This is a genomic window from Stenotrophomonas sp. STEN054, from assembly GCF_056854535.1.
This window is the reverse complement of sequence record NZ_JBXFWG010000024.1, coordinates 1-56,428: the sequence shown is the minus strand read 5'-3', so window position 1 is coordinate 56,428 and position 56,428 is coordinate 1. Positions and strand designations below refer to the sequence as shown.

Below are 56,428 nucleotides of genomic sequence, written 5' to 3'. Positions count from 1 at the left end.
GTAGCGGTGAGGTAGCGCACTCTTTGCGCGATAGCCATCGAGGCGGCGTTCCAGTTCGCCCGAGACACAGGCCTCCTGCATCGTTGGATAGTGCGGTTGGCTATCGTCGAAGCGGGAATCGAGCCAGTAGGTCTCCGCCTGCGCCGTGGAGCTGAAGAGCACAATGCGCGCGACACAGAAGCGGATCACGTTGCGTTGAATCGCCAGATATCCCTGCATCGCCATACTCCTTCATGGGTCAAGGCAGGCACGGCCATGCGCAGAGATACTGCCGCCATGGTTTCTGACTTCGCGCGCTACCTCTCAATTCGCGTTGCTTCCGCGTCGCGTCTTCCGCTTGACCCCGAGAATCTGGCCGAGCAGTAGCTGGGAGTTAGGCCGTCGTGATCTGGGGCAGTCAACACTGTCCTTCGAGCGATCATCTGCAAAGTACGGCCGGATGGAGGTGCTCACGCGCGTGCGGATTCACGATTTCCGACGGCAGGCAGAGCTGCGCTTCCGCACCCTCGAAGGTTTGTATTTGCTGGTTTTTTCCGGTCACGTCAACTGCGATTCCATCCGGATAGGGTGGGTCTGGATTGCCGTGCCATGAGCGTTGGTGGGAACTCGAGCCGCAACGTTCTTTGCAAAAATTAGTAACTCGAGAAGGGCAGATCACGTCATGCTGCGGGGACTGCCTGTGCTGAATGCGACACTTGGGACCTATAGTTCGGTGCTTCCCGCCGTTGGAAACTGATTGGGTCTGTTTTGCCAAGTGATGGGTCGAGTTGCTTCTTGGGCCGTTTACCCGGTGACTACACAGGCTAATCCTCCGTCGCCCACGTTCCACCACTACCCGCCAGCGCATCCGCACCCCCCACCCAGCACCTTTTACAGCGTTACCCGGTTGGTCGCCTCGGCCAGGCGCAGGGTCAGCAGGTCCTGCTGGGCGGCATCGTCGGTACGCTGCGAGTCCAGCAGGTCCAGCCTGCTGTCGATGCCATTGCGATAACGCACCTCGGCCAGCTCATGTCCTTGCTGATTTTGGCTTGGTCCAGCGGCGCCGATATCGGCTTTGGCCGCCTTCAGCGTGTGCTCGACGTACAGCACGTCCGGGCGCTGGTGGCGCGTGGTGCTGTGTCGGCCGGGCCAGCGCCCGGCCTGCAGCTGGACGACTCAAGTGGCCGCGCAACGCTGCATGGTAGCGCCGGGTGCGTTCACCGCGGCAGCAGGGTGATGCGCGGGTGGCCGGCAAAAATCTCCATCACGATCTCGAAGTAGGTCTGCCCTTCGCCGCGCTCCAGCGCATCCAGCTGACGGCCGATCATATCGGCGTTGAAGGTGCCGGGCTGCTGCAGTTTTGCCTGCAGCCAGGCGCGAGTCGCGTCCATGCCCAACGCAGCGCGGCTGAGCTCGGCATCGCGCCAGGTCACCGTCGCCGCGGCGTGCCCCTGCAATGCGCCGTAACCGCCATACAGCAGGTCGTCCAACGCATCCAGGCTGGGCCCGAGCTGCCAGTCTTCGCCGGCCATGAACACACGGTTGAACTCGGCATAGAGGCTGTCGATGCCGGTGATCGCACGTCCGTCGATCTGCAGGTGAAGGGTCATGCACGCACTGTAGGACACGCGGTGCCAACGCCAGCGTCGCATCGCTGAACGCCGCATGGCCGTTCAGGCGCCGTCGACCGGTATTTCACCTTCGGTTGGCGTTGCCGGCGGGAGACTGGACCCACATCGGATCACAGGAGATCGCCATGAACACCTCCCTTCGCGTACTGCTGCTCGGCAGCCTTATGGCGGCTTCGTCGGTCGCCGGCGCACAAAGCTACGGCCCGCGCGATGAAGGCCGCAAGTTCAACGATGGCAGCCGCGTGGTCTGCAAAAACGTGGAAGTGCAGCGCAACTCGCGCGATCCCAACCGTATTGCCGGTACGGCCACCGGTGCGGTGGTCGGCGGCCTGCTGGGCAACCAGGTAGGCGGCGGTAACGGCAAGAAGCTGGCAACCGTGGCCGGTGCCGTGGCGGGCGGTGCAGCCGGTCGGCAGATCCAGGGCAATCACCAGAACAAGACCGGTGACCGCGTGGTCGAGCGCCGCTGCGAGCGCGTCTACCGCTGAGTACCCGCACGACCTGATACCCGCTCCCTTCCACGACGCGGTGCCTCGAACGCCGGCCCCTTGGGCTGGCGTTCGTCGTCGTGGGCGGACGTATTGCAAGGCGCGGCGCGCACCCTATACTGCGCCGAATTCCACGGATGAACGCCCTGTGAACGAATCGCCCGCTGCCGAACCGCTCGCGACCGCTGCCGACACCGATGAGGCACAGGAGGCGAGTATCCGCTTCGGCCGTCTGCGCGAGCGCACCGATGAGCTGGAGCTGTTCATTTCCGGCCTGCTGGCCTTCGCGCTGCTGGCCGTGCCGGGCTATCTGTTCGACATCTGGGCACGCAGCAGCCTGCATACCGAGGGCATGTACTTCCAGGTGCTGTGGTTCGTCTTCAGCATCAGCGTGGGCATGTGCTACGTGATGGCGGTGGCGCTGATCGCGCACCTGACCGTGCGCGGTTACTGGATCGGCCTGGTGGGCTTGAAGTCGCACTTCCCGAAGGGCATCGACTGGGACCACCTGCCGAAGATGGGGCCGGTCTCGCGTGCCTTCATGCGTGCGCGCGATGGCGGCCTCGACGGCAGCATCCAGCGTGCCGACCGGCTGGCGACGATGCTGTTCTCCACCACGCTGATGTGCGTGCAGACCCTGGCCGGCACGCTGGTGATGGCGATCATCATCCTCGGGCTGGCGATGCTGGTCGGCGCGCTGTGCGGTGGCTCGGAAACGGCGGCCACGATCTTCGTGGGCGTGGTGATGCTGGCCCTGCTGATGGTGGGGCTGCTGCCCCTGCTGTTGGAAAAGTCCATTGCACGCCGGAAGGCGCGCGGTCGGCCGAGCGAACGCCAGCAGCGCGTGCTGCACTGGGTGCTCGGCGCCCTGCAGCGGATACCGCTGATGCGCTTGATCCAGACCATGCAGTTGACGATCCAGAGCAACCTGCGCTCGCAGTTTTTCATCGTGGCCTATCTGGGCGCGATCATGGTGGCGATGCTTCTGGGTGGCCTGCAGGTGGCCGGCTCGGTGACGTTTTCGCTGTTCAACCGCTACCAGATCATCACCGGCGAAGCGGTGGACCACGGCATGCTCAGCGCGCACTACGAATCGATGCGCTCGTCGCATGACCAGCTGCTGCCGTACCCGATGATTCCCGCCGACACCATCAGTGGAACGCAGCTGCGGCTGTTCATTCCACATCGACCGCAGCGCGACAACGGGGTGGCGCGCACGCGCTGCACGCAGCTGCCGGATGGCCGCAACGATGCGCAAGGTGCAGCGGCCGCGATCGCGGCGGTGGACTGCCTGGCCCAGCTCTGGACAGTGCAGCTGGACGGCAGGCCGGTTGACCTGCGCGCCTTCGTGCCGATGGAGCGGCGCGACCTCGACATGCGCGGCCTGGCCGGCTACCTGCCGATGGCCGGGCTGGCACCGGGCCGGCACGACCTGCACCTGCTGTGGAATGGCGAGGGCCCGGAGCGCGGCGCGGATCGCCGGCGCGAGTACTTCATTCCGTTCTGGTACGCCCCGGACCCCTGATCGAGGCGCCGTGCAGGCGCCAGACGGCGAGGCTGCCGTAGAGCAGCAGCAGTACGCCGAGGGTGACCAGTTCGTGGCTGACATCCGCCAGGCTGGCGTCCATCTGCGTCAGCCGCACCATCAGGTTGATGCCGGAGGTGGTGGGCAGCAGCTGCGACAGCCACACCAGCGGCGGCGGCGTCATCACCGTGGGCCACGACAGGTTGGCCAGGAAGAACAGCGGGATGGACGTGGCGATGATGTACTGGAACGCGCGTTCGCGGGTGCGGAAGAAGCTGCCGACGAACAGGCCGAAGGCCACCGCGGCGGCGATGAACAGCGTGCCGCCGAACAGCTGGCCGAGTGGATTGCCGCCCCGTGGATAGTCCTGCACCCAGGCGGTGAACCCGGCGTAATAGAACAGCCCGAACAGACCGATCAGGCCGAAGCCCAGCGCCATGCCGGTCAGCGTCGGCAGGTCGAAGCGCAGGCGCCGGCCGAGGGCCAGACGGCGCCCGCCAAGCAGCACGCCGATGCCCATCAGCAGGGTCTGGTGCACGATCAGCTCGGCCACGCCCGGCACGATCGCGCTGCCATAGCCTTCCTGCGTGTTGTACAGCGGCCGCTGCACCAGGGTAACCGGCGGCGCCTGCGGTGCCCCCATGAAGGCGGCCTGGGTGACCGCCGCGTCGCGCCCGAAGGATCCCAATGCATCGGCCACGCTGCCCAGCACCCAGCTGGCGCGACCCAGGTAGGCGCCGTTGCCTAGCAGGACCAGCTTCGCCGGATGGCCACGCAGGATGTCGCGCTCCAGGTTGGCCGGGATCAGCACAATGCCTTCAGCATCACCGGCCTCCAGCTGACGACGTGCGTTGTCGATGTTGGCCGGTTGGCCGACTACGCGGGCCACGCGCAGCGCGTCGAGCTTGCGCAGCAATTCGCGGCTGGTAGCACTGTGGTCCTGGTCCACCACCAGGATCGGCAGGTTGCCCGCGACCTGATGCCGGTACGCGGCCGGGTAGAAGAACGAGTACAGGATGACCGCGCCGACCATCACCACGATGGCGTAGCGGTCCAGCAGCACTGCCAGCAACGTCTGCCGCAGGCTGGCCCAGACCGCGCTCATGCGTCGGCCCCGGCCGGTCGCGCGGCCTGCGCGCTGCGGGCGAACGCCAGCAGGCGCCAGCCACCCACGCCACCGGCGATGACGATCATCAGCAGCAGCGTGCCCAGCGGCCACAGCGACACCGCCAGCGGCGCACCGACGAACTGCTGCTGGGTCTGCAGCTTGATGTACGCGCTGAGCGGCAGCAGCAGGTGCCAGATGCGGGTGAACAGCGGTGCGTCGATGACCGGGAATGTGGCGCTGGAAAAGGCCAACGCGGTGCCGATGCTGAGGCCGACGGCCGACAGCGCCGTGCCCATGTCACGGGTGACGCCGACGAAGAACAGGGCGTAGGCCGCTGTGGCCAGATAGAACAGGGGCTGGCCGAGCAGCAGCAGGAATACGCTGCCGGCGATGCCGTCGCCGCGCAGCCATGCCAGGTAGGCCACGCCCAGCGCGCCATACAGCGAAAACAGCAGGACATACGGTGCGATCTTGCCGGCGAGGGCCGGCCACGGTGTGCGCCCAAGCCAGCCGGGCAGGGTGCCATCACGGATCTCGCGGCCCAGGCTGCCGGCCACCGCAAGCGCCAGCACCAGCGAAAGCACGGCGGGGAAGATCAGCGGCAGCAGGAACAGCTCGTAGCTGCGCGCAGGGTTGTAGAGGATGTCCGACTGCACGGCGATCGGTGCCGCGCGCAGCTTGCCGGGGCCGACCTGCAGGGCGATGCGTTCGCGCAGCAGGCGTGCGTTCCACGCGGCCACCGCATCACCGATGTCACGCGCGGCGGACTGGCCGGTGGTCATGTAGGTGGCGTTGTAATAGGCGAACACCGTGCCCTGCTGGCCGCGCAGCGCCTGCCGGGTGACATCGCGTGGTACCAGCACGATGGCATAGACCTGCAGCCGGCGCAGCTGCGCACGGGCCTCGTCCATGTTCACCGGCTGGCTGGCCACGCGGACGCCGGGGCTGGCATCGAGCATGCGCAGCAGCAGGCGGCTGCCGCTGCTGTGGTCCAGGTCGACAACGGCAATCGGCACATCGCGCATCACTGCGGGGCTGAACATCCACGCCATCAGCACCAGCATCAACAGCGGCAGTGCGGTGACCAGCAGCAGGTCGGCCCGATTGCCGCGCAGCGTGCGCAGTTCGCGCCGCCACGACGCCGCGAAGCCGCTGTTGCCCGGGCTCAGTGCGGGGGCCATGCGAACAGCACGCTCATGCCGGGGCGGAAGCCCTCGATGCGGCGTACCGGGCGCACCCGCACCTCGAAGCTGCGGACGTCGTAGCCGGAGGACTGGCGGGTGGTGCGCCAGGTGGCGTAGTCGCCGGCCGGATTGATGAAATACACCTTGAATTCGGCGTCCTGGTCCAATGCCGGGATGCTGCCGCGCAGGGTGCTACCGATCTTCAGGCCCTCCATCTGCGACTCGCGCAGGTTCATCGACACCCACATGCGGTCGATGTCGACCAGGGTGAACACCGGATAGCCCGCCGGCACCAGTTCGCCTGGATCGGCCATGCGCTTGTTGATCTCGCCGGCCACCGGTGCGCGCCCTTCCACTTCGGCGCGTGCGGCATTGACCTCGGCCACCGCACCCTGTGCCTGCTGCACCTGGCCCTGCGCCGCACGCTTGTCCTGCTCGCGTGCCCCGGCCAGCGCCATGTCGTACTGCGCGCGTGCGGCGCGGGCCAGCTCGCGCGAACTGGTTGCCTGGGCCTGCGCCTCATCGCGCTTCTGCCGGGTCATCACCCCTTCGTTGAACAGGTTCTGCACGCGGCGCGCAGTCGCTTCGGCCAGGGTGGCACCGGCCTCGGCCCGCTTCCAGTTGGCTTCGGCGGCGCGGATGTCCTCGCTGCGCGCGCCCTCGTCGGCCTTGTCGGCCACTGCCTGTGCGGCGGCCAGTGCGCCGTGGGCCTGCTGTTCCTTTGCCGCCACTTCCGGGCTGTCGAGCAGGAACACGATCTGCCCGGCCTGCACGCGGTCACCTTCGCGCACTTTCAGTTCGGCCACGCGGGCAGTGATTTTGGCGGCAACGTTGAGGGTATCGGCGTCGGCCATGCCCTGGATCTGGTCGGCCGGCCGGCGCCAGGCCAGCCACAGGCCCAGCACCACCACGGCCAGCAGCACCCCCACCAGGAGGATGCCCACACGGCGCTTGCCAGGCGGCGTGGTGGATTCGTCGTGCAGCACGTCACTCATGGTCGATCACCTCGTCCGCACGGCGCCGATAGTCTTCGAAACGGTCCATCTGTCCACTCACTTCCAACAGTTGCGCCAGTGCGATGTCGTACTGGTAGGCGGCCTGTGCGCGTTCGACGCGGGCGCCACCCAGGCCCAGCCGCGCGTCGATCACATCCAGCGAAGTCGCCTGTCCCTCACGGAAGGCCAGTTCCTGCAAGCGCAGGTTTTCCTGCGCCTGGGCGATGCTGCTGTCCAGCAGCACGAACTGCTGGCGCGCGCTTTCCAGTTCGTTCCATGCCTTGCGCACGCCGAGGGCGACCTGGTTCTCGGCTTCACGCAGGCCGGCTTCGGCCTGTTCCTGCTGCGCGCGTGCCGCACTGATCTGCGCCGGCCGCGAGCTGGGCGACAGGAAGGTGTACTTCAGGCCGATGCCGAAGGCCCAGTCCGGATCGGTCAGCATTTCGTCGCGGCGGCGGAAGTCGTACTGGCCGAAGGCGAAGATCTGCGGCTTCAACTTGGCCTGCTGCACGCGCACGCCCTGTTCGGCCTGGGCAACCATCGCCTGCAGGCGGCGGATCTGCGGCTGTCGCGCCTGCGCGATGCGTTCGAAGCTGGCCACCGGTTCCAGCGGCGCGCGCTGCACGAACAGCGGCGACAGCGGGCGCACCTCGCCACCGCTGCGCAGCAGGGTGGCCAGCGCGGCCTTCAGCGTGGCCAGGTCGTTGAGGGTCTTCTGGTACTCACGCTCGGCCTTGTCGCGGGCCACGGTGGCCTGCAGCCGCTGCGCGCGGGTGGCGAAGCCCTCGCGTTCCAGTTTCTCCGCATCGGACAGGTGGCGGTTGAGGCCGTCGCGCACGTCGCGGCGCACGTCCACCGCCTGTTCGGCCAGGCGCTGGCCGAAATAGGCCTGGGCCAGCTGCACGGTGAGCGACTGGCGCTGCGCTTCGCGTTCGGCACTGGCCTGTTCGCTCGCGGCACCGGCCGCACGTTGCGCCGCCGGGATCACGCCGCCGGTGTACAGCGGCAGCACCGCGGTCACCACCGGGCGGGTGCGCCAGTCGCGTTCGGTGAAGCTCAGCGGCGAATCGATGCCATAGGCCTCGGCCACCGGTGCCAGCGAGCCCAGCGGCAGGGTGAGAGTCTTCTGGAACTGCAGGCGGCGCACTTCGCCGGTGATCTCGGGCAGGCGCAGCAGGCGCGTGGCTTCCTGTAGTTCCTGCTTGTTGCGCACACCGGCATCGGCCGCCGCCAGCGCATCGGAAACCTGTTCCAGCCGCTGTCGAGCCTGTTCCCATTGCAGGGCAGGGGCCACGGCAGGGTCGGCCGCCGTCTGCGCGACGCTGGTGGCCGTCAGCAGCGTGGCGCAGACCAGCAGCGGCCAACTTGCGTGGTGCCGTCGCGGGCAAGGACGTTGCAGGTGCACGTCGGGTCCGTCATCCGTAAAGAGTCCGGCAAAAACTAGTCGATGTGCCGTGAAGCTGTTGTAGCGGGGCTGGGACGTTGGCGTGCGCTTGCGGCAGCCGCTGTTCTGCAGCCGCAACGCTTGGCGGGGAGTGGCTGCGGGCATCGCGCTGTTCATGGCGAGTTTGGCGTTGTTGCTGCTGCTACGCCCGCTCTAGGCCGCATCAATCGCGCACAGTGGCGTTTCGTCCGGGCGCAGGGTCAGCACGCGCACGCCCTGCGCGGTCACCGCCACGGTGTGTTCGAACTGCGCCGAGAGCTTGCCGTCGCGCGTGTACACCGGCCATTCCTCCGGCAGCTGGCGGATGGCCGGCTTGCCCTGGTTGAGCATCGGTTCGATGGTGAACACCATGCCTTCCTGCAGCTCCAGGCCGGTACCGGCGTGGCCGTAATGCAGGATCTGCGGGTCTTCGTGCATTTCCTGGCCGATGCCGTGTCCGCAGTACTCCTTCACCACGCTGTAGCCGTGGCTGCGCGCGTGGCGGGCGATGGCATGGCCGATGTCGCCCAGGCGCGCCCCGGGGCGCACCTCAGCAATGCCTTTCCACATGGCCTGGTGGGCCACGGTCACCAGCTTGCGCGCGGCGTAGTCGACGTCGCCCACCAGGTAGGTGGTGCTGGAATCGGCGATGTAGCCGTTCTTTTCCAGGGTGATGTCGAGGTTGACGATCTGCCCGCTGCGCAGCACGTCCTCATGGCAGGGCACGCCGTGGCAGATGACGTTGTCGATGGAGGTGTTGAGCACGTACGGGAAACCGTACTGGCCCTTGCTGGCCGGCCGCGCGTGCAGCCCGTCGACGATCATCCGCTCGACGAAGTCGTTGATGTCCATCGTGCTGCGCCCTTCCAGCGGCAGGGCGTCGAGTGCGGCGAACACCTGCGCGAGCAGGCGCCCGGACTCGGCCATCAGCGCGATCTCGTCGGGGCGCTTGACCATGGCCATCGGCTCAGGCCTGCCCGGGGGCCAGCAGCGGCGGCTGCACGCCGGCCGCGCGCAGTTCGCTGGCGACGATGTCCTGGAAACTCAGGGTCGGGTTCAGTTCGCACAGCATGCCGACCCGGATCCAGAAGTTGGCCTGGGCGTTGATCGATCGGCTGGAGACGGTGCAGGCACGACGCAGCTGGTCGTGTAGGGTGTCATCGATGTTGACGATGCCCATGGCGGACTCTCGAGAGGGAATATATGAAGCGTATACGTTTCATATAGTCCACTCAAGTCGGCCTCGTTCAGTCGCTGTGGGTGGCAAAGCGCAGGCGGTTGCCGTCCGGGTCCACCAGCAGCATCTCGCGGGTACCCCAGTCGGTATCGTGCGGCGGCTGCGGGATGGGCACGCCGGCGGCGCTGAAGGCGCGGAACACCGCCTCCACGTCATCCACCTTGAAGTACACCGCGCCGCCGGGCTGGCAGTCGCCGGCATGTTCGCTGAGGAACAGGGTCTGGCCCTCGCGGGTGAGCTGGGCGAACAGCGGCATGCCAACGCCGAAGCGATGCTCCCAGTTGACGGAGAAGCCCAGGCCCTGCACGTAGAACGGCAGGGTGGTGTCGGCGTGCAGCATGCGCAGCTGCGGGATGACAGTCTGGGACATGGCGGCGGTTCCTGATGGGTAGAGTCGAGCTTGCTCGACTCTACCAAGGCCAACGGCGGTTGAGTTTGCTTGGAGTCAGCCATCCACGCCCGGCACGCCCTCGGCCAACGGCACGCGCGTACCGTCCAGCAGGCCGCGGCTGAGCGTGCCGTTCTCGATGAACAGCAGCTCGCCGTTCTCGCCGTTCTTGATGCTGCTGTCGATGGCGATCACGCGGCCACCATGGAAGGTGCTGACGTGCGGCATCGACGTATGGCCGACTACGATGCGCTTGAGGTGCAGCTGGTCGAGCACGGCCTGCACGCCGCTGCTGTCCAGCTGGCCATCGAAGTAGCCGCGGTACCAGATCGGGCTGGTCTTGCCGTCGTACAGCGGCGCGGTGGCCGGGTCTGCCTTCACCTCGGCCTTGGGCGTGCCCAGCGAGGCCTGGTAGGCGGCATTGGTGGTGGCCGGGTCCAGCGCCAGCTGCACCGCATCGGGCGAGATGCCGCCGTGCAGGAACAGGGTGTCACCGATCTTCAGCAGCACCGGGCGGGTGCGCAGCCACTGGCCGATCACCGAATCGCCCGCGTACAGCTGCGGATAGCTGCGGCCCAGCAGCTGGGCGCTGCGCAGGTACTTGGGATTGACGTAGCGCAGGTCGTCGTAGAGCACCATGGTTTCGTGGTTGCCGAGCACGAAGTGCACCGCGCCGCCGGCCGCCGCGGCCTGCTGCTGCAGCCCGTAGAGCAGCCAGAATGCCTCGGTCACCTGCGGGCCACGGTCGAACACATCGCCGGCGATCACCAGGGTGTCCTTGCCCAGCGCCCATTGGTCCTGCGCGTCGATCACCTTGTTGGCGCGCAGCAGCCGAACCAGCAGGCCGTACTGGCCGTGGATGTCGGACACCGCGACGATGCGCGGCGTGGCCGGTAGCACCGACACCGAGGGCGCCACCGGCGGCAGCACATGCACGCTGTGGGCGTAGCCGCACTGCGGGGTGAAATCGGTGCCTTCGACATCGGCCGGGAGGGTGCGCATCTGCACCTCGTCGCCGCAGATCCACTTCGCCCGTAGCTGGTCGCCGACGCGGAACACGTAGGGACCATCGGCGTCGACATGCTCGGCCGGCGCGGCCACCTCGCGTGCCTGCAGCGACGGCGCGCCCAGCAGGGCCAGCGGCAACAGCATCAGGGCAGGGTGGAGCAGGCGGCGGTGCAGCATGGTGGGTTCCTCGGCGGGCAACAAAAAAACGGCGGGCCCGAAGGCCCGCCCCTGATGCTACGCCGTTGCCGACCCCGGCAGCATGCGCCGAAGGTGGGGGGCACTGTGCGCAATCGGGTGCCCGACGCCGCGCGGCGACCTCAGAACTTCGCGCGCAGGTTGAACAGCACGCGGCGCGGTTCGCCCCAGTAGCCCGCGTTGAAGAAGCCGACGTTGCGGTAATAGACCTTGTCGAACAGGTTGGTGACCGTCACACCCACACTCAGGTTGTCGTTGATGCGGTAGCGGCCCATCATGTCGAACAGCACGTAGCCGCCCTGGCTCATCTTGCCGGTGGCGGTCACCGGGGTGCCGTTGGCATTGAAGCGGCCGGTGGGGATCGGCTGCATCTGGTAGATCCCGCTCTGCACGCTGAAGCCGCCGCCGACGGTCCACTGGCCGTGGCTCCAGGTGGTGTTGAAGCGCGCCAGGTGCATCGGGCTGGTGCTGGCGAAGCGGCTGCCATCGGGGTTGCTGCTGTAGCTGTAGGTGTAGCCGCCGGTCATGCTCCAGTGGTCGGTGATCGAACCGGACACTTCGAACTCGCCGCCTTGGGTGGTGATGCCCTTGCTGGCGATGTAGGGCGAGCTGCCATCGGGCAGCTTGATCTCGCCGCCGTTCGGGTCGAGCTCGGCCACGTTGTCCTGCTTCATGTAGAAGCCGTTCAACGAGGTGTACAGGCGGCCGCCGAAGAATTCACCCTTCAGGCCGTACTCGTAGTTGCCGCCGGTGGTCGGATCGAGCAGCTGGTTGTTGATGTCGCGGCGAGCGGTGGCCTGGAACACGTCGGAATAGCTGACGAAGCCGGTGATGCTGCTGCTGAGGTCGTACAGCACGCCCACGTACGGGGTCAGCTCGTGCGCGGTGGTGCGCGCGCTGCGGCTGGTGAACACACCGTTGACGTCGTAGTTGTCGGTGGTGGTGCGGTAATCGGAGTAACGCGCACCGGCGATGATCTTCAGCGGGTCGATCGGGTTCAGGCGCACAGCGGCGTAGTAGCCGGTCTCGGTGGTGTTCACCGTATTCGACGGGATGCCGTAGCTGTAGGTGGTCGGCTTGCCGATGTTGCCGTCCCACTCGTAGATGCTGGGGAAGGCGTTGACGTTGTACGGGCGCGAGGTGATGCCGGCGCGGATGGCGTCCAGGTCGCGGTCGTAGTGGTTGATGCCCACGATCAGCTCATGCGAACGGCCGAACAGCTGGAACGGGCCGGAGGCGTACAGGTCGAAGGCATCTTCGCGCGTCTCCGACACCGAGTAGGTGTCGGCGATGCGCAGGCCCAGGCCGGTCACCGCATCGGCCCAGTTGCCGGTATTTGAGCCGGCCATCAGCAGCGAGTCGGTGTCCGTGGCGCGGTGGTTGTAGGCCAGGCGACCGCTCCAGCCGGCGCCGAGCTGCTGTTCAAGGGTGGCGAAGTAGTTGGTGCTCTCGCGGTTCCATTCGTTCCAGCGCGCCGCAGCGCTGTAGGAACGCGGCATGTGCGCACGCGTGCCGTCGCGGAAGTACAGGGGCGAGGCGCTCCACGCACCACCATCGGAGCCGGTCTTCAGGTAATCGATGCCGGCGCGCAGGCGGGTGCTGTCGGTCAGGTCGGCTTCGATGACACCGTACAGGCTGGGCGACGTGTCATGCTGGAAGCGCACCCAGCTTTCCTTGTCGGTGTAGGCGCCGACGAAGCGTCCACGCACGCGCCCGCCCTTGCTGAGCGGGCCGGAGACATCCACTTCGGCACGCTTGTAGTCCCACGAGCCGGCGCTGAGGCTGGTGCTGGCCTGGAAGGTCTCGGTCGGGCGCTTGCGCACCATGTTCACCGTGGCCGACGGATTGCCCGAGCCGGTGACCAGGCCGCTGGCGCCGCGCACCACTTCGATGCGCTCGTAGATGGAGGTGTCGCTGAGGATCGAATTGCCGCCCGCACCGGTGGTGTAGTTGGTAGGGATGCCATCGAACATGAAGTTGTTGATGGCAAAGCCGCGCGCGTTGAACAGCGTGCGGTTGCTGTCGTAGGACTGGATGGTGACGCCCGGGGTCTGCTGCAGCACCTCGGAAATGGTGATGAGGTTGAAATCCTCGATGCGCTGGCGGGTGAATACGGTCAGCGACTGCGGGGTTTCGCGCAGGGTCAGCGGCAGCTTGGTGGCGGTATTGGTGCCGTAGACCTGGTAGCCCTCGGTGCGCTGGGTGACCATTACCCGGTCCAGTTCGGTGGTGGTCGGCGCGCTGTCCTGGGCGAAGGCCGGCGCGGCGGCGCAGGCGAGCGACAAGGCGAGGGCGTTCCGGCGCAGGGCGCCAGAGGAAGGCTGATACATGGTGGAACCTCGGTTTCTAGATCAGGAACGGGAAGACGGCCGTGGCGCCGGCTTGGTCGGGCTGCGGAAACTGAGCCAGAGCACCATCGCCCCGGCACCGGCGGCGAGCACGCCGCACCAACCAACAAACCCCTGTGCAACGCCCCAGGCCGCGATGCTGGCCAGCAGGCTGGCGAGCAGCCCCAGCACGCCGAGCACCTGCAGCAGGCGACGGCGCGGCGTGGGCGGCGCATGGCCGGCCACATCGCGGTGATGGCGCTCCATCGCCATCGCCAGGCAGGCGAAGCCGGCGGCGGCCAGCAGCAGGGCGAGCACGCTCATGCGCTGGCCCCGGCAGCGGCGGAGGCGCCCGTGCGTGCGGCGCGCGGCTTGCGCTGTGCCGGGACGAAACGATGGACCTTGCGTGCGGCCCACAGCAGGCTGGCGCCCATCAGCAGCAGGCCGATATCGATGCCGGCCTTGGCACCATCACCGGCAGCGAGCGCGGATACGGCGCCACCGTGCCAGGCGACCAGGTTGTACAGCGGCAGGCCCAGCGCCAGCACGCCGGCCAGCGCCAGCTGCTCGACCCAGCCGCGACGCGGCGCGCGCAGCATCGCGTGCACCACGCAGGCCGCCCAGGCGTAGAAGAACACCTTCACCTCGGCATCGCTGCGGTTGGCCACGTCCAGCGGCAGCAGGCGGTTGCCCCAGAGGAAGGCCAGCATCGCCACCGGCAGGCCGGTGACGAAGCCAATGTTCAGGCGTTCGACGATGCGGAAGCCCAGATGCGGACGCGCCGGATCGGGCAGCTGGGTGCGGCGTTTCACCGTCCACAGCACCAGCCCGGTTGCAACCATCAGGGTGCCGGCGACGCCGGACAGGAAGAACAGCCAGCGCATGGTGGTGGGCGCGAAGCGCGCTGCATGCAGGCCGATCATGCCATCGCGGGTGATGACCGCGGCCGAGCGCGGTGCAGCGGCATCCAGCAGGTTGCCGCGCGCATCGAAGCTGAGCGCGTCGGCGGCACCGGCAATCTGGTCGCCCTGGTGGCGACGCACGCTGATGCGCATCGCCGAATCGGACGGATGTTCGATCTGCAGCGAAGCCGCATGACCGCCGCCCCATTGCACTTCGGCACGGCGCAGCACCTCGGCCAGCGCCGGCGGCGTTGCGGCCACGCCACTGGCCTCGGCCTTCTCGGCGCGCGGGAACAGTTCGGCGAAGAACGCATTGCGGCCGCCGGGGTAGTTGGCATCCACCGCCCACGGCATGTACAGCGTCATCAGGGTGATCAGGCCGGTGTAGGTGATCATCAGATGGAACGGCAGCGACAGCACCGCCAGCGCGTTGTGGCCATCCAGCCAGCTGCGCTGGCCCTTGCCGCGGCGGAAGGTGAAGAAGTCGGTGAAGATCTTCTTGTGGGTGATGACGCCGCTGATCAGGGCGATCAGCATCAGCATCGAACACGCACTGATGAACCAGCGCGCCCACAGCACCGGCACGTAGTGCAGGTCGAAGTGCAGGCGATAGAAGAAGTTGCCACCGCGCGTCTCGCGCACCTGCACCGGCTTGCCGTCCGCATCCAGGGTGGCCTGGTTGGGATTGCGCTGGCCGCGGCGCCGTTCCTTTTCGCCCTGCGGCTGCCAGCTGACCGAGGTCGCGCTGCTGCGTGCGTCAGGCAGGTCGATGCTCCAACGCTGTGCGTCGGGCGCGGTGCGGGCAAGGAACTGCTGGGCCTGGGTGACGGCGGTTGCGCTGCTGGCAGGCAGGCCGATTTCCGGCTGCATCCAGCGGGTCAATTCTTCCTTCCAGTACGCGGCGGTGCCGGCGATGAAGATCAGGAACAGCACCCAGCCGACCACCAGGCCCGACCAGGTATGCAGCACCGACTGCGATTGGCGGATGCCACCGAGATTGCTCAACCCACACCCCCGCGCAGCAGCCAGGCCAGCAGCGCACCGATACCACCGGCAAGCAGCAGGCCCAGCGTGGCGCGCGGGGTGCTGCCTGCGGCATAGGCCCAGATGGCGGCCAACGCGTAGACCACGAATGCGGCCATGGTGGCGACCAGGGTGGCATCGGCCTTGGCGCCGGGCAGCAGGCGCGCCAGTGCGGCGGCCCAGCAGGCGGCCACGGCGTACCCGCCCAGCAGGCCCAGCAGGCCACGGGCCCATAGCAGGGAATTGCCGCTACCGCGTGGCACGCGCTTGGCCGGCGGAGTGCCGGTGGCAGGAGAGCGGGAAGATGCGGCCATGGCCGATGTCAATAGGAATCGTATGCAATTGAGAGCGAATGCTATTTGACACCGATAGCTCTGTCGAGCCCCCATTCGGGGGGGGATGTGCCCTGCTGTCAGAGCTTGCGCACGACCGTCTGCTCGGGGGCGATGACGTGGCCGGCGGCGTCCTGCGGCTGCATGTGGGGCAGGGGGGCGCCGCTGGTGCGTTCGATCAGGGTGGAATGCGCTTCACCGGGGGCGAAACGATGCCGTTCGCCCCATTGGCGCAGGGCGACCAGCAGCGGGAACAGGTCGCGACCGGAGGCCGTCAGCACATAGTCCTGGTAGGCGCTGCCATCGGCCGCTGGCTGCTGCACCAGCAGGCCGGCCTCGACCAGGCGGCGCAGGCGGTCGCTGAGGATGTTGCGGGCCGCGCCAAGGCTGCGCTGGAAGTCACCGAAGCGGGTGATGCCGTCGAAGGCATCGCGGATGACCAGCAGCGCCCAGCGGTCGCCGAGCAGGTCGGCGCTGCGGGCCACGGGGCAGGGGCTGTCGGCATGCATGGCGGGCTCCACCGGGATATCTGGTTGCAGTTTAAAACCAGCGGCGCTACCGTGCATCTGGTTTCAAAATGCAACCATGAAGATGAGCCATCCCGTATCACGGCCACTGCTCGGCCTGCTGGCGGTCGCCGCCGGCGCCAGCGTGGCCAACGTTTATTACGCGCAACCTCTACTGGAACGACTGGCAAAGGCCTTCGCCCTCGACATGGCGGTGGCCGGCGCGGTGCTGGCGGCCACCCAGGCCGGCAGCGTGCTGGCCCTGCTCGGGCTGTTGCCACTGGCCGACCGTGGCGACCGGCGGCGCCTGCTGCGGTTGCAGCTGCTGGCCCTGGTGGCCGCGCTCGTGCTGCTGGCGGCTGCGCAGACGGCGGCGTGGTTGCTGGCCGGCATGCTGCTGGCCGGGCTGCTGGGCACCGCGCTCACCCAGGGGGTGATCGCCTACACGGCCCAGTTGGCGCCGGCCGAACAGCGCGGGCGCATGGTTGGCGCCGTGCAGGGCGGGGTGTTCATCGGCCTGCTGTCGGCGCGCGTGGTGTCCGGCAGCGTGGCCGCCGCGGCCGGCTGGCGCGCGGTCTACCTGCTGTCCGCCGTGTTGATGGCGGCGTTGGCGCTGCTGCTGTGGCGACGATTGCCGGCCCTCCCGGTGCCGCTGGTGCCGCCGTCGTGGCGCACGCTGCTGGCGTCGATGGTCACGTTGCTGCGTAACGACCGCACGCTGCGTGAGCGCGGGCCGCTGGCGCTGCTGCTGTTTGCCGGCCTCAACGTGTTCTGGGCGGCGGTGCCGCTGCCGCTGTCGGCGCCGCCGCTGCACTGGTCGACCGCTGCGATCGGTGCACTGGGCCTGGCTGGCATCGTCGGTGCGCTGCTGGCGGCCCGGGTCGGCCACTGGATGGATCGCGGTTTCGCCGTGCGCGTCAGCCTCGCCGCACTGCTGTTGATGCTGGCAGCGTGGTGGCCGCTGCTAGGGTTGCCGCACTCGCTGGGGCTGCTGTTGCTGGGCGTGGTGCTGCTGGATCTGGGCGGGCAGGCACTGCACGTGTCCAACCAGGCCCTGCTGCTGCGTGCACCGGTTGAACAGCATGGCCGCCTGGTGGCGTTGTACATGCTGTTCTACGCGGTGGGCAGCGGCGCCGGTGCAGCGGCCGGCACCTGGGTGCAGGCACGCCACGGTTGGAACGCGGTGTGCCTGCTGGGTGCCGGCATCGCGGCGTTGGCACTGCTGTGGTGGGCGCGCGGGTGTGTCGTCCGCAGGATACCTGCATAGTTTCAGGACCCGCTGCACTGCAATGTTATAAACAGCGTAATAGTCTCCCGCGCCCGCCGCGCGTAGCCTGACCGCATTGCACAGGAGCTTTGCCATGGGTCATGACCACGACCACCTTCCCTCGGAAATCCGCCACGAGAAACCCCTGTGGTGGGCACTAGGCCTGACCACCACGTTCCTGGTGGTGGAGGTGGTGGGAGCGTTCTGGACCAACAGCCTGGCGCTGCTGTCCGATGCCGCGCACATGGCCACCGATACGCTGGCACTGATGATCGCACTGGTCGCGGTGCGGCTGAGCCGGCGCCCGCCGGATGCACGACGCACCTACGGCTATGCCCGCCTGGAAGCGCTGGGCGCGATGATCAACGGCGCGATGCTGTTCGTGGTGGCCGGCTACATCCTGTGGGAAGCGATCGCGCGCTTCCGCCAGCCGCAGGAGATCGCCTCCACCGGCATGCTGGTGATCGCGGCGATCGGACTGGTCATCAACCTCATCTCGATGCGGCTGCTGCAGGCCGGCAGTGGTGAAAGCCTCAATGTGAAAGGCGCCTACCTGGAAGTGTGGGCTGACATGCTGGGCTCGGTGGCGGTGATCGTCGGCGCGCTGCTGATCCGCTGGACCGGCTGGAAGCCGATCGACCCGATCCTGGCCGTGCTGATCGGCCTGTGGGTGCTGCCGCGCACCTGGGTGCTGATGCGCGAAGCGATCAACGTGCTGCTGGAAGGCGTGCCCAAGGGGACCGACGTGGCCAAGGTGCGCGCGGGCCTGTCCGCGCATGCGGCGGTGGTGGACGTGCATGACCTGCATGTGTGGGCACTGGCATCGAGCACCCCGGCGCTGACCGCGCACGTGGTGATGCGCCAGGGGACCGACGCCGACGCACTGCGCCGCGAACTGGGTGCGCGTCTGCATGAGGAGTTCGGCATCGACCATGTGACCCTGCAGATCGAGGCGGATCATTGCGGCGAAGCGTGCGGGCAGCCGGTGAAGCACGATCATGGCCATGACCATGGCCATGATGCGCAGGGCCATCACGGCCACGTGCACCGGTAGAGTCGACCGCTGGTCGACTTTCGCGCGCAGCGCGGGATTGTCGACACACGGGCGAAGAGCAGTCGACTGACAGTCGACTCTACCCGGCCGCCAGCAGGCCCCGTTGCCCGCGGTGAGCGCGGGCGGGGCTACAATGTCCGCCTGCCTTTCCTCGCGTTGGAGATCCTGCAGTGACCCGTAAACTCGTACTGTTGCGCCACGGCCAGAGCCAGTGGAACCTGGACAACCGCTTCACCGGTTGGGTCGATGTCGATCTGACCGACCAGGGCCGCAGCGAGGCCACCAACGCCGGCCGCCTGATGCGCGAAGAGGGCCTGCAGTTCGACGTCGCCCACACCTCGGTGCTCAAGCGCGCCATCCACACCCTGCAGGGTGCGCTGGCCGAACTGGGCCAGGACTGGCTGCCGGTCAACAAGTCCTGGCGGCTCAATGAACGCCATTACGGCGGCCTGCAGGGCCTGGACAAGGCCGAGACCGCTGCCAAGCACGGCGAGGACCAGGTCAAGGTGTGGCGTCGTTCCTACGACATCCCGCCGCCGCCGATGGAGCTGGAAGATCCGGGCCACCCGATCCACGACCGTCGTTACGCCGGCCTGGACCGCAATGCACTGCCGGGCACCGAATCGCTGGCCACCACGCTGGACCGCGTGCTGCCGTACTGGCACGACGCCATCGCGCCGCAGCTGAAGGACGGCAAGACCGTGCTGGTCACCGCCCACGGCAACTCGCTGCGCGCGCTGTACAAGTACCTCAACAACGTGTCGCGCGAGGAAATCCTCGAGCTGAACATCCCGACCGGCATCCCGCTGCTGTTCGAACTGAACGACGACCTGACCGTGAAGTCGTTCCGCTACCTGGGTGACCCGGAAGCCGCCCGCAAGGCCGCTGAAGCCGTGGCCAACCAGGGCAAGGCAAAATAAAGCAGAGGCCGGCGCAAGCCGGCCTTCGCTTTTTCTAGAGTCGAGCCATGCTCGACTGCGTTTGTGACCTGCGAAAAGCGCAGTCGAGCATGGCTCGACTCTACAGGGGCAGGCCCCTGTGACCTTTGGCCGGTCCCGCGCACCGCCGTGCCCGCTACGCTGGACGATTCGCCGTCGGAGAGAGACTCCATGAACGTCCGCAACCTGGTCCCGCTGGGCCTGACCATCGCCATCGCTGCGTCGCTGGCTGCCTGTAGCAAGAACGAAACCGCGCCGGCCGCCACCGCCGATGCCAAGCCGGCCTTCGATCAGTCGCAGATCAAGACCCCGCTGATCTCGCTCAACAGCGCCGACCTGGATCCGTCCATCGCCGCCTGTACCGACCTCAACGGCTTCGTCAACAGCAAGTGGCTGAAGGCCAACCCGGTGCCGGGCGACCAGACCACCTGGGGCAGCTTCGAGATCCTGCGCGAGCGCTCGCTGGAAGTGCAGCACGCGCTGGTCGAACAGGCTGCCGCCAGCCAGGCCAAAGCCGGCTCGGTGGAAGCCAAGATCGGTGACATCTGGAAGACCGGCAACGACGAAGCGAAGATCGAGGCCGCCGGCCTGGCACCGCTGCAGCCGCAGCTGGACAAGATCGCCGCGCTGAACGATACCGCCGCCATCACCCAGTACCTGCGCGACAGCCAGGCTGAAGGCAAGGGTGTGCTGTTCTCGCTGTTCGGCAATGCCGACTACAAGGATTCGGCCAACGTCATCGCCTACGTCGGCCAGGGTGGCCTGGGCCTGCCGGAGAAGGGCTACTACTTCGACGAATCGCAGGCGAAGATCCGTGAGGCCTACGTGGCCTACATCGCCCAGGTGCTGACCCTGTCGGGCATGGACGCGGCGCAGGCCGCCGAGCAGGCCAAGGCCGTGATGGCCTTCGAGACCCGCCTGGCCAAGGCCTCGATGTCGCGCATCGAAATGCGTGACCCGGCCAAGCGCTACAACCCGCTCAGTGCTGCCGACGCCGACAAGCTGACCCCGAACTTCAGCTGGACCGCGTTGTTCGACACCCTGAAGGTGCCGGCCGCGCAGAAGTTCTCGCTGGCGCAGCCGGGCTTCTTCGGTGAAATGGACAAGATGCTGGCCGACGTGCCGGCCAGCACCTGGCAGGCCTACCTGCGCTTCCACACCGTGGATGACGCCTCGCCGTATCTGAGCAGCCAGTTCGAGAAGGCCAACTTCGACTTCTACGGCACCACCCTGCGTGGCCAGAAGGAAATGCAGCCGCGCTGGAAGCGCGTGCTGGAATCGGTGAACGGCGGCATGGGCGAAGCCCTGGGCCAGCTGTATGTCGATGCCGTGTTCCCGGCTGAATCGAAGGTCGCCATGCAGCACCTGGTGGAAAACCTGTCGCAGGCGCTGAAGGCGCGCCTGGAGCAGCTGCCGTGGATGGGCGAGGAAACCAGGAAGAAGGCCATTGAAAAGTGGGCCAGCTTCACCCCGAAGATCGGCTACCCGGACAAGTGGCGTGACTGGGCGGGCCTGCAGACCAGCGGTGACAGCTACCTGGGCAACATGCAGGCAGCGCGTGCGTTCAACTACCGCTACATGCTGGACAAGATCGGCAAGCCGGTGGACAAGACCGAGTGGGGCATGACCCCGCAGACCGTCAATGCCTACTACAACGCCACCAAGAACGAGATCGTGTTCCCGGCAGCCATCCTGCAGGCGCCGTTCTTCGACGCCAAGGCCGACCCGGCGCTGAACTACGGCGGCATCGGTGCGGTCATCGGCCACGAGATGATGCACGGCTACGACGACTCGGGCAGCCAGTTTGCCGCCAACGGCAACTTCGACAACTGGTGGACCGACGGTGACCGCAAGGCCTTCACCGAGCGTACCGACAAGCTGGTCGCGCAGTTCGACGGCTATGAGTCGGTGCCGGGCGTGTTCGTGAAGGGCAAGCTGACCCTGGGCGAGAACATCGGTGACCTGGGCGGCCTGACCGTGGCCTACGACGCGCTGCAGATGGCGCTGAAGGAAGACCCGAAGGCCAACATCGAAGTCGACGGCCACAGCCAGGACCAGCGCTTCTTCATGAACTGGGCCACCGTGTGGCGCCGCAACTTTACCGATGGCGAGCTGCGCGTGCGCCTGAACACCGACCCCCATGCACCGGCCAACTTCCGCGCCAACGGTGCACCGTCGAACATGCCGTCCTACGCCGCTGCGTTCCAGTGCAAGGCCGGTGATGCGATGGTGCGCGGCGACGACAAGCGCGTGGTGATCTGGTAATCGCCACCGCGGTTGTCTGAGTGCAGAAGGCCCCGCGAAAGCGGGGCCTTTTGTTTTGCATTGCTTGCCGGGAGGTAGAGTCGACCGTTGGTCGACTATCGCGCGCAGCGCGGCATTTTTGCGGTCTGTGGGAAGAGCAGTCGACCTACCCGGCCAGCATGTCGCGGAAACGCCTCAGCACGTACGGGTCAATCAACCCGCCGGCCTGCTCATCGAGGATGCGCAGTACCGCGTCATGCTCCATCGCCTGGCGGTAAGGGCGGGCGCTGGTCATCGCGTCATAGGCGTCGACCACGGTGAGGATGCGTGCGCCCAGCGGGATAGACTCGCCGTGCAGGCCATCGGGGTAGCCGCTGCCGTCGTGGGCTTCGTGATGGGCGCGGATCAGTCGCGCCACCGGCACCGCATCGCTGCGGCCGGTGGCCAGGAAGATGTGTTCGCCGCGCACCGGGTGCTCGCGCATGATCGCGCGATCCTCGTCGGTATGCCGACGCGGGCTCAGCAGCACGTCATCGGGAATGCCGATCTTGCCCATGTCGTGGAAGCGCGCGGCCAGGCCGACGTGGGCGCGGCCGTCGCTGTCCATGTCGCAGCGGATGGCCAGGCGCTGCGCGAGCAGGCCGACGCGGTCGCAGTGGTGGCGGGTGTAGGCATCGCGCATCTGCAGCGACATCGATAGTGCATCGACCAGGCAGGCATCGGTGTGCAGCAGATCGGGAGGGTGGGAATCAAGCATGGGGGTGGCGCCGCCTTGGCACGCAGAAACAACAAGGCCCGCGTCTGCGGGCCCGGATGGGGTGGGGTGGTGCATAGGGTAACGCGTGCGCCGGGGTCAGCGCAGCGCCAGGGTCAGCAGCAGCGCACGGGCCGCGTTGAAGCGGTCCTCCGGCAACGGCAGCGGGTGCTTGATGCGCAGCTTGTCACGCCCTTCCATGGCATACAGGTTGGGCTGCTTCTGGATCAGCTGGATCACCGCCATCGGGTCGATGTTCGGCTTGGATTCGAACACGATGCGGCCGCCGTTCTCGCCCAGGTCCAGCTTGCGGATGCCCAGGGTGTTGGCCTGCAGCTTCAGTTCGGCAATGGCGAACAGGTGCTTGGCCGCATCCGGCAGCAGGCCGAAGCGGTCGATCATCTCCACCTGCAGCTCGCGCAGCGCCTCGCTGTCACGCGCGCTGGAAATGCGCTTGTACAGGGTCAGGCGGGTGTGCACGTCCGGCAGGTAATCTTCCGGGATCAGCGCCGGCACATGCAGTTCCACTTCGGCGCCACGCACTTCCTCGCCGGCATCCAGGTCGGGCAGCTTGCCCTGCTTGATGCTGCGCACCGCGCGTTCCAGCAGCTCGGTGTACAGGCTGAAACCCACTTCGGCCATCTGCCCGCTCTGGTCTTCGCCCAGCAGTTCGCCGGCGCCACGGATTTCCAGATCGTGCGTGGCCAGGGTGAAGCCGGCGCCCAGTTCGTCCATCGAGGCGATCGCTTCCAGGCGCTTTTCCGCATCCGGGGTGATCGAGCGACGGTCCGGCGCCACCAGGTAGGCATACGCACGGTGGTGCGAACGACCGACGCGGCCGCGCAGCTGGTGCAGCTGGGCCAGGCCGAAGCGGTCGGCGCGGTTGATGATGATGGTGTTGGCGTTGGGGATGTCGATGCCCGATTCGATGATCGTGGTCGACAGCAACACGTTGAAGCGCTGCTTCTGGAAATCCAGCATCACCTTTTCCAGCTCGCGCTCGGGCATCTGCCCGTGGGCGATGCCGATGCGCGCTTCGGGCACCAGCTCGGACAGCTCGCGCTGCATGCGGCCGATGCTTTCCACGTCGTTGTGCAGGAAGTACAGCTGGCCACCACGCGCCAGCTCGCGCTGGAAGGCTTCGCGCAGCAGCGCGTCGTCCCATTGGGTGATGAAGGTCTGCACTGCCAGCCGGTTCGGCGGCGGGGTGGCGATGATCGACAGGTCGCGCAGGCCGGCCATCGCCATGTTCAAGGTGCGCGGAATCGGCGTGGCGGTCAGGGTCAGCAGGTGCACGTTGGCGCGCAGCGCCTTCAGTGCCTCCTTCTGGCGCACGCCGAAACGCTGCTCCTCATCGACGATGACCATGCCCAGGTCCTTGAACTTCACGTCCGGCTGCAGCAGGCGGTGGGTACCGACGATGACGTCGATGGTGCCGGCGGCGACCTTCTCCAGTTCGGCCTTGATTTCCTTGGTGCTCTTGAAGCGCGACAGCACTTCCACCTTCAGCGGGTAATCGGCGAAGCGGTCGCGGAAGTTGCGGTAATGCTGTTCGGCCAGCAACGTGGTCGGCACCAGCACCGCCACCTGCTTGCCGGCGCTGGCCGCGGCAAACGCCGCGCGCACCGCCACTTCAGTCTTGCCGAAGCCGACGTCACCGCAGACCACGCGGTCCATCGGTTGGCTGCTGGCCAGGTCGCGCAGGGTCGCGTCGATGGCGGCCAGCTGGTCGGGGGTTTCCTCGAACGGGAAACCCGCCGCGAACGGTTCGTACATCGCCCGGTCCACCTGCAGCGCCAGGCCGGCACGTGCCTGGCGGCGGGCCTGGATCTCCAGCAGTTCGGCGGCCACGTCGCGCGCCTTCTCGGCCGCCTTGCGCTTGGCCTTGGTCCACTGCTCGCCACCCAGCGAATGCAGCGGCGCGGTTTCCGCCGAGGCACCCGAATAGCGGCTGATCAGGTGCAGCTGGGCCACCGGCACGTACAGGCGGTCGCCCTTGGCGTATTCGATTTCCAGGAACTCGCCGGGCATGCCGCCGACGTCCATCGCGATCAGGCCACGGTAGCGGCCGACGCCATGGTCTTCGTGCACGATCGGCGCGCCCTCGGTCAGCTCACCGAGGTCGCGGATGATGGCTTCCGGCTCGCGGCCGGCACGGCGCGTGCGGCGGGTGCTGCCGGCGCGCTCGGGGAACAGCTGGCGCTCGGTGAGCACCGCGATGGGCGGCTCATCCAGCGCGAAGCCGTCTTCCAGCGGCGCCACGGTGATGGCGAAGCGCGCATCGTCGGCGAGGAAGCTGGGCAGGTCGGCCACCACCGGCGGCTTCAGCTCGGCGGCCTGCAGCACTTCCAGCAGGGCTTCGCGGCGGCCCGGTGAATCGGCGGCGATCAGCACCCGGCCCGGGTAGTGGCCGAGGAAGGATTTCAGTGCGTCGCCAGCGGGCGCGTCGCGCGCGGCCACCGGCAGTGGCGGCAGCGGCTGGTCACCCAGCGCATGCGCATCGGCGATGCGTGCGTGTTCGGGCGCCCAGACTTCGATGCGCGCGGCATCGTTCAAGCGTTCGCGCAGCAGTTCCGGCGACAGGTACAGCGACGAGGGCGGCAGCAGCGGCCGTTCCACATCGTGGCGGCGCTGTTCGTAACGGTCAGCGGTCTGCGCCCAGAAGGCCACGGCCGCTTCATCCGCACCGGTGCACACGACCGGCAGGCTGCCGGCGGGGAGATAGTCGAACAAGGTGGCGGTGCGGTCGAAGAACAGCGGCAGGTAGTACTCGATGCCGGCCGGGGCCAGCCCGGATTTCAGATCCTGGTACAGCGAGCTGCGCCGGGTATCGACATCGAAGCGCTCGCGCAGCGTGCCCAGTACGCGGGCGATGCTGGCATCGTCCATCGGCACTTCGCGGCCGGGCAGCATGTGCACCGCCTCGACCTTGTCCAGCGAGCGCTGGCTTTCCGGATCGAAGGCGCGGATCGAATCGATGTCCTCGTCCAGCAGCTCCACCCGCAGCGGCTCGTCGGCGCCCATCGGGAACACGTCGAGCAGGCCACCACGCACGGCGAAATCGCCCGGGTCCATCACCTGCGGGACGTTGCGGTAGCCAGCGCTTTCCAGGCGGCGCTTCTCGGCTTCCAGGTCCAGGCGCTGGCCGACCTTCAGGTCGAAGCTGCCACCGATGACGTAGCTGCGCGGGGCCAGCTGCTGCAGCACCGTCTGCACCGGCACCACCACCAGGCCGCGCTTGAGCGTGGGCAGGCGGTGCAGGGCGGCCAGGCGCTGCGAAATGATGTCCGGGTGCGGGCTGAAGCGGTCGTAGGGCAGCGTTTCCCAATCGGGGAACGCCACCACCGGCAGGTCCGGATCGGTGCCGATCAGGGTCTGCAGGTCGGCTTCGAGCTGGTTGGCGCCGTGGTTGTCACGGGCGATCACCAGCAGCGGCGCGTCGTGCGCGCGCGCGGCCTGGACCAGATACCAGGCCAGGGCGGTCGGCGAGGCGGGGGCGCGCCACCAAGCGCGGAGCTGGCCGGCGCGAGGCAACGGCGGGGCGGGGTATGAGGTACGCGACATGGACCGCCGATCTTAGCAGAAGGGTTTGTCGCGACCGTGTGCGCGATGCAGTTGGTAGCGCCGAGCCGTGCCCGGCGGATGCCGCGTCACCGCTGCGCTCGCCGGGCATGGCCCGGCGCTACGTCAGTTGTCCAGTTCCAGCACCATGCGCACCAGGCCATCGGCGCCATTGGGGTGCGGCACCGGCTTGAAGCCCAGCGAGGCGGCCAGCTGTTTCATCGGCTCGTTCTCGGCGGCCACGTCGCCATACAGGCGGTCCAGGTACTTGCCGCGGCCCCACTTCACCAGCTTGCGCATCAGCTGGCGGCCCAGGCCCTGGCCGATCAGGAAGCGGCTGATCAGGATCGCGTATTCGGCTTCACGGGTACCGGGGATGATCGAGGCACGCGCGACCGCGCCAACCACCGCTTCACCGGCAGGCAGCGACTCGGCGGCCACCAGAGTGATTTCGGTCTTGGGGTTGGGGTGGGTCAGGCGCTGGGTGGTGTCCGCCGAAAGCTCGGTCACCGACTGCAGGAAACGGTCACGGATTTCTTCCGGCCCGAAGAGGCTGAAGGCGGCCTGCAGCGGCGCGCCGTCTTCCGGGCGGATGGGGCGGATCAGCAGCTCGTGGCCGCTGGGAGCCTTGAAGATCTCATGCCAGGGCGGCATGCGGTTGCGAGTGGCCATACCGGGTGATTCCTTGGTGGTCCATCGATTGTGGCATCACCGGGGCTGCATTCCGTGAACGAAAGGCCCACGGGCGTACAGCCTCGTGAAGACGGCAGATCGTGGCCTATTCGGGGGCCTTGAGCCAATCCAGGCGGGTGGTGGCACCCGGCTCGCCCAGGTGCTGGCGCAGCGCCGGCAGGGCCGGGCCGACCACCCGGTCGAACTGCCAGGGGGCATTGAGCAGCAGCATGCCGCTGCCGTTGAGGCGCAGCGGTGAGTCGTCCGGACGCACCAGGAACTCGATGGTCATGGCCGATTTCACCGGCAGGGCGGCGGCCTTTCGCAGAAAATGCAGGATGGTGCGGCGCTGCTTGATCGGGAACCAGACCGCGCAGGTCGCCTGCGGCCAGCGCGCCAGGGTCTCGGCCAGGGCGGCCAGGATGGCGTGGTACTCGGCATCCTGTGCCTCGTACGGCGGGTCGATCAGGACCAGGCCACGGCCGATCTTGCTGCCGTTGACCTTCGGCGGCAGCTGCGAACGCAGCAGCGCATAGCCATCGCCCTGGTGCACGCCGACGCGGTTGTCGTGGGCAAACAGCGCCTTCAGCTGGGCCGCTTCGTCGTCCTGCAGCTCACAGACTGCCATCCGGTCCTGCGCGCGCATGGCCTGGGCACTCAGCAGCGGCGAGCCCGGGTAGGTGATCATCGCGCCCACCGGGTTGTCGGCCTGCACGGCCTTCAGGTAGCGCTCGATGACCTCCGGCAGCTTGGGCTGGGCCATCAGGCGCATGATGCCGTCTTCGGCCTCCAGGGTCTTGCGGCCCTCTTCGCTGGCCAGCAGGTAACGGCCGGCACCGCCATGGGTGTCGAGCACGAAGAACGGGCTGTCCTTGCGCTTGAAGCTGTCGATCAGGGCCAGCTGCACGATGTGCTTGAGGACATCGGCATGGTTGCCGGCATGGAAGGCGTGGCGATAGTTCATGGGCGGCAGTGTACGGGGCGGCGGCCGCAGCGGCTATGCTGCGCGCCATGACAGCCCCCGTTGCCCAGGTCCTAGTAGTCGAGGACGAAGCCGCCATTGCCGAAACCGTGCTGTATGCCCTGCGCAGCGAAGGCTACGCGGCCAGCCACTGCCTGCTCGGCGGGCAGGCCCTGCAGCGCCTGCAGGAGGGCGATGTGGACGTGGTGGTGCTGGACGTGGGCCTGCCCGACCTCAGCGGCTTCGAGGTCTGCCGCCGGCTGCGCGCTCTGCCGGGGCCGCAGGCGCAGGTGCCGGTGATCTTCCTGACCGCCCGCAACGATGAGCTGGACCGCGTGCTGGGCCTGGAACTGGGTGCCGACGACTACATGGCCAAGCCCTTTTCGCCGCGCGAGCTGGTGGCTCGGGTACGCGCCCGGCTGCGTCGGGTGGCGCCTGCCGCCCCGGCCGTGGCGGCGGTCGAGCCCGGCTGGCGCGAGCACGGTGCCTTCGCCATCGACCGCGAAGGCCGCCGCATTCGCTACCAGGGCAACACCCTGGACCTGACCCGCTATGAGTACGCCCTGCTGGAGGCGCTGCTGCAGCGCCCCGGCGCCATCCTCAGCCGCGCCCAGCTGATGGACCGCGGCTGGGACAGCAGCGCCGACAGTGCCGACCGCACCGTCGATACCCACGTCAAGACGCTGCGCGCCAAGCTGCGCGCCGCCGGTGCCAGCGACGACCCGATCCGCACCCATCGTGGCCTGGGCTACGCGCTGGAGACCTGAGCCATGCGCCTGGTACTGAAGCTGTTCCTGGGCTTCTTCCTGATCACCGGCATCGCCGCGTTCTTCGTCATGCGGGTGTTCGTCAACGAAGTGAAACCGGGCGTGCGCCAGGCGATGGAATCGACCCTGGTCGATGCGGCCAACGTGCTGGCCGAAATGGCCGCCACCGACGTCAAGGCCGGCACGATCGGCAGCGGCAGCTTCACCCGCAACCTGGCCAAGGCCCGCCAGCGCGACCTGAAGGCGATGGTCTGGCGCTTCCCCAAGCGTTCGCTCGATTACCGGGTAACCATCACCGATGCGCGCGGCATCGTCATCTACGATTCGCTGGGCCGCGACGTCGGCCGCGACAATTCGCGCTGGAACGATGTCTACCGCACGCTGCGCGGCGAGTACGGCGCGCGCTCCAGCCCGGAAGTGCCCGGCAGCGAGGGCGACACGGTGATGCACGTGGCCGCGCCGGTCTACGACCCCGCCGATGGCCACACCCTCATCGGCGTGCTCAGCCTGGCCCAGCCCAACCGCAGCATCGATCCGTTCATCGCTGCCAGCCAGCGCGCCATCATGGAGCGCGGTGCGTGGCTGATCGGCCTGTCCGCGCTGGTCGGCGTGCTGGTGACAATGTGGCTGACCACCGGCCTGGGCCAGCTCAGCCGTTACGCACGCGCGGTTACCGCGGGCGAGCCGGTGCCACCGCCACGGCGCCGCCGCGATGAGATCGGCGATCTCGGCCACGCCCTGGAAACCATGCGCCGCAAGCTGGAGGGCAAGGCCTACGTCGAGCAGTACGTGCAGTCGCTGACCCATGAGATGAAGAGCCCGCTGGCCGCCATCCGCGGTGCCGCCGAACTGCTGCAGGAACCGATGCCCGATGCCGACCGTGCGCATTTCGCGCGCAGCATCGTCGACCAGCAGGAGCGGCTGACCGAGACCATCGACAAGCTGCTGGCGCTGGCCGAAGTGGAACAGCACGGCTGGCTGCAGACCCGCGACCCGATCGCGCCGGCCACGCTGCTGGACGATGCCGCTGCCGCCGCACAGGTGCGTGCGCAGGCGGCGGGCGTGGTGGTGCGGATCGGCGCGGTGCCCGACCTGCGCCTGCACGGCGATGCGTATCTGCTCCGGCAGGCGATGCAGAACCTGATCGACAACGCGGTGGCGTTCTCGGCGCCCGGCGCCGAGGTCGAGCTGCAGGCGGTGGCCGATGGCCAGGGCATGCGCCTGCAGGTGGCCGACCGTGGTGCGGGTGTGCCCGAGTACGCGCGTGACCGGGTGTTCGAGCGCTTCTATTCGCTGGCGCGTCCCGGCAGTGGCCGGCGCAGTTCCGGCCTTGGCCTGCCGTTCGTGCAGGAAGTGGCGCGCCTGCACGATGGCCGCGCCAGCCTCGAGCCGCGGCCCGGCGGCGGCACTGTCGCCAGCCTGTGGCTGCCGCTGGGTGGACCGGCACAGCGCGCCCGTCGCTGACTTCACATTCGCTTCAAATTCGCCACAAACCCCGCTCACTGCCGCCGTCCATCCTGCAGTCCTCTCCAACGAGGACGGACGATGAAATCCCTGAAGATGCTGTTGCGGTTCGCCATCGTCGGCGGACTGATCCTGCTGCTGCTGGTCCCGCTGACGATGATCCGCGGCGTCATCAACGAACGCAGCGCGTACCGCGACGAGGCTTTCGCGCGGGTGGCCGACAGCCGCGCCGGAGCGCAGCGCCTGGTCGGCCCGGTACGGGTGGTGCCGTGGGTGGAACGCCAGCAGGTCGAGGTGGTCGACGCCAAGGGCAACAAGAAGATCGAGGAGCAGGTGAGCGAAGGCCACTGGCTGCAGATGCCGGCCTCGCTGGACGTGGGCGGCGAGATGCTGCCGAGCCAGCGCGAGGTCGGCCTGTTCAAGGTACCGGTGTACAGCTGGAACGGCCAGTTGAGGGCGACCTTCGCGGCCGACGATTACCCCGTGAAGCCGGGCCGCAGCTACGGCCAGCCGTACGTGGTGCTGGGCGTGTCCGATGCACGTGGCCTGGTCGGCACGCCGGATCTGCGCGTGGACGGCAGACAGGTGCGCTTGCTACCGGGTGTTGGCGCGGCCAGTGAGGTCGGCCGTGGCCTGCACGCGCCGGTGGTCGGTTTCGCCGAGAGCCTCGGCGGCACCCTGGCCGGCAGCAGCATCGAACTCGACCTGCGCCTGGACGGCAGCCGCGCGCTTTCGGTGGTGCCGGTGGGTGATGACACCCGGATCGCACTGCGCTCGCGCTGGCCGCATCCGTCCTTCAGCGGTGCGTTCCTGCCCAATGAGCGACGCGTCGATGCGCAGGGGTTCAACGCGCAGTGGGCGGTCTCTTCGCTGGCCTCGGATGCACAGACGCAGCTGCGCCGTGACGGTGCGATGGACTCGCAGGCGGTGACGGTGTCGCTGGTGGATCCGGTCGACACCTATACCCAGGCCGACCGCGCTTCGAAATACGGCATCCTGTTCGTGGTGCTGACCTTCGTCGGCTTCATCCTGTTCGAACTGATCAAGTCGCTGCGCATCCACCCGCTGCAGTACCTGATGGTCGGCCTGGCGCTGGCGATCTTCTTCCTGCTGCTGATCAGCCTGTCCGAGCACATCACCTTCTGGAAGGCCTACCTGGTCTCGGCCGTGGCCTGCATCGGCCTGCAGGCGGTGTACCTGGCCCATGTGCTGGGGCATTGGAAGCGCGGCCTCGGCTTCGCCGCGCTGCTGACCCTGCTGTACGGCGCGCTGTATGGCCTGCTGGTCTCGGAAAACAACGCGCTGCTGATGGGATCGCTGCTGCTGTTCGTGATCCTGGCGCTGGCGATGTGGGTGACCCGCCGGGTCGACTGGTACGCGCTGGGCGCAGAACTGAAGTAAGGAGCACGCCATGGGCTGGCGCCGGGGATTGTGGCAACGGGCACGGCAGGGCCTACCCGCCCTGCTGGAAGTGGATGCACTGCTGCAGGCACATGGTGTGCTGGCGGCCCTGCCGGGGGCACGGATCGCCCCCGGCCTGGTCCGCTTCCAGCTGGCTGCGGTGACTTGCGAAGGATTGCAGCGGAAAGGGCTGGAATGGCTGGCCGGCGCGCGGCAGGGACGCGGCGCGCTGGCCGGGCGGGTGCCGCGCTACCGGCCATGGAAGGCCGGCGCGGCGGCGCTGTCGGAGATCGGCATCGACGGCCTGCCGCCGGATTGGCCGGTGCATGCCGCAGTGTACGGCTGCAGCAGCATCGACCAGCGCCACTGGCTGTTGCTGCTGCCGGAGCGCGCGCAGCTGTGGTTGGGGTGGCATGGGTGATCGCGCACAGAGCATCCACGCATGGCGTGGATCTACGGGCGCATGGTGTGCTGGCGGCCCTTCCGGGGGCACGGATCGCCCCCGGCCTGGTCCGCTTCCAGCTGGCTGCGATGACTTGCGAAGGATTGCAGCGGAAAGGGCTGGAATGGCTGGCCGGCGCGGCGGCGCTGTCGGATATCGGCATCGACGGCCTGCCGCCGGATTGGCCAGTGCATGCCGCAGTGTACGGCTGCAGCAGCATCGACCAGCGCCACTGGCTGTTGCTGCTGCCGGAGCGCGCGCAGCTGTGGTTGGGGTGGCGTGGGTGATCGCGCACAGGTCATCCACGCATGGCGTGGATCTACGGCAGCCACCGCCCACGATCGACACGCATGGCGGGGGGAGCGCGGTGCGGTCCATGACCGATGGGACGGGGGCGCTGCGCCGCCGCTGGCTAGACTCGATGGGTTGACGATCGAGCCGAAGGGCAGGGGTGTGATGTGTTGAAGTGGGGTGTGCTGGCCGCAGCGCTGGCGATGGGTGGCAATGCAATGGCGCAGCAGCGCGAACCGGTGGACCTGGACATGGTCAGCCGCATCCGCCAGGAGGCCTTCCATCGTTCGCAGGTGATGGACACCTTCAGCTACCTCACCGAACGCATCGGCCCGCGCCTGACCAATTCGCCGGCGATGGGCCGTGCCAACGCCTGGACCCGCGGCAAGTTCAACGAATGGAAGCTGGACAACGTCCACGACGAAGCCTTCGATGATTTCGGCCGTGGTTGGGAGTTCACCTCGGCCAGCGTGGAGATGCTGGGCGACCGCGTGCAGCCGCTGCATGCCCTGCCCAAGGCCTGGACGCCGGGCACCCGTGGCCCGGTCGAGGGCGAGCTGGTGCAGGTGGACATCAAGAAGCCGGAAGACATCGAAAAGTACCGTGGCAAGCTGCGCGGCAAGATCCTGTTGCTGGGTGAAGCGCGCGAGTACAAGCGCGGTACCGAGGCCGATTCGCACCGCCACGATGCGACCTCGCTGGAAGGCCTGCAGGAATTCACCCTGCCCAAGGACGTGGCCGCCGAGCGGGCCAAGCGGGTGAAGGAATACAAGGAACGCCAGGAGCTGGCCGCCAAGGTCAACGCCTTCTTCGTCGAAGAGGGCGCGCTGGCTTCGATCAGCATCAGCAGTTGGGACAACGGCATCATCCGCGTCGCCGGTGGCGGTTCGCGCAAGGCTGGCGAATCGGTGGGTATTCCGGAACTGGCGATGATCGCCGAGCACTTCAATCCGCTGGTGCGCGCGCTGGATGCCAAGCAGCCGGTACGCCTGCGCGTGGACGTGGCCGCGCGCTTCACCGACGAGGCCGACCAGCCCGGCTACAACACGCTGGCCGAAATCCGCGGCAGCAGCAAGCCCGACGAAGTGGTGATGATCGGCGCCCACCTGGATTCCTGGCACAGCGGCACGGGCGCGGCCGACAACGCCGCCGGCGTGGCGGTGATGATGGAGGCGATGCGCATCCTCAAGGCCACCGGCGCCAAGCCGAAGCGCACCATCCGCGTGGCGTTGTGGAGCGGCGAGGAACAAGGGCTGATCGGTTCGCAGGCCTATGTGGCCAAGCACTTCGGTCGTTTCCCCGAGCCCACCGACCCGGCGCAGAAGGCGCTGCCGGCCTCGCTGCGCGACCCGACCGGCGCCCTGCAGAAGACCCGCGATTACGGCAGGTTCCAGGTCTACTTCAACATGGACAACGGCTCCGGCCGCTTCCGGGGCATCTACGCCCAGGAGAACCTGGCGGCGATGCCGATCTTCGAAGCCTGGCTGGCCCCGTTCCATGACGTGGGCGCCACCACCGTGGCCACCCGCAACACCGGCAGCACCGACCACATCAGCTTCGACCGCATCGGCCTGCCGGGCTTCCAGTTCATCCAGGACCGCCTGGACTACTTCACCAACGTCCATCACAGCCACCTGGACACCTGGGACCATGCCGAGCCGGACGACCTGAAGCAGGCAGCGGCCATCGTCGCCTCGTTCGCCTACAACTCGGCGATGCGCGAGCAGTCGTTCCCGCGCAAGGCTGAACCGCAGCCCTGAAAAACCGGCGGGAGGGGCGGAATGCGTCCGCCCCTCCTTGCCTTTCCGGGGCTGGTGGTAAAATCGCGGGATTCCCGTTCCCCGAGCCCTCCATGATCTGCCGCACCCGCTTCGCCCCCAGCCCCACCGGTTATCTGCACATCGGCGGTGCCCGCACCGCGCTGTACTGCTGGCTGGAGGCCCGCCACCGCGGCGGCGAATTCGTGCTGCGCATCGAGGACACCGACCGTGAACGCAGCACCCAGGGCGCGATCGACGCGATCCTGGAGGCGATGGACTGGCTGGGCCTGGGCTACGACGTCGGCCCGATCTACCAGACCGACCGCGTCGCCCGTTACCTGGAAGTGGCCGAGCAGCTGGTGGCCGACGGCAAGGCGTACTACGCCTACGAGACCCGCGAAGAGCTGGACGCGATGCGCGAGGCCGCCATGGCCAAGCAGGAAAAGCCGCGCTACAACGGCGCCGCGCGTGAGCTGGGCCTGCCGCGCAAGGACGACCCGAACCGCGTCATCCGCTTCAAGAACCCGCTCGACGGCACCGTGGTGTTCGACGACCTGATCAAGGGCCGCATCGAGATCGCCAACAGCGAGCTGGATGACATGGTCATCTTCCGTCCGGACGGCTATCCCACCTACAACTTCGCGGTGGTGGTGGACGACTGGGACATGGGCATCACCGAGGTCATCCGCGGCGACGACCACATCAACAACACCCCGCGGCAGATCAACCTGTACGAAGGCATCGGCGCCCCGGTGCCGAAGTTCGGCCACATGCCGATGATCCTGGACGAGCAGGGTGCCAAGCTGTCCAAGCGCACCGGCGCGGCCGACGTGATGCAGTACAAGGACGCCGGCTACCTGCCCGACGCGCTGCTGAGCTACCTGGCCCGCCTGGGCTGGTCACACGGTGACCAGGAGCTGTTCAGCCGCCAGGAGCTGATCGAGCTGTTTGACGTGACCCACTGCAATTCCAAGGCCTCGCGCCTGGACATGGCCAAGCTGGGCTGGGTCAACCAGCACTTCCTGAAGACCGAGGAGCCGGCCAGCATCGTGCCGCACCTGGTCTACCAGCTGGAAAAGCTGGGCCTGGACGTGGCCGCCGGCCCGGCGCCGGTGGACGTGGTGATCGCCCTGCGCGAGCGCGTGCAGACCCTGAAGGAAATGGCCGAGAAGGCCGTGGTCTGGTACCAGCCGCTGACCGAGTACGACGATGCGGCCGTGGCCAAACACTTCAAGGCCGGCGCCGAGCTGCCGCTGGGCAAGGCCCGCGAACTGCTGGCGGCCCTGCCGGAATGGACCGCCGAAGCCGTCGGCGTCGCCTTGCACGATGCTGCCGCCGCGCTGGAAATGGGCATGGGCAAGGTCGCCCAGCCGCTGCGCGTGGCCATCACCGGCACCCAGGTCAGTCCTGACATTTCCCATACCGTGTACCTGGCCGGCCGTGAGCAGGCCTTGAAACGCATCGATGTGGCCATCACCAAGGTAGCAACGGCCTGAGCCCTGCCGCCCAGACCTGAACCGGAGAACGCGCATGCCCGCCAAACCAGCTTCTGCCTGTACCGCCCCGCACCACCACGTCCACGACGCATCGGATTTCGTGGCGGTGGTCGAGCGCGTCTCGCGTGAGCGCGGGCTGCGCCTGACCCCGATCCGGGCCAACGTGCTCAAGCTGATCGCCGAGGCCGGCAAGCCGGTCAAGGCCTATGAGCTGCTGGAGTGGGTGCGCAACGGCAAGGGCGTGGGCGCGGATGCCCCGCCCACCGTCTACCGCGCGCTCGACTTCCTGATGGCGAACGGGTTCGTGCACAAGCTGGAATCGGTGAATGCCTTCGTGGCCTGCCACCATCCGAGCAGCGCGGCGCATTCGGTGCCGTTCCTGATCTGCAACAGCTGCCACAGCGCGGTGGAACTGGAAGACCGCGAGATCGTCACCCAGCTGGAAAAGCGCGCCAAGGAACTGGGGTTCCAGCCGCAGGCGCAGACCCTGGAAGTGCACGGCCTCTGCGCGCGCTGCGCCGGCTGACAGCCTCGGGGGTAGAGTCGACCGTTGGTCGACTATCCTGAGAACCGCATGAGGACCGGGGGGCGGATCCCTCTGCCCCAGGCAAAGGGCTCTGACCCCATTTCACAGACGCCGCCGCAGCCGCTTCAAGGCCACCTTGCGCACAGCAACCATCTCTTCCTCCTCCAGCGCCAGCGACTGCAGCCACGCCATCGCTTGAGCCACCGATGCACCGCGCGCGGCATACAGCGCCAGGTTGCGGCCCTGCGCGGTCGGCGCCTGTTCCCACGCGCGTTGAACCAGGCGCAGCAGCGGCTGCTGTGTGGCTACCGGCACCACAACGCCCTTGTCGAACGACAGCAGCGAATTCAACGCAAACAGCGCCCGCGACGGCGCCGACATCGGATCGCCTTGGCTGAATTCGCCTGCGTGCAGAACCCCCAGCAGCGCCATCACTGACGCCTCGCTGCGCACGTCTTCCAGCACACCAATCGCTTAGGTCGCCCGCCGCGGATCATCCAGCAACGACTGCAGCCCCGCCACGCCGCCGTGGCCGAATGCCGCACATGTCTGCGCCCATGGCGCCATCGGCGCAAGGTGGGTGCCATCGGCGTTGTACTGGAATTCCTCGCGCCACGCGTACAGCGCACACAGTCGCTCGATTTCGGCCGCGCCTTCTGCACCGTGTTCCAGCACGAAGCGGATCAGATCCTCCACTTCCACGTTGCCGCCATGTTCCAGCGGGGCAGGGCCCTTGGCCGCTTTTTTGGCCAGTGCGTTGAATTTCATGTCTTGTGCCTGTTCCTGGCATAGAGCAGTCGAGCATGGCTCGACTCTACAAATAAGGCGGAGCCGCAGCCCCCGCTTTTGATTGTATTCCTTTGATTCACGTGGCTGACGCGCACGGAAAATGTCCGTGGCCGGGTGGGTGGGGTAGGCGGGACCGCAGGCGCCATGGATGGCGCCTACGAGCCCCCATGGACGGGTTTACGGCGTGTCCCGGCTGCCCCACCCACCTGGCCCATCCAGCAATCCAGCCGCAACGATCAGCTACGAGGGGCTCCGCCGTTCGCAGCCCTCGGCGAAGCCGCGCACTTCGGCAGGCGGCAGAGCAGTCGACTGACAGTCGACTCTACCGGGTCCGCGCGCTAATCCATCGGCTTGGTCGCGGTATCCACCCGCGCGATCACCGACATCCCCGGCCGCAGCCGCGCCGCCAGCTCCTGCCCCGGATCGATCGAAATCCGGATCGGCAACCGCTGCACCACTTTGGTGAAGTTGCCGCTCGCATTGTCCGGGCGCAGCACGCTGAACTCAGATCCGGTGGCCGGCGCGATCTGCTCCACGTGGCCGTGCAGGCGCTGGCCATTGAACGCATCCACCGAGAACGTCACCGGCTGGCCGATGCGCATCTGCCAGGTCTGGCCTTCCTTGTAGTTGGCCACCACCCACAGCGCCTCCGGCACCAGGAACAGCAGCTGCGAACCGGCCGCCACATACTGGCCCACGCGCACGCTGGCCTCGCTGATCTGCCCGTCGCGCGGCGCATGGATGACTGTGTTGGCCAGGTCGATGCGGGCCAGTTCCAGCTGCGCCTGCGCGCTTTCCACCTGCGCCTCCAGGCTCTTGCGCGCCACCTGGGTCGATACCAGCGTTTCCTCGGCGATGCGGATCTGCGCCTGCGCCTGCTGGACGCTGGCCTGCGCCGACGCCTGCGTGGTGCGGAATTTGTCACGGTCGTTGATCGAGACCAGCTGCTGCGCGGCCAGTTCCTCATAACGCTTGGCCTCGTTGCGCGAGCGCTGCAGTTCGGCCTGGCCGGCCGACAGCGTGGCGCGGGTCGACGCGATCTGCGCGCGGTTCTGCGCCTGCGACTGGTCCGAGTTGGCCAGTGCCGCGCGCGCGCTGTCCAGCGTCGCTTCGGCCTGCGCCACCTTCTGCGCGTAGATGCGGTCGTCGATGCGCAGCAGCGGCTCGCCCTTCTTCACGTGCTGGAAGTCCTTCACCAGCACCTCGGTGACATAGCCGGCCACCTGCGGCGCCATCACCGTGATCTGCCCGCGCACGTACGCGTTGTCGGTGACCATCACGCTGCTGGTGAACGGCCACAGGTTCCAGGCGCGCAGGATCAGCGCGATGCCCAGCAGCGCCACCACCACCATCACCACCACGCTGCGTGAGCTGGGCTTGAGGTATTTCGGTGCCGCCGCCGGCGCGGCAGGCGTGGGCGCAGGCGCGGCGTCGGTCGGCGGTGGCGGGCTGACGTTCTCGGGGGCGTCGCTGTCGGAGCGGGGCGGTAGCGGAGGCATGGCGGCGGGCTCAGTGGGGCGGGGCGGCGGTGGCCGCAGTGGGCGGAGACGGATGGTGCTTGCGCCATTGCTTGAGCACGGCGGTACGCAGTGACAGCAGCAGCAACCAGCAAAGGAAGCCGATGGCCAGCCAGCCGCTCAGGGTGAACACATCATTGAAGGCGCGCACGTTCGCTTCGCGGCGGGCCGTGGTCGCCAGCTGCGCGGCGCCCTGCGCGCTGCGCAGCACCGGGTCGGTGATCTGCGCGGCGTAGATCTGCTGCTGGATGCGCAGGCGCTGCGCGACCACCGGGTCGGCCGGATCGAGCTGGCTGGTGATCGCGCTGGAATACAGCTGCTCGCGGTGCAGCTGGAAGGTGCCCAGCAGCGCCGAACCGGCCAGGCCACCCAGGGTCTGGGTGATCGACAGGGTGACCAGGAAGGTGATCATGTGGTCCACACCCTGTTTCAGCGCCGCGGAAATGCCGAGCATGATCAGTGGGCCCATGAACATGCCGGCGCCGACCGAGGCCAGGAACTGGCTGATGTAGAAGTCGTGCGGCCGGTCCAGGCTGGTGCGGCTCTGGTCGAAGAACGCGGCGGTGCCCAGCAGCAGGATGGCCATCAGCAGCTGGGCGATCAGCCGCTTCGGCCCGAAGGTGAGCGAAGCTCCGGCGATGCCGACGATCACCCCGGCCAGGATCACCACGAACAGCGGGCGCATCTGGTCCGGGCCCATGCCCAGCGTGCGCATCAGGTTGACCACGCCGTAGGACTGTTCGGTGGTGAGGAAGCGCAGCAGGAACGCGCCGACGATGAAGTGCAGCACCGGCAGGGTGGTAAGCCAGCGGATCTGCAGCAGCGGGTTGCGCCGGTAGTGCTCGATGACCAGTGCGGTGGTGGCCAGCGCGATCGAAGCGACCAGGGCCCAGCCCAGCCACGGCGTGTTCAACCACCAGCGCGTGTAGCCCTGCGCCAGCACCACTACCAGCAGCGCCACGGCCGGTGCGAGCAGGGCGAAGGTGAGGAAGTCCAGCGGTTCGAACGCCTTGATCTGAATGCCCGGCGGCAGCTTCAGCACCACCACTGCGGCGAACGCGCACAGCGCCAGGCCGGCCTCGAACGAGTACAGCTGGTGCCACTGGCCGGTATCGACCAGCGCCGGCGAGACGATCCAAGCGAGGGGCACCGCCAGCTGGGACAGGCCGACACCAATCACCAACAGGTTGCCGGTGAAGCGCCGCGGCAGCGCCTGCAGCATGTACAGCGTGCCCAGCGTCGAGCACGCCGCGCCGGCAAAGCCGCTGGCCGCGCGGGTCAGCAGCGTGGTTTCGTAGCTGCCGACGAACAAGTGCAGCACCGCCAGCGCCGCATACAGGCCCAGGCCGATTTCGGCGAACAGACGGATGCCGTACTGCTGGCGGAACTTGAAGGCCAGCAGGTTGGCGGTGACATTGACCATGGCATAGGCCGCCACCAGCCAGCTGCCCTGGGTGGGCGTCAGCGCGAGCTGGCCCTGCAGGAAGGGCAGGTTGGCGGTGACCAGCGCATTGCCCAGGCCGCCGGTGATGGCCACCAGCAGCGAGACCAGCGCGTAGGCCGCGCGACGGTACGGGGGGTGCCAGGGCATCGAGGCCGAACCGGGCATGGTCGGCTTCTCGTGCTCCTCCCAGTCCGGAACCGGCTTGAGATACGGCTGGACCATCAGCGCCCCTGGTTGGCTGCTCCCTGGAGGCCGCCGCGCAGCAGCTGCAGGGCGCGTCCGGCCAGCTGGGCACGCTCTTCGCGGGTCTTGCCGCGCAGGGCTGCGCCCAGCATGCCCGAAATCAGTGAAATATCCGTCTTTTCCAGGTCCGGCCGGCACAGGCCGGCGGCTTTGGCGCGGGCGATCGGTGCTTCCAGCAGGTCGCGCACGGTCTCGCGCGCGGTGCGCATGGCGGGCACGTCCGAATCCACCGCGCGCCAATAGTCGGCCAGCGCCGGCGAATCGATGATGCGCTGGGCCATGCCTTCGAAGACCTCGAACAGGGCGTCGTCGCGGTCGCCCAGCTGTTCCACCTGGCGGCGGATGCGGTCAACGGTCCGCTGCAGCAGTGCCTGGATCAGCGCGGTGCGGTCGGGGAAGTTGCGGTACAGGGTGGCGCGGCCCACCTGGGCGCGTTCGACCACCAGGTCCAGCGGCGCGGTGACGCCGTGTTGGCCGAACACATGGTCGGCGGCATCAAGGATGAGGGCACGGCGGGCAGCAGCATCGGCACGTTGGGTGGTCATGGCTTCATTATCGGACAATAATGTCCGGCTGGCGAGACGGTGAATGACGGGAATGTCCGTTTGTTGCTCTACGCACGTCTTTGTAAATGAGGCGTGAAGATAATGCCCGTGGGAGCGCACCCATAAAAAACGGGGGCCATGAGGCCCCCGGGAGAGAACGGCGACGAACGTCGCCAGGAAATGGTTGGTTGGGACCAGTAGATCCACGCCATGCGTGGATGGCCCCAAATGCGTGGATGACCGATCAGAAGTACGCGCGGATGCCGAAGGCGACACCACGGCCCGGCAGCGGCGAGTAGTCACGCAGCAGCGAGGTGTGAGGACGCACTTCGCGGTTGGTCAGGTTGCTGCCATCCAGGAACACCTCGTAGCTGTTGCTGTCGCTGCGGTCCCAGCGGTAGGCGAAGTGCGCATCGACCAGGGTGTAGCCGTCGCTCGGCTCCTCGTTCTGGGCCACATCCTTCTGACGGCTGTAGCGCACCGCGCCGACCGACGCACGCCAGCCGTCCTTCGCCCAGCGCAGGTCGGCGCCGACGCGGGCCGGGGCGATGCGCGGCAGGTAACCGGTGTTGGCCAGATCCACGCTGTAGTTGTGGTTGTGGTCACCGTGCGGCACGGCGATGTCCAGCGTGCGGCTGCCGCTGCCATCCAGCTTGGCCTGCACGTAGTCACCGAACACGCGCAGGTCCCAGTCGCCGGCGTTGCCTTCGAACAGGTGCACCAGCGCCTCGGCCTCGGCACCCTTGAACACGGCGTCCTGCTGCGTCCAGGTACGCACCGGCAGGCCTTCGGTGATGCCGGTGTCGGCCAGGTAGATGAAGTCCTTGAACCTGGTCTGGTAGATCGCGGCGGAGAAGTCCAAGCGGTCGCTGTGGGTGTGGATGCCCAGCTCGACGCGCTGGCCGCGCTCGGTCTTCAGGTCGGCATCGCCGATTTCCAGCGAACGGGTGGCGATGTGGGCACCGGCCGCGTACAGCTCTTCATTGGTCGGTGCACGCTCGGAGCTGTCCACGCCGATGCGCAGGTCGACCGCATCGTTGAGCTTCCAGATACCGGCGGCGGAAAGGTTGGTGGCGTCGAACCTGCGGCGGCGGTAATCACCGGTCGGGTCCAGCTTCACCTGGTCGTGGCGGCCACCCAGTTCCAGCTTGAACGGGCCGAACTGCTTTTCCTGCAGCACGAACAGGCCGGCGTTTTTCGTGTTGGTGTTCGGTACGAACGCTTCTTCGCCGATGGCGCCGAAATCGCTGTTGCCGAACTGCACGCCGAACGCGCCGTCCCAGCCGCCGATCTGCTGCTGCACGGCTTCCAGGCGGGTTTCGATGCCACGGTTGGTGAAGCGGGTGGACGGCGTGCCGGCTTCCAGCTCCACGTGTTCGTAATCGGTGTAGGCCACGCGTGCGTTGACGTTCTTCAGGAACGAGACCGGGTTGTAGATGCCGGCCTTGGTCTCGAAGCGGTTCTGCACCATGTCGATGCGGACGTCATGCTCGTCGCCTTCCTCCTCCTCGTCGCCATGGTCGTGGTCATGGTCGTGGTCATCGCCATCGGCATGCACGTGGGCGCCGTTGGGAATGCCGTAGTTGGTGCGGTAGGTGCTGGCCGACACGCCGAGGTAACCACCTTCGCCCAGCCAGGTGGCACCGACGCCACCAGCGCGGGTACGGATGGAGCTGTTGTCCAGGCGGCCGCGGCGCGGCTCTTCGCCTTCCTCGCCTGCGTGGTCGTGGTCGTCGTGGTGGTCTTCCAGGCTGTCGATCACCGCGTAGCCGGGGATGCGGTAGTCATCGCCGTTGCGCACCAGGCCGTCGACATGCAGCACGACGTTGCCGCTGACGCCGTCGAGGCGGAACATGCCGCTGCGCTCGTCGTTGACCGAGTTGCCACGCACTTCGGCACGGCCGCTGAGCGGACGGTCCGGCAGCTCGCGGGCGATGCGGCCATCGACCACGTTCACTGCGCCGCCGATGGCGCCACTGCCGAACAGCAGGGTAGCCGGGCCCTTCAGCACTTCGATCTGGTCCGCCAGGAACGGCTCGATGCTGGTGGCGTGGTCGGCGCTGACGGTGGAGGCATCCATGTTGCCCATGCCGTTGGACAGCACGGCCACGCGCGGGCCTTCCTGGCCACGGATGATCGGGCGGCCGACGCCGGGGCCGAAGAAGGTGCTCTGCACGCCGGGCAGCTTGGCCACAGTGTCACCCAGGGTGCCGGCCTTCTGCTCGTCCAGGCGCTCGCCGGCCAGCACGTCCACCGGGCGGGCCAGCGACTCGGCATCGCCCTGCAGCGGCGAGGCGGTGACCTGCACCGACGACAGCTCGGTCAGGTGGCGGTCACGATGGGTATCCTGGTCGGCGGCGGCAAAAGCAGCCGACGGCAGCAGGGCGGCGAGGGCCAGGGCCAGGGAATGCGGATTGAAACGTGGGTGGTGAGAGGGCATCCGGTGCTTCCTTTGTTACATTGTATCAATCGGGTGGCGCACGTATCCCGTCGTGGGACAGGGGGAGGGAAACCGTGCGGGTCGGGGACGGATGTTATATTATTCCATAACGATTCGCCGACCCTGCTGGAAGTCATGTCCCCGTCCTCCTCCTTCCGCCGCCTGCTCGACCGCTTCGGCGCCACCGGTTCGATGCTGTGCGCCGTGCACTGCGCGGTGATCCCGGTGCTGCTGGCGATCGCCCCTTCGCTGGGCCTCTCGTTCTGGCTGAGCGACGGCGTGGAAATGACCCTGGTGGTGTTCGTGACCCTGCTTGGCCTGTTCAGCCTGGTCATGGGCTACCGCCGCCATGGCGCCCTGCGCGCGCTGGCTTTCCTGCTGCCGGGCCTGGTCGCCCTGTGGGCGGGCGTGCTGGTCGACGCGCTGCACCACAATGCCGTGCCGCATGCGGTGGTGATGACCTTCGGCGGCCTGCTGGTGGGTGTGGCCCACCTGGTCAACCTGCGGCTGAACCACGTCCACGTCCACGACGCCAGCTGCGCGCACTAGGCGCGTCGTGTTAGGATTTCTGATCGTGCGCGGGGGCGTCCAGCAAGACGGCCCCGCCGAACCCGTGTCAGCACGGGGTAACCAGATTTCACACTTTAGGAGTTGAAGACATGGGTAAGGGTGACCGCAAGACCGCCAAGGGCAAGCGCTACAACGCCAGCTACGGCAATGCCCGTTCGCACACCGCGAGCAAGGTCGCTGTAGGCGCCGGTGCCCCGGTTGCCAAGAAGACCGTGGCCAAGGCTCCGGCCAAGAAGGCCGTGGCGAAGAAGGCTGCTGCCAAGGCCTGATCCGGCCGGGTACGTGGTCCAAAGAAAAACGCGGCGCCTGGCGCCGCGTTTTTTTTGTGCCCGGCATTCCTGCCGCTGCGCTCGCCGGGCATGGCCCGGCGCTACCTCACCGCCCCCGGCGGCCGTTGGAATCAACGCAATGTTTCCTGCAGCGTCCCGGCGTTGCCATCGTTCGGTGCGGCCGGCACCTGCAGCAGCTGCGCCAGCAGCGGATAGACGTCGACGTTGTCGAAGCCATCGATCACCAGCCCCTGGCGGAACGAGGGACCGCGCGCGACGAACACGGCGCGCATCGAGGGCAGGGCATTGTCATAGCCGTGCGAGCCACGATCCTGGTGCGCGCGCGTGCCGATCCGCTCGGCATGCAGTGCGTCCCAGCCCTCATCCATCTGGCAGACGATGGGCGGCACGCGCGGGTGCGAACCGTAGTGCCAGCGGGCCGGCAGCGATTCCTTCTTCCAGCATTCGTAGTGGGCGTGGCGACCGAGCAGGGCGCGCTCGGCCTGTGCCTCGCGGCCGGCCACCGGCGCGAAACCGACCGACTGGCCCTGGCTGACGTTGCGGGCGATGGACGGATCGGCCATCGACTCGGTGGACACCACATGGTCCTCGGCCACGCTGGCCATGCCGTGGTCGGAGACCACGATGACGTTGGTGGTGGCCGCCAGGCCCTCGGCTTCCAGGCCATCCAGTACCTGGCCGACGATCTCGTCCGCCTGCACGATCGCATCGCGGTACTCGGTCGAATCGGGGCCATGGTTGTGGCCGGCCTTGTCGACGTTTTCCATGTACAGGGTGGTCAACCGTGGTGCATCGGCATCGGTCTGCGCCAGCCATTCCAGCACGGTACGCGCGCGTTGCTGCAGCGGTTCCTTGCTGTTGTAGACCTGCCACTGGCTGGGGCGGGTCCCGTCGATCTCGGCTTCGCTGCCCGGCCAGGACGTGGTCGCGGTGCGCACGCCGACCTTCTCGGCACCGACCCAGATCGGCTCGCCGCCCCACCAGCCACTGTCGGTCACCGCATCGCGGTCACCCAGGCTGAAGCGGCCCAGCTGGGCATCGTCCATGCTGTTGTTGACGATGCCATGATGGTCCGGGCGCAGGCCAGTAACGATGGTGTAGTGGTTGGGGAAGGTCAGCGACGGATAGGAAGGCGTCATCCAGCGCGCACGCACGCCGCCATCGATGATGCGCTGCAGGTTCGGAGTGAGCCCCCGGTCCAGCGCATCGGCACGCAGGCCATCGATGGAGATCAGCAGCAGTTTCGGCGGCGGCGCGTCGGCGCGCGCAACCGGCGCGGACGAAGAAGGCGTGGTCGTGCAGGCCGCCAGGGGCAGCAGCAACGCCAGCGAGCAGGTCAGGCGTACGGAAGTCATCGCGACATGATAAGCGTGCGCAATGACGCACCCAAGACACGGCGCGCTGCCGCGCGTGTCGACCAAGGTCGGCGCCCACCAACAGCCGCGTGTCCCAGTAGATCCACGCCATGCGTGGATGAAGCATTCGATATCCGACAGATGTGCCGACCAACGGTCGGCACCCACCAACAGCCGCGTGAACCCGCCAGTCCACGGAATGCCGCTCTTGATCTTGAGATTGCCGGCCAGCGGCCGGCACTACTGCGGGCGCAGGGCGCAGCCCCGCCGGAACTCCCAAAACCCTCAGGCAAACAGCGGTGCCTGCCGCTGCTCCAGCCGCAGCAGCGCCGCCTTGGTCTCCAACCCACCCCCAAACCCGGTCAATGCACCATTGCTGCCAATCACCCGATGGCACGGCAGGATGATCGGCAACGGATTGCGCCCATTCGCCGCGCCCACCGCACGCGTCGCCGTCGGCTGGCCCAGATGCTGCGCCAGCTGCAGGTAACTCCAGGTCCGCCCGAACGGAATCAGCGCCAATGCATGCCAGACCCGCAGCTGGAACGGCGTGCCCTGCGGTGCCAGCAGCAGATCGAAGGTGCTGCGCTCACCGTGCAGGAACTGCAGCAGCTGCTCGCGCGCCGCCGGCAGCGCATCCGGTGAATACAGCCAGTCGCCGCGGCCACGTGCCGGATGGCGGTTTTCCGGGAACAGCACGTGGGCCAGGCCACGTTCGTCACCGGCGATGGTCAGCTCGCCGATCGGGCTGTCGAAACGATCGAACAACAGGGTCATGTCGGTTCTCCAACAAACGTGCCGGACAGGTGCCACAGGTGCAGCACCGCATAGGCGCGCCAAGGCCGCCAGGGTTGCGAACGTGCTTCGGTGGCACGTTCGCTCAGGCGCTGGCCCTGCGCATGGCCGAGCACCTGCTGCAGCACCAGGTCACCAGCGGGGAAGGCATCGGGTTGGCCCAGGCCACGCAGGGCGATGTACTGCGCCGTCCATGGCCCGATACCGGGCAGGGCCACGCAGCGGGCGACGAAATCCTCCAGCGCCTGGCCGGGGCCGAAATCCAGTTCACCACTGGCACAGGCTGTCGCCAGCGCCCGCACGGTGCCCGCACGCGTGCGCGGCAGGCCGATCGATTCCAGCGGTGCCTCGGCCAGCACCTCCGGTGCTGGGAACTGGCGGTCGAACTCGGCGGGCATGCCGGGCAGGTGCGCGCCCCACGCATCGACCAGGCGACGCGCGAAGGTGGTGGCCGCGGCGACAGTCACTTGCTGGCCCAGCACCGCGCGCACGGCCACTTCAAAACCATCCCAGCCACCGGGGACGCGCAGGCCGGGCCGCTCGGCGATGCCGCGCGACAGCAGCGGTTCCTCGGCCAGGGCAGCGTGCACCTGCTGCAGGTCGGCATCGAGGTCGAACACCCGGCGCACGCGGCGCACGATGTCCGGAATCAGCCGCGGATCGACCGCGCCCAGCTGCAGGCGCAGTTCTGGACGCTTGGGGTCGGCGGTCACCCGTAGCAGGGAGGGGCGCTCGGGCGTGCCGAGCACGCGCTGGTAGCTGTCTTCGCCGATCAGTTCGATGCCCGGCAGGCTGCGCTTGCGCAGGAAGGCGAGCATGCGCGGGAAATCCAGCGGCGGGCGATAGCCCAGGCGCAGCACCAGGCTGCCATCGTCGGCGGCCGAGGGGGTGTGCTGGCGGCGCAGCGCGGTCGGTGCCATGCCGCAGCCTTGCAGGAAGGCGGTGTTGAAGCGACGCACGCTGTTGTAGCCGGCGGCCAGGGCAACGTCGGTGACCGGCAGGGTGGTTTCGGTCAGCAGCTGCTTGGCCAGCAGCAGGCGATGGGTGGCGTGGATCTGCCCCGGCGTGGCGCCCAGGTGTTCGACGAACAGACGCTGCAGCTGGCGTGCGCTCACGCCCAGTTTCGCGCCGAGTTCTGCCACGGCCTGGTCCTGCAGGGAGCCAGCATGGATGAGCGCCAGGGCGCGCTGCACGGTCTGCCCGGCCAGGGCCTGCTGTGCCTGCGGAGCGAGTTCGGGGCGGCAGCGCAGGCACGGCCGGTAGCCCGCGGCGGCAGCGGCGGCGGCGGTCGGGTAGTAGCTGATGTTGCGCGGCTTCGGCGGCGGTGCCGGGCAGACGGGGCGGCAATAGATGCCGGTGCTGCGCACGGCGGTGAAGAACACGCCATCGAAGCGCGCGTCACGGGCCAGGCGGGCGCGGTCGCAGGCGGCGTGGTCGAGGGTGGGGGCGGTGTCCATGGCGCCAGTCTAGGGCGGGGCGGGGGGAGATACTCGCCGGATTCGGACATGGATGTTGGTGGGGGTTTAGGCAGGGCTTGCAGCCCTGCACCCGCAAGGTCCACGTCAACGTCCAAGTCAAAAGCGGGCTTCCTGGGGGTAGGCGGGGCGGGGCCGGGGGCAGGGGGCGCTGCAAGTACGTCCATGTAAGCTCGGTCGCCGTATCCATGCGGCTCACGCCCCTGCCACCGGACCCACCCCGCCTTCGACAGTTTCCTGCGGCTGTTGGTGGGTGCCGACCGCTGGTCGGCACGCTTCTGCTGTCGGTAGGTGCCGACCGTTGGTCGGCACGCTTTCCCCCCCCAGGGTCAGAAGGGGTTCAGTGGCGCGCGCTGAATGCGCGGCGGGGACGGGTAGACTGCAGGCCTTGTCCTCATAAAGCCCGGTTGCCCGATGTCCGTCAGATTCCGCTGGTTGCCCCTGTTGTGCCTGGCCCTGACGGGCTGCAGCCGGCTGGAGAACCCTGGCAACGTCACTGCCGCCGACAAGGCCACGCGGGCGCCGGCCAGCGATGGCGAGAACATGGTGTCGATCAATGCGGCCGATGCGCCGCCGCCGCCGGTGGCGCCGCCGCGCAGCAGGGCGGATCGGCCGTGGCCGCAGGCGCAGCTGGAGAACGGCCAGGCCTGGGTCAGCTGCGGTACCGACTATGCCGCCGATGGCGGGGACGGCGTTGAACTGGAAGGCCTGCAGCGCGAACAGATCGAGCAGGCCATGCAGCCGTGCGTCGAACGCGGGCTGCTGCGCGTGCGCTACCAGGGCAAGATCAACCCCGGCTTCGCCGAAATGATGTGGCGGCTGGCGGTGGTGGCCGATGCGTTGAAGATCCACAAGCGCATCCTCGATCTCGATTCCAGCGGCGGCCAGGTTGAATCGGCCATCGTCGCCGGCGACAGCATCGGTGAGTCAGGCTGGACCATCTGGGTGCGCGAGGGTTCCATCTGCCACAGCGCCTGTGTGTTCGTGCTCGCGGCCGGCGACAACCGGCTGCTGTCGGGCAAGGTCGGCATCCATCGCATGATGCGCATCAGTTCCAAGGCTACCTCGCGCGCCGAGCTCAACCGCGAGCTGCACGAGGTCTACGACAACGTGAAGGATTACCTGCAGCGCAACGGCGTGGCGGTGGGCGTGGCCGACCTGATGATGACCGTGCCCAACCGCAGCCTGCGCCTGCTTACCCCCGACGAGCTGCGCCAGTACGGCCTGGACGGGACCAACGCGGTGCAGGACGACCTCGAACGGATCAAGCAGATGCGTGCCTGCGGCGATGATTTCGTGCAGCGCAAGGATGCCTTCCTGGTGGCCTTCGACCAGCAGTGCAAGCACGAAGGCGCGGACATGGAATCTATCAACAGCTGCGGCCAGGCGCTGAAGCAGCGCTTCGGCTTCCCCGATGAGGTGTGCCCGGAAGAGAGCCCGCTCTCGGAAATCGATGTGGCGACCCTGCCGCCGGCCCCGCCGGAGAAGCCGCCGGTGGCCGAACAACCGGCCGCCGAAGGGGCCGCGCCGGCCGCGCAGGGTGATGCCGCGGCCGTGGAAGCCAGCGCCCCCGCGCGCTGACGGCGTACTCACCGGTCTGAAGTAGACTGCGGTTCTTACCCTCGAACCGGCGGTGTCCATGAAGCGCGTGTGTTTGCCGAAGTTCCTGCTGTTGTCCCTGCTGCCGTTGATCGCGCTGGCGCAAGCCCCGGCACCGGCCACGCCCGCACCGTCCCCCTCACGCCCGGCGCCGGCGACCCCGGCCCTGACCGCTGCGCAGCAGGCACAGGTGCAGAAGCAGGATGCGGACATGAGCGCTGCGGCACTGAAGGCCGCCCAGCTGGTGGACAGCAACCGTGCCGGTGAGCTGTGGGACGGTGCCTCGGCCGTGGCCCGCCGCGCGGTGCCCAAGGCGGCGTTCGTCAGCCAGCTGGCCGCCGATCGCACCCGTCTGGGCACCATGAACGGCCGCGGCCAGCCGACCATCACCCGGGTCAAGTACGCCGCCGGCGCCGCCGTGCCGGAAGGCCTGTACATCAACGTCAGCTTCCCGACCCGCTTCGCCAACAGCGCGCAGCCGGTGCGCGAACTGGTGTCGTTCCGTTTCGACGAGGACCAGACCTGGCGCCTGGCCGGTTACAGCCTGCGCGCGTCCGCACCCTGACGGAGAACATCGATGGCCACTGAATTGACCCTGCTGGCCTGGGCGATGCTGCTCGGCTTTGTGTACATCTTCGCCGCTTCGGCCGTGGTCACCCACGAGCGCGGGATGAAGTGGAACGCGTCGGCGCGCGATGCGCCCGACGTGCCATTGAGCCCGCTGGCGGGAAGGCTGAAGCGGGCGCAGGCCAACTTCTTCGAAACGTTCCCGTTTTTCGCTGCCGCCGCGATCGCGGTGGTGGTGGCCGGGCGCAGCAACGAGACCACTGTGCTGGCCGCGCAGGTCTATTTCTGGGCGCGGGTGGTCTACCTGCCGCTGTACGCGGCCGGCGTGCCCTACGTGCGCAGTCTGGTCTGGGTCGTCTCGGTCGTGTCGATCTTCAAGCTGGTATTCGCACTGCTCTGAGGCAGGTGCGGGCCTGATCCAGATCATGGCCAGTCATGCGCCTGGCGCTATTCTGGGCCCGACTGGAATCAACGGCAGGAGGCGCGGATGTGCAGGATGGACGTGGTGGTGGTCGGTGCGGGCCCAGCGGGCCTGTGCTTTGCGCGTGCGCTGGCTGGCAGCGGTCTGCAGGTCGGCCTGGTCGAGGTGCAGCCGCGCGAGGCGCTGGCCCAGGCGGCCTTCGATGGCCGCGAGATTGCCCTGACCCATGCGTCTCGACAGAGCCTGGAACAGCTGGGCCTGTGGCAGCGCCTGCCCGAAGCGGAAATTTCCGAGCTGCGCGATGCGCGGGTGTTGAACGGCGCATCGCCGTTTGCGCTGACCTTCGCCAGTGGCCAGCGCGATGGCCAGCCGCTCGGCTGGCTGGTGCCCAACCACCTGATCCGCCGCGCCGCCTGGGAGGCGGTGCAGGGCCAGACCGGGCTGGAGCTGTTCGACGGCCGCAAGGTGCTGGCCGTGCAGGCCGACGCGCAGGGCCAGGTGGTCACGCTGGATGACGGCAGCGAACTGCATGCCCGCCTGCTTGTCGCCGCCGACAGCCGCTTCTCCCCCACCCGCCGCATGCTCGGCATCGGCGCGCAGATGCGTGACTTCGGCAAGTCGATGCTGGTCTGCCGCATGCAGGTCGAGCGCGACCACCATCACGCCGCTTGGGAATGGTTCGGCTATGGCCGCACGATGGCGCTGCTGCCGCTCAACGAAGGCCAGGCCTCGGCGGTCATCACCCTGCCGCCGCGGCAGATCGAGGAGCTGCTGGCGATGGACGAGGTGGGCTTCGGCGAGGCCATCACCGCGTGCTTCGAGCATCGCCTGGGGCAGATGCAGCCGGTGGCCACGCCCAAGGCCTATCCGCTGGTGGGGGTGTACGCGCATCAGTTCATCGGCGGGCGCTCGGCGCTGATCGGTGATGCCGCGGTGGGCATGCACCCGGTCACCGCGCATGGCTTCAATCTGGGCCTGGCCAGTGCACAACGGCTGGCGCAGGGCATCCTGGCGCAGCAGCAACGGGGCGCGGACATTGCCGCGACCGGCATGCTGGCGCGATACCAGCGCGGTCACCGGCTGGCGTCGCGACCGCTGTACGAGGCCACCAACGCCATTGCCAGCCTGTACACGGACGATCGGCGGCCGGCACGCCTCCTGCGCGCGGCCGGGCTGCGGGTGGCGCAGGGCGTCGCGCCGTTCCGGCAGCTGATCGCCGCGCACCTGACCCAGCGGGTGGCCTGAGCCGGCTGGGCGTGCCTGGATCAGCCGGCGGCCAGCACCCGGATCTGGCTGTCGGCGAATTCAACCACCTGGCCTGCGCGGATCTTGCAGGCCTTGCGCAGCTCGACCTCGCCATCGACCCGCACCTGACCCTCGCTGATGACCATCTTGGCCTCGCCGCCGCTGGTGACCAGGTCGGCCAGCTTGAGCAGCTGCTTGAGTTCGACGTACTCGCCGTCGAGGTCGAATTCGAGGATCTGCATGGTGGGGTATCCTTGGAAAGCGGGCGGGAAGGGCGCGTATTGTGCGCCAGCGCGACCCGGAAGGGGATGCGAATGGTTTCCTGTACGCATGGTTCAGGGAGAGTGCGGTATCATTCCGCTCTGAGTGAGTGAAATCTCCTCCGACCGAGCAGCGCCAGGGCACGCGATAAGAAGGGCGCCCAAAGCGCGGACCATCCCTTTTTTATCGCACTGCCATGCAGATGGCCGTGCCTTTGGAGTTCCCCATGTCCCAAGATTCCCAGACGCCGACCCCGGCGCCGTTGCAGTTCGCGCAGCTCGGCCTGTCCGAACCTGTGATGCAGGCCGTCAGCGCCATCGGCTATGAAACCCCGTCGCCGATCCAGGCCGCCACCATCCCGGCGATGCTGGAAGGCCGCGACGTGCTGGGCCAGGCGCAGACCGGTACCGGCAAGACAGCCGCTTTCGCCCTGCCGGTACTGTCCAACATCGACCTGCAGCAGATCAAGCCCCAGGCCCTGATCCTGGCGCCGACCCGCGAGCTGGCCATCCAGGTCGCCGAGGCCTTCCAGTCCTATTCGTCGAAGATCCCCGGCTTCCGCGTGCTGCCGGTGTACGGCGGCCAGCCCTACGGCCAGCAGCTGTCGGCCCTGCGCCGCGGCGTGCACATCGTGGTCGGTACCCCCGGCCGCGTGATCGACCACCTGGAGCGCAGCACCCTCGACCTGTCCGAGCTGAAGACCCTGGTGCTGGACGAAGCCGATGAAATGCTGCGCATGGGCTTCATCGACGACGTCGAAGCCGTGCTGAAGAAGCTTCCGGAGCAGCGCCAAGTGGCGCTGTTCTCGGCCACCATGCCGCCGCAGATCCGTCGCATCGCCCAGACCTACCTGCAGGATCCGGTTGAAGTCACCATCCAGGCCAAGACCACCACCTCGGCCAACATCCGCCAGCGCTACTGGTGGGTGAGCGGCATGCACAAGCTGGACGCGCTGACCCGCATCCTGGAAGTCGAGCCGTTCGACGCGATGATCATCTTCGCCCGCACCAAGGCCGGCACCGAGGAACTGGCCGGCAAGCTGCAGGCCCGTGGCCTGGCCGCTGCCGCCATCAACGGCGACATGCAGCAGGCCCAGCGTGAGCGCACCATTGCCATGCTGAAGGAAGGCAAGCTGGACATCCTGGTGGCCACCGACGTGGCCGCCCGCGGCCTGGACGTGGAGCGCATCAGCCACGTGCTGAACTACGACATCCCGTACGACACCGAAAGCTACGTGCACCGCATCGGCCGTACCGGCCGTGCCGGCCGCAGCGGCGAGGCGATCCTGTTCGCCACCCCGCGCGAGAAGGGCATGCTGCGCCAGATCGAGCGCGCCACCCGCCAGCCGATCGAAGAAATGCAGCTGCCGAGCGTGGAAGCGGTCAACGACACCCGCATCAACAAGTTCACCTCGCGCATCAGCGAAACCCTCGGTGCCGGCGGCCTGGACTTCTACCGCCAGCTGCTGGAACGCTTCGAGAACGAGCAGAACGTGCCGGCCATCGAAGTGGCTGCTGCCCTGGCCAAGATGCTGCAGGGCGATACTCCGTTCCTGCTGCAGCCGCCGGTGCGCGCCCCGCGTGAAGAGCGTGCGCCGCGTGAACGCTTCGAACGCCCGGAGCGTGCCGACCGTGGCGACCGCAACGAGCGTGGCCCGCGCTTCGAACGTGGCCCGCGCCGTGAAGATGGTGAGGGTGGCTTCGAGCAGCGTCCGCGTCGTGATGTGCCGCCGCGCGGTGCGCCGGAGCAGGGCATGGAGACCTACCGCATCTCGGTTGGCCACCAGCACGGCGTGAAGCCGGCCAACATCGTCGGCGCCATCGCCAACGAGGCCGGTCTGGAAAGCCGTTTCATCGGCCGCATCGACATCCATGACGACTTCTCGCTGCTGGACCTGCCGGCGCAGATGCCGCAGGACGTGCTCTCGCACCTGCAGAAGGTGTGGGTGTCCGGCCAGCAGCTGCAGATGCGGGCGCTGGCCCCGGGTGAAGACACCAACCCGGCACCGCGTCCGTTCAAGCCGCGCTTCGACAAGCGTGGTCCGGGCGGTCCAGGCGGTCCGCGCCGTGGTGGTCCGGGCGGCCCGGGTGGCCATGGTGGTCCGGGTGGCGACCGCGGCGGTGACCGCGACAGCCGTCCGCCGCGTCGTGACGGCTTCAAGCCGCGCGGCCCGCGCAGCTACTGATCCGCCGCGATGTGCCTGAACAACGCCAGCCCCCGGGCTGGCGTTGTTCGTTTCGGGCCACAAAAGGGGGACGGAGGGGATTGAATCCATTCCATCCCCTCCGTCCCCTTGCCGTGGCCCGGCTTCGCATGGTCCACACACGGGCGGCCATAGGCTGACATGGTTGATCAAGGAGGCTGTCACGGCACATTCGGGGGAATCCGGGATGGGTAGAGGCAAGGAGCAGCATCAGCGGCGGGTTCCGATGACCCGTGGTCTGTGGGTGCGGTTCGTACTTCTGACGGGCATGGCGATCGGACTGGTCGGCCTGTCCGCGTTGATCCAGGAACTGCAGGCGGCGTCCACTGCCTGGATTGCGGGCCAGGGGCACTGGTCGCGTGGTCAGCAGGATGCCACCGCCGCGCTCAGCCGTTATCTGGCACGCGGCGATGCGCATGATCTGGACGATGCCCGGCGCGCCCTGCAGGTTCCGCTGGGCGATCTGCATGCGCGCCTGGCACTGGAACAGCCCGAGCCGGACCTGGCAAAGGCCCGCGAGGGCTTCCTGCGCGGCGGCAACGCACGCGAGGAGGTCTCGCGGCTTATTTTTTCGTTCCGTTACGCACGCGACCTCGGCGAGTTCAGTGAAGCCACCCGATTGTGGCGGCAGACCGACACGCACCTGCTGGCCATGCAGGCGCTGATCGACGAACTTGACAGGGTGCCGCCGCAATCACTGCAGCAGCCCCGCGTGCGCAACCACTACATGCAGCGCGTGCACGACGTGGACCTGCAGCTGCAATCGCAGGCCGAAGCATTTTCCAAGGCCCTGCTGCGCATGGCACATACGGTGCGCATCGCTACCCTGATCGTCGGCGGCTTCTCGGTACTGGTCATCACCCTGATGGCGATAGCCCTGGCGCGCCGTGTCGGCACGGACCTGACCGAGCACGAAAGCCGCTTCCGCGCGGCCTTCTATCAGGCCAACGTGGGCATGCTGAAGCTGGATGCGGCCGGGCGGGTGATGGAGGCCAACCAGGCCATGGCTGACATCCTCGACTACCGCCGCGATGTGCTGCAGCAGATGGCCCTCGGCGACCTGCTGATGGACGGCGAGCTGGTGCTGGACGCTGACGGCCGCATCGACTGGGATCGCCAGCTGCGGCCGGGCGAACTGCGCTTCCGCCGCCGCGACGGCAGCCTGGTCTGGGGCCGCTGGAGCGGCACCGCCGTGCGCAGTGCCGGCGGCCGGCTGTCGGTGTTCTCCATCATCGAGGATGTCAGCCAGAACCATGCGCTGGCCCGCGAGATCGAGCACCACGCCAGCCACGATCCGCTCACCGGACTGATCAACCGCCGCGAGATCGAGCGGCTGCTGGAACGCGCGCTGCTGCAGGTCCGCTCGGAGGGCGGCACGCATTCGTTGTGCTACATCAACCTGGACCACTTCAAGCTGGTCAACGACAGCTTCGGCCACGCCGCGGGTGACCAGATGCTGCGTGGCTTCGCCGAGTATCTGGTGGGCGCGGTGCGCGACGGTGACTGGGTTGGGCGGCTGGGCGCCGACGAATTCGCGGTGTTCCTCGGCCGGGCCAGCCAGGACGAGGCCAAGCGGGTGCTGCAGCGGCTGGTCCGCAATCTGGGGCAGGCCACGTTCCCGATCAGCGAGGGCAGCCCGCAGCTGAGCTGCAGCATCGGCGTGGTGGAAGTGACCGCCGATGCGCCCGACGTGAACTGGCTGATGAGCGCCGCCGACAGCGCCTGCTATGCAGCCAAGCAGGCCGGCCGCAACCGCGTGCACTGTTTCAACGAGGACCGCCTCGCGCTGGACGAACGCCGGCACGAGGCCGAACGCCTGCAGCGGGTGAGCCGGGCCATGGCCGAGAACCGCATGCTGCTGTATGCCCAGCGCATCGCCAAGGTCGGCGATCCCGGCTACCTGCATTACGAGGTGCTGGTGCGCATGCGCGATGCCGACGGCGCGCTGCACCTGCCGGGCCAGTTCATGCCGGCGGTGGAGCGCTATGGCATGGCCGTGGCGCTGGACCGCCATGTGCTCGGCCTGTTGTTCCGCCACCTGCAGGTCTGCCCGGCGCATGTGCGCCAACTGGGCCTGTGCAACGTCAACGTGTCGGCGCAGTCGATCGCCGAGCCGAGCTTCCTGGCCTTCGTCTGCGACCTGCTGGAACGTAACCGCGCGCTGGCCGCCAAGCTCTGTTTCGAAGTGACCGAGACGGCGGCGATCAGCAACCTGACCCAGGCGCGGGCGTTCATCGATGCGGTAAAGGCGCGGGGCTGCCGGATGGCGCTGGATGACTTTGGCTCGGGCCTGTCTTCGTTCGGGTATCTGCGGCAGTTGCCGGCGGACATCCTGAAGATCGACGGCGCGTTCGTGCGGGACATGGACACCGATGCGGTGAGCCGGGCGACGGTGCGGGCGATCAGCGAGCTGGGGCGCGAGCTGCAGATGGAAGTGGTGGCCGAGTGGGTGGAGACAGCCGAGGTGGCACAGACGCTGGTCGACATGGGGGTGGCGGGGCTGCAGGGCTATGCGATCGAACGGCCGCAGCCGCTGGAGCGGTTGACGCTGGCCAACCAGCGGCCGGTGCGGCTGGTCGGCACCCAGGGCCCGCCGGGGTAGGGGGTTTTCTGCAGGGCTTGCAGCCCTGCACCTGCTCACTGCAAGGGCCAAAGCCAGAGCGGCATTCCGCGGGATGGCGGGGCACTGTGGGCTTGCGGGGAGGCCGTAAACCCATCCAGGGGGGGTTGGTCGCCGCTTGCTCGTGTGGGCTGTCGTGCGCACAGGGCAAGACCGGGGTTGGGCGTCCTGCCCAAGCCGCGCGAGGCATGCCTCGGGCC

Annotated in this window: 51 protein-coding genes and 1 pseudogene (1 of these 52 cut by a window edge); 22 read left to right on the top strand and 30 right to left on the bottom strand. The window is 67.8% G+C overall.

Annotated elements, in window-relative coordinates:
- The 3 genes and pseudogenes from AC1VXD_RS11520 to AC1VXD_RS11510 form a co-directional block, all read right to left on the bottom strand.
- Positions 1-219, bottom strand: partial view of an RHS repeat-associated core domain-containing protein gene (locus AC1VXD_RS11520; protein ID WP_482992149.1) — the beginning only. It extends 4,311 nt beyond the left edge of the window; the window shows 219 of its 4,530 coding nt (coding positions 1-219); the start codon lies at positions 217-219; its stop codon lies off the left edge, out of view.
- 651 nt (positions 220-870) lie between these two features.
- Positions 871-1,101 (bottom strand): annotated as a pseudogene (locus AC1VXD_RS11515) (hypothetical protein); the annotation flags it as partial.
- A gap of 95 nt (positions 1,102-1,196) precedes the next feature.
- Complete coding sequence (locus tag AC1VXD_RS11510; RefSeq protein ID WP_482992148.1) at positions 1,197-1,589, bottom strand: barstar family protein; 393 nt, start codon at positions 1,587-1,589, stop codon at positions 1,197-1,199.
- A gap of 146 nt (positions 1,590-1,735) precedes the next feature.
- On the opposite strand from AC1VXD_RS11510, the gene AC1VXD_RS11505 reads away from it, so the two are divergent.
- Both AC1VXD_RS11505 and AC1VXD_RS11500 read left to right on the top strand, forming a co-directional pair.
- Positions 1,736-2,098: a glycine zipper 2TM domain-containing protein gene (locus tag AC1VXD_RS11505; RefSeq protein WP_482992147.1), complete on the top strand. Its 363-nt coding sequence runs from the start codon at positions 1,736-1,738 to the stop codon at positions 2,096-2,098.
- 148 nt (positions 2,099-2,246) lie between these two features.
- On the top strand, positions 2,247-3,623 hold the full coding sequence (locus tag AC1VXD_RS11500; RefSeq protein ID WP_482992146.1) for a hypothetical protein: 1,377 nt from the start codon (positions 2,247-2,249) through the stop codon (positions 3,621-3,623).
- Here the strand turns inward: AC1VXD_RS11500 and AC1VXD_RS11495 are convergent.
- From AC1VXD_RS11495 to AC1VXD_RS11435, 13 genes are all read right to left on the bottom strand, one after another.
- Complete coding sequence (locus AC1VXD_RS11495) at positions 3,592-4,728, bottom strand: ABC transporter permease (protein ID WP_482992145.1); 1,137 nt, start codon at positions 4,726-4,728, stop codon at positions 3,592-3,594. The genes AC1VXD_RS11500 and AC1VXD_RS11495 overlap by 32 nt on opposite strands.
- Positions 4,725-5,912 (bottom strand): ABC transporter permease, encoded by a 1,188-nt coding sequence (locus AC1VXD_RS11490; protein ID WP_482992144.1) that lies wholly within the window; start codon positions 5,910-5,912, stop codon positions 4,725-4,727. Before AC1VXD_RS11490 ends, AC1VXD_RS11495 begins: the two co-directional genes overlap by 4 nt.
- Positions 5,897-6,910 carry an HlyD family secretion protein gene (locus tag AC1VXD_RS11485; RefSeq protein ID WP_482992143.1) on the bottom strand — a complete coding sequence of 338 codons (1,014 nt, stop codon included), beginning with the start codon at positions 6,908-6,910 and terminating at the stop codon, positions 5,897-5,899. Before AC1VXD_RS11485 ends, AC1VXD_RS11490 begins: the two co-directional genes overlap by 16 nt.
- Positions 6,903-8,309 carry a TolC family protein gene (locus tag AC1VXD_RS11480; RefSeq protein ID WP_482992151.1) on the bottom strand — a complete coding sequence of 469 codons (1,407 nt, stop codon included), beginning with the start codon at positions 8,307-8,309 and terminating at the stop codon, positions 6,903-6,905. The genes AC1VXD_RS11485 and AC1VXD_RS11480 overlap by 8 nt, the downstream gene beginning before the upstream one ends.
- A 198-nt stretch (positions 8,310-8,507) precedes the next feature.
- On the bottom strand, positions 8,508-9,290 hold the full coding sequence (gene map / locus AC1VXD_RS11475) for a type I methionyl aminopeptidase (RefSeq protein ID WP_482992142.1): 783 nt from the start codon (positions 9,288-9,290) through the stop codon (positions 8,508-8,510).
- A 10-nt stretch (positions 9,291-9,300) separates the two neighbouring features.
- Positions 9,301-9,513: a ParD-like family protein gene (locus AC1VXD_RS11470; RefSeq protein ID WP_043396626.1), complete on the bottom strand. Its 213-nt coding sequence runs from the start codon at positions 9,511-9,513 to the stop codon at positions 9,301-9,303.
- Between the two features lie 67 nt (positions 9,514-9,580).
- Positions 9,581-9,940, bottom strand: coding sequence for a bleomycin resistance protein (locus AC1VXD_RS11465; RefSeq protein ID WP_482992141.1), 360 nt, complete (start codon positions 9,938-9,940; stop codon positions 9,581-9,583).
- Between the two features lie 75 nt (positions 9,941-10,015).
- Positions 10,016-11,143, bottom strand: coding sequence for a metallophosphoesterase (locus tag AC1VXD_RS11460; RefSeq protein WP_482992140.1), 1,128 nt, complete (start codon positions 11,141-11,143; stop codon positions 10,016-10,018).
- 140 nt (positions 11,144-11,283) lie between these two features.
- On the bottom strand, positions 11,284-13,446 hold the full coding sequence (locus tag AC1VXD_RS11455) for a TonB-dependent siderophore receptor (protein ID WP_482992139.1): 2,163 nt from the start codon (positions 13,444-13,446) through the stop codon (positions 11,284-11,286).
- Between the two features lie 66 nt (positions 13,447-13,512).
- Positions 13,513-13,812 (bottom strand): DUF3325 domain-containing protein, encoded by a 300-nt coding sequence (locus AC1VXD_RS11450; RefSeq protein ID WP_482992138.1) that lies wholly within the window; start codon positions 13,810-13,812, stop codon positions 13,513-13,515.
- Positions 13,809-15,395: a PepSY-associated TM helix domain-containing protein gene (locus AC1VXD_RS11445; RefSeq protein WP_482992137.1), complete on the bottom strand. Its 1,587-nt coding sequence runs from the start codon at positions 15,393-15,395 to the stop codon at positions 13,809-13,811. The genes AC1VXD_RS11450 and AC1VXD_RS11445 overlap by 4 nt, the downstream gene beginning before the upstream one ends.
- Positions 15,392-15,727 carry a hypothetical protein gene (locus AC1VXD_RS11440; protein WP_482992136.1) on the bottom strand — a complete coding sequence of 112 codons (336 nt, stop codon included), beginning with the start codon at positions 15,725-15,727 and terminating at the stop codon, positions 15,392-15,394. Before AC1VXD_RS11440 ends, AC1VXD_RS11445 begins: the two co-directional genes overlap by 4 nt.
- A 98-nt stretch (positions 15,728-15,825) precedes the next feature.
- The gene (locus AC1VXD_RS11435; protein WP_482992135.1) at positions 15,826-16,254 is read right to left on the bottom strand and encodes a winged helix-turn-helix transcriptional regulator; all 429 of its coding nucleotides are present in this window, start codon (positions 16,252-16,254) and stop codon (positions 15,826-15,828) included.
- 82 nt (positions 16,255-16,336) lie between these two features.
- Between AC1VXD_RS11435 and AC1VXD_RS11430 the strand changes: the two genes are divergently transcribed.
- The 4 genes from AC1VXD_RS11430 to AC1VXD_RS11415 all read left to right on the top strand — a co-directional run bounded on the left by AC1VXD_RS11430 (position 16,337) and on the right by AC1VXD_RS11415 (position 21,775).
- A complete protein-coding gene (locus tag AC1VXD_RS11430) occupies positions 16,337-17,518 on the top strand; it encodes an MFS transporter (protein WP_482992134.1) in 1,182 nt (393 codons plus the stop codon).
- A 94-nt stretch (positions 17,519-17,612) separates the two neighbouring features.
- Positions 17,613-18,572, top strand: a complete 960-nt coding sequence (locus tag AC1VXD_RS11425) for a cation diffusion facilitator family transporter (protein ID WP_482992133.1) — start codon at positions 17,613-17,615, stop codon at positions 18,570-18,572.
- A 170-nt stretch (positions 18,573-18,742) separates the two neighbouring features.
- Positions 18,743-19,492 carry a 2,3-diphosphoglycerate-dependent phosphoglycerate mutase gene (gene gpmA / locus AC1VXD_RS11420; RefSeq protein ID WP_482992132.1) on the top strand — a complete coding sequence of 250 codons (750 nt, stop codon included), beginning with the start codon at positions 18,743-18,745 and terminating at the stop codon, positions 19,490-19,492.
- Between the two features lie 189 nt (positions 19,493-19,681).
- Positions 19,682-21,775 (top strand): M13 family metallopeptidase, encoded by a 2,094-nt coding sequence (locus AC1VXD_RS11415; RefSeq protein ID WP_482992131.1) that lies wholly within the window; start codon positions 19,682-19,684, stop codon positions 21,773-21,775.
- 145 nt (positions 21,776-21,920) lie between these two features.
- Here AC1VXD_RS11415 and AC1VXD_RS11410 read toward each other — a convergent pair whose 3' ends face one another.
- The 4 genes from AC1VXD_RS11410 to AC1VXD_RS11395 form a co-directional block, all read right to left on the bottom strand.
- Entirely contained in the window at positions 21,921-22,511 is a 591-nt protein-coding gene (locus AC1VXD_RS11410; protein WP_482992130.1) for an HD-GYP domain-containing protein, read from the bottom strand.
- Positions 22,512-22,607: 96 nt separating this feature from the next.
- Positions 22,608-26,072, bottom strand: a complete 3,465-nt coding sequence (mfd, locus tag AC1VXD_RS11405) for a transcription-repair coupling factor (protein ID WP_482992129.1) — start codon at positions 26,070-26,072, stop codon at positions 22,608-22,610.
- A gap of 123 nt (positions 26,073-26,195) precedes the next feature.
- Complete coding sequence (locus AC1VXD_RS11400; RefSeq protein ID WP_108768252.1) at positions 26,196-26,741, bottom strand: GNAT family N-acetyltransferase; 546 nt, start codon at positions 26,739-26,741, stop codon at positions 26,196-26,198.
- Positions 26,742-26,847: 106 nt separating this feature from the next.
- Entirely contained in the window at positions 26,848-27,705 is an 858-nt protein-coding gene (locus AC1VXD_RS11395) for a 23S rRNA (adenine(2030)-N(6))-methyltransferase RlmJ (RefSeq protein ID WP_482992128.1), read from the bottom strand.
- A 35-nt stretch (positions 27,706-27,740) separates the two neighbouring features.
- Here AC1VXD_RS11395 and creB point away from each other — a divergent pair, with 35 nt between their 5' ends.
- From creB to AC1VXD_RS11355, 8 genes are all read left to right on the top strand, one after another.
- Positions 27,741-28,469, top strand: coding sequence for a two-component system response regulator CreB (gene creB / locus AC1VXD_RS11390; RefSeq protein WP_482992127.1), 729 nt, complete (start codon positions 27,741-27,743; stop codon positions 28,467-28,469).
- 3 nt (positions 28,470-28,472) lie between these two features.
- Positions 28,473-29,933 carry a two-component system sensor histidine kinase CreC gene (creC, locus tag AC1VXD_RS11385; RefSeq protein WP_482992126.1) on the top strand — a complete coding sequence of 487 codons (1,461 nt, stop codon included), beginning with the start codon at positions 28,473-28,475 and terminating at the stop codon, positions 29,931-29,933.
- An 81-nt stretch (positions 29,934-30,014) separates the two neighbouring features.
- Positions 30,015-31,334 carry a cell envelope integrity protein CreD gene (gene creD / locus AC1VXD_RS11380; protein ID WP_482992125.1) on the top strand — a complete coding sequence of 440 codons (1,320 nt, stop codon included), beginning with the start codon at positions 30,015-30,017 and terminating at the stop codon, positions 31,332-31,334.
- A 10-nt stretch (positions 31,335-31,344) separates the two neighbouring features.
- Positions 31,345-31,755 carry a hypothetical protein gene (locus AC1VXD_RS11375; RefSeq protein ID WP_482992124.1) on the top strand — a complete coding sequence of 137 codons (411 nt, stop codon included), beginning with the start codon at positions 31,345-31,347 and terminating at the stop codon, positions 31,753-31,755.
- Positions 31,756-31,865: 110 nt separating this feature from the next.
- Positions 31,866-32,063: a hypothetical protein gene (locus AC1VXD_RS11370; RefSeq protein ID WP_482992123.1), complete on the top strand. Its 198-nt coding sequence runs from the start codon at positions 31,866-31,868 to the stop codon at positions 32,061-32,063.
- Positions 32,064-32,234: 171 nt separating this feature from the next.
- Complete coding sequence (locus tag AC1VXD_RS11365) at positions 32,235-33,827, top strand: M20/M25/M40 family metallo-hydrolase (RefSeq protein ID WP_482992122.1); 1,593 nt, start codon at positions 32,235-32,237, stop codon at positions 33,825-33,827.
- 92 nt (positions 33,828-33,919) lie between these two features.
- Positions 33,920-35,323, top strand: a complete 1,404-nt coding sequence (gene gltX / locus AC1VXD_RS11360; RefSeq protein WP_482992121.1) for a glutamate--tRNA ligase — start codon at positions 33,920-33,922, stop codon at positions 35,321-35,323.
- Between the two features lie 34 nt (positions 35,324-35,357).
- Positions 35,358-35,849 carry a Fur family transcriptional regulator gene (locus AC1VXD_RS11355; RefSeq protein ID WP_079221204.1) on the top strand — a complete coding sequence of 164 codons (492 nt, stop codon included), beginning with the start codon at positions 35,358-35,360 and terminating at the stop codon, positions 35,847-35,849.
- Positions 35,850-35,951: 102 nt separating this feature from the next.
- Here AC1VXD_RS11355 and AC1VXD_RS11350 read toward each other — a convergent pair whose 3' ends face one another.
- From AC1VXD_RS11350 to AC1VXD_RS11325, 6 genes are all read right to left on the bottom strand, one after another.
- Positions 35,952-36,314 carry a hypothetical protein gene (locus tag AC1VXD_RS11350; RefSeq protein WP_482992120.1) on the bottom strand — a complete coding sequence of 121 codons (363 nt, stop codon included), beginning with the start codon at positions 36,312-36,314 and terminating at the stop codon, positions 35,952-35,954.
- A 9-nt stretch (positions 36,315-36,323) separates the two neighbouring features.
- Entirely contained in the window at positions 36,324-36,617 is a 294-nt protein-coding gene (locus AC1VXD_RS11345; RefSeq protein ID WP_482992119.1) for a hypothetical protein, read from the bottom strand.
- A 359-nt stretch (positions 36,618-36,976) separates the two neighbouring features.
- The gene (locus tag AC1VXD_RS11340; protein ID WP_482992118.1) at positions 36,977-38,137 is read right to left on the bottom strand and encodes an HlyD family secretion protein; all 1,161 of its coding nucleotides are present in this window, start codon (positions 38,135-38,137) and stop codon (positions 36,977-36,979) included.
- A gap of 10 nt (positions 38,138-38,147) precedes the next feature.
- Entirely contained in the window at positions 38,148-39,821 is a 1,674-nt protein-coding gene (locus AC1VXD_RS11335) for an MFS transporter (protein WP_482992117.1), read from the bottom strand.
- On the bottom strand, positions 39,821-40,387 hold the full coding sequence (locus AC1VXD_RS11330) for a TetR/AcrR family transcriptional regulator (RefSeq protein ID WP_482992116.1): 567 nt from the start codon (positions 40,385-40,387) through the stop codon (positions 39,821-39,823). Before AC1VXD_RS11330 ends, AC1VXD_RS11335 begins: the two co-directional genes overlap by 1 nt.
- A gap of 244 nt (positions 40,388-40,631) precedes the next feature.
- Positions 40,632-42,827: a TonB-dependent receptor gene (locus AC1VXD_RS11325; protein ID WP_482992115.1), complete on the bottom strand. Its 2,196-nt coding sequence runs from the start codon at positions 42,825-42,827 to the stop codon at positions 40,632-40,634.
- Positions 42,828-42,962: 135 nt separating this feature from the next.
- Here AC1VXD_RS11325 and AC1VXD_RS11320 point away from each other — a divergent pair, with 135 nt between their 5' ends.
- Both AC1VXD_RS11320 and AC1VXD_RS11315 read left to right on the top strand, forming a co-directional pair.
- On the top strand, positions 42,963-43,376 hold the full coding sequence (locus AC1VXD_RS11320) for a MerC domain-containing protein (RefSeq protein WP_482992114.1): 414 nt from the start codon (positions 42,963-42,965) through the stop codon (positions 43,374-43,376).
- 110 nt (positions 43,377-43,486) lie between these two features.
- Positions 43,487-43,666 carry a 30S ribosomal protein THX gene (locus AC1VXD_RS11315; protein WP_079221211.1) on the top strand — a complete coding sequence of 60 codons (180 nt, stop codon included), beginning with the start codon at positions 43,487-43,489 and terminating at the stop codon, positions 43,664-43,666.
- A gap of 131 nt (positions 43,667-43,797) precedes the next feature.
- Here the strand turns inward: AC1VXD_RS11315 and AC1VXD_RS11310 are convergent, their stop codons facing one another.
- From AC1VXD_RS11310 to AC1VXD_RS11300, 3 genes are all read right to left on the bottom strand, one after another.
- Positions 43,798-45,042 (bottom strand): alkaline phosphatase family protein, encoded by a 1,245-nt coding sequence (locus AC1VXD_RS11310; protein ID WP_482992113.1) that lies wholly within the window; start codon positions 45,040-45,042, stop codon positions 43,798-43,800.
- Between the two features lie 285 nt (positions 45,043-45,327).
- Entirely contained in the window at positions 45,328-45,819 is a 492-nt protein-coding gene (locus tag AC1VXD_RS11305; RefSeq protein ID WP_482992112.1) for a methylated-DNA--[protein]-cysteine S-methyltransferase, read from the bottom strand.
- Positions 45,816-47,294, bottom strand: coding sequence for a DNA-3-methyladenine glycosylase 2 family protein (locus AC1VXD_RS11300; protein WP_482992111.1), 1,479 nt, complete (start codon positions 47,292-47,294; stop codon positions 45,816-45,818). Before AC1VXD_RS11300 ends, AC1VXD_RS11305 begins: the two co-directional genes overlap by 4 nt.
- 432 nt (positions 47,295-47,726) lie before the next feature.
- Here AC1VXD_RS11300 and AC1VXD_RS11295 point away from each other — a divergent pair, with 432 nt between their 5' ends.
- From AC1VXD_RS11295 to ubiM, 4 genes are all read left to right on the top strand, one after another.
- Positions 47,727-48,893 carry a COG3904 family protein gene (locus AC1VXD_RS11295; RefSeq protein WP_482992110.1) on the top strand — a complete coding sequence of 389 codons (1,167 nt, stop codon included), beginning with the start codon at positions 47,727-47,729 and terminating at the stop codon, positions 48,891-48,893.
- Between the two features lie 58 nt (positions 48,894-48,951).
- The gene (locus AC1VXD_RS11290) at positions 48,952-49,476 is read left to right on the top strand and encodes a DUF4019 domain-containing protein (RefSeq protein WP_482992109.1); all 525 of its coding nucleotides are present in this window, start codon (positions 48,952-48,954) and stop codon (positions 49,474-49,476) included.
- Between the two features lie 12 nt (positions 49,477-49,488).
- Entirely contained in the window at positions 49,489-49,878 is a 390-nt protein-coding gene (locus AC1VXD_RS11285) for an MAPEG family protein (RefSeq protein ID WP_482992108.1), read from the top strand.
- Between the two features lie 87 nt (positions 49,879-49,965).
- A complete protein-coding gene (ubiM, locus tag AC1VXD_RS11280; RefSeq protein ID WP_482992107.1) occupies positions 49,966-51,144 on the top strand; it encodes a 5-demethoxyubiquinol-8 5-hydroxylase UbiM in 1,179 nt (392 codons plus the stop codon).
- A 20-nt stretch (positions 51,145-51,164) separates the two neighbouring features.
- On the opposite strand, the gene AC1VXD_RS11275 is transcribed toward ubiM, so the two are convergent.
- Positions 51,165-51,386, bottom strand: a complete 222-nt coding sequence (locus tag AC1VXD_RS11275; RefSeq protein ID WP_482992106.1) for an RNA-binding S4 domain-containing protein — start codon at positions 51,384-51,386, stop codon at positions 51,165-51,167.
- Positions 51,387-51,631: 245 nt separating this feature from the next.
- On the opposite strand from AC1VXD_RS11275, the gene AC1VXD_RS11270 reads away from it, so the two are divergent.
- Positions 51,632-53,590 carry a DEAD/DEAH box helicase gene (locus AC1VXD_RS11270; protein WP_482992105.1) on the top strand — a complete coding sequence of 653 codons (1,959 nt, stop codon included), beginning with the start codon at positions 51,632-51,634 and terminating at the stop codon, positions 53,588-53,590.
- A gap of 244 nt (positions 53,591-53,834) precedes the next feature.
- Positions 53,835-56,210 (top strand): putative bifunctional diguanylate cyclase/phosphodiesterase, encoded by a 2,376-nt coding sequence (locus AC1VXD_RS11265; protein ID WP_482992104.1) that lies wholly within the window; start codon positions 53,835-53,837, stop codon positions 56,208-56,210.
- Positions 56,211-56,428 lie beyond the last annotated feature (218 nt).

Bases quoted from the DNA above. Each gene is read 5' to 3' on its own strand.
- AC1VXD_RS11510 (WP_482992148.1), bottom strand. From the start codon at position 1,589: ATGACCCTTCACCTGCAGATCGACGGACGTGCGATCACCGGCATCGAC.
- AC1VXD_RS11505 (WP_482992147.1), top strand. From the start codon at position 1,736: ATGAACACCTCCCTTCGCGTACTGCTGCTCGGCAGCCTTATGGCGGCT.
- AC1VXD_RS11495 (WP_482992145.1), bottom strand. From the start codon at position 4,728: ATGAGCGCGGTCTGGGCCAGCCTGCGGCAGACGTTGCTGGCAGTGCTG.
- AC1VXD_RS11490 (WP_482992144.1), bottom strand. From the start codon at position 5,912: ATGGCCCCCGCACTGAGCCCGGGCAACAGCGGCTTCGCGGCGTCGTGG.
- AC1VXD_RS11485 (WP_482992143.1), bottom strand. From the start codon at position 6,910: ATGAGTGACGTGCTGCACGACGAATCCACCACGCCGCCTGGCAAGCGC.
- map (WP_482992142.1), bottom strand. From the start codon at position 9,290: ATGGTCAAGCGCCCCGACGAGATCGCGCTGATGGCCGAGTCCGGGCGC.
- AC1VXD_RS11470 (WP_043396626.1), bottom strand. From the start codon at position 9,513: ATGGGCATCGTCAACATCGATGACACCCTACACGACCAGCTGCGTCGT.
- AC1VXD_RS11465 (WP_482992141.1), bottom strand. From the start codon at position 9,940: ATGTCCCAGACTGTCATCCCGCAGCTGCGCATGCTGCACGCCGACACC.
- AC1VXD_RS11460 (WP_482992140.1), bottom strand. From the start codon at position 11,143: ATGCTGCACCGCCGCCTGCTCCACCCTGCCCTGATGCTGTTGCCGCTG.
- AC1VXD_RS11450 (WP_482992138.1), bottom strand. From the start codon at position 13,812: ATGAGCGTGCTCGCCCTGCTGCTGGCCGCCGCCGGCTTCGCCTGCCTG.
- AC1VXD_RS11440 (WP_482992136.1), bottom strand. From the start codon at position 15,727: ATGGCCGCATCTTCCCGCTCTCCTGCCACCGGCACTCCGCCGGCCAAG.
- AC1VXD_RS11435 (WP_482992135.1), bottom strand. From the start codon at position 16,254: ATGCATGCCGACAGCCCCTGCCCCGTGGCCCGCAGCGCCGACCTGCTC.
- AC1VXD_RS11430 (WP_482992134.1), top strand. From the start codon at position 16,337: ATGAGCCATCCCGTATCACGGCCACTGCTCGGCCTGCTGGCGGTCGCC.
- AC1VXD_RS11425 (WP_482992133.1), top strand. From the start codon at position 17,613: ATGGGTCATGACCACGACCACCTTCCCTCGGAAATCCGCCACGAGAAA.
- AC1VXD_RS11415 (WP_482992131.1), top strand. From the start codon at position 19,682: ATGAACGTCCGCAACCTGGTCCCGCTGGGCCTGACCATCGCCATCGCT.
- AC1VXD_RS11410 (WP_482992130.1), bottom strand. From the start codon at position 22,511: ATGCTTGATTCCCACCCTCCCGATCTGCTGCACACCGATGCCTGCCTG.
- mfd (WP_482992129.1), bottom strand. From the start codon at position 26,072: ATGTCGCGTACCTCATACCCCGCCCCGCCGTTGCCTCGCGCCGGCCAG.
- AC1VXD_RS11400 (WP_108768252.1), bottom strand. From the start codon at position 26,741: ATGGCCACTCGCAACCGCATGCCGCCCTGGCATGAGATCTTCAAGGCT.
- AC1VXD_RS11395 (WP_482992128.1), bottom strand. From the start codon at position 27,705: ATGAACTATCGCCACGCCTTCCATGCCGGCAACCATGCCGATGTCCTC.
- creB (WP_482992127.1), top strand. From the start codon at position 27,741: ATGCTGCGCGCCATGACAGCCCCCGTTGCCCAGGTCCTAGTAGTCGAG.
- creC (WP_482992126.1), top strand. From the start codon at position 28,473: ATGCGCCTGGTACTGAAGCTGTTCCTGGGCTTCTTCCTGATCACCGGC.
- creD (WP_482992125.1), top strand. From the start codon at position 30,015: ATGAAATCCCTGAAGATGCTGTTGCGGTTCGCCATCGTCGGCGGACTG.
- AC1VXD_RS11375 (WP_482992124.1), top strand. From the start codon at position 31,345: ATGGGCTGGCGCCGGGGATTGTGGCAACGGGCACGGCAGGGCCTACCC.
- AC1VXD_RS11370 (WP_482992123.1), top strand. From the start codon at position 31,866: ATGACTTGCGAAGGATTGCAGCGGAAAGGGCTGGAATGGCTGGCCGGC.
- gltX (WP_482992121.1), top strand. From the start codon at position 33,920: ATGATCTGCCGCACCCGCTTCGCCCCCAGCCCCACCGGTTATCTGCAC.
- AC1VXD_RS11355 (WP_079221204.1), top strand. From the start codon at position 35,358: ATGCCCGCCAAACCAGCTTCTGCCTGTACCGCCCCGCACCACCACGTC.
- AC1VXD_RS11345 (WP_482992119.1), bottom strand. From the start codon at position 36,617: ATGAAATTCAACGCACTGGCCAAAAAAGCGGCCAAGGGCCCTGCCCCG.
- AC1VXD_RS11340 (WP_482992118.1), bottom strand. From the start codon at position 38,137: ATGCCTCCGCTACCGCCCCGCTCCGACAGCGACGCCCCCGAGAACGTC.
- AC1VXD_RS11335 (WP_482992117.1), bottom strand. From the start codon at position 39,821: ATGGTCCAGCCGTATCTCAAGCCGGTTCCGGACTGGGAGGAGCACGAG.
- AC1VXD_RS11330 (WP_482992116.1), bottom strand. From the start codon at position 40,387: ATGACCACCCAACGTGCCGATGCTGCTGCCCGCCGTGCCCTCATCCTT.
- AC1VXD_RS11325 (WP_482992115.1), bottom strand. From the start codon at position 42,827: ATGCCCTCTCACCACCCACGTTTCAATCCGCATTCCCTGGCCCTGGCC.
- AC1VXD_RS11320 (WP_482992114.1), top strand. From the start codon at position 42,963: ATGTCCCCGTCCTCCTCCTTCCGCCGCCTGCTCGACCGCTTCGGCGCC.
- AC1VXD_RS11315 (WP_079221211.1), top strand. From the start codon at position 43,487: ATGGGTAAGGGTGACCGCAAGACCGCCAAGGGCAAGCGCTACAACGCC.
- AC1VXD_RS11310 (WP_482992113.1), bottom strand. From the start codon at position 45,042: ATGACTTCCGTACGCCTGACCTGCTCGCTGGCGTTGCTGCTGCCCCTG.
- AC1VXD_RS11305 (WP_482992112.1), bottom strand. From the start codon at position 45,819: ATGACCCTGTTGTTCGATCGTTTCGACAGCCCGATCGGCGAGCTGACC.
- AC1VXD_RS11300 (WP_482992111.1), bottom strand. From the start codon at position 47,294: ATGGACACCGCCCCCACCCTCGACCACGCCGCCTGCGACCGCGCCCGC.
- AC1VXD_RS11295 (WP_482992110.1), top strand. From the start codon at position 47,727: ATGTCCGTCAGATTCCGCTGGTTGCCCCTGTTGTGCCTGGCCCTGACG.
- AC1VXD_RS11290 (WP_482992109.1), top strand. From the start codon at position 48,952: ATGAAGCGCGTGTGTTTGCCGAAGTTCCTGCTGTTGTCCCTGCTGCCG.
- AC1VXD_RS11285 (WP_482992108.1), top strand. From the start codon at position 49,489: ATGGCCACTGAATTGACCCTGCTGGCCTGGGCGATGCTGCTCGGCTTT.
- ubiM (WP_482992107.1), top strand. From the start codon at position 49,966: ATGTGCAGGATGGACGTGGTGGTGGTCGGTGCGGGCCCAGCGGGCCTG.
- AC1VXD_RS11275 (WP_482992106.1), bottom strand. From the start codon at position 51,386: ATGCAGATCCTCGAATTCGACCTCGACGGCGAGTACGTCGAACTCAAG.
- AC1VXD_RS11270 (WP_482992105.1), top strand. From the start codon at position 51,632: ATGTCCCAAGATTCCCAGACGCCGACCCCGGCGCCGTTGCAGTTCGCG.
- AC1VXD_RS11265 (WP_482992104.1), top strand. From the start codon at position 53,835: ATGACCCGTGGTCTGTGGGTGCGGTTCGTACTTCTGACGGGCATGGCG.